This is a genomic window from Phormidium sp. FACHB-1136 (assembly GCF_014697375.1).
Taxonomy (GTDB): domain Bacteria; phylum Cyanobacteriota; class Cyanobacteriia; order Phormidesmidales; family Phormidesmidaceae; genus Nodosilinea.
In genome coordinates this window covers 1-57,508 of sequence record NZ_JACJRS010000012.1, presented here as the reverse complement: position 1 = coordinate 57,508, position 57,508 = coordinate 1, and the positions used below count along the sequence as shown (strand labels likewise).

General features: G+C 58.0%; 52 protein-coding genes (1 of these 52 cut by a window edge). 25 read left to right on the top strand and 27 right to left on the bottom strand.

Annotated elements, in window-relative coordinates; all coding sequences use genetic code 11:
• A protein-coding gene (locus tag H6G62_RS05900; RefSeq protein WP_199324768.1) for a Nif3-like dinuclear metal center hexameric protein crosses the window boundary here: on the bottom strand, nt 1-721 show its 5' portion. The gene continues 125 nt to the left of window position 1, outside the view; only the first 721 of its 846 coding nucleotides appear in the window; it begins with the start codon at nt 719-721; its stop codon lies off the left edge, out of view.
• A 47-nt stretch (nt 722-768) separates the two neighbouring features.
• Complete coding sequence (msrA, locus tag H6G62_RS05895) at nt 769-1,428, bottom strand: peptide-methionine (S)-S-oxide reductase MsrA (RefSeq protein ID WP_190493186.1); 660 nt, start codon at nt 1,426-1,428, stop codon at nt 769-771.
• 77 nt (nt 1,429-1,505) lie between these two features.
• On the opposite strand from msrA, the gene H6G62_RS05890 reads away from it, so the two are divergent.
• The 3 genes from H6G62_RS05890 to H6G62_RS05880 all read left to right on the top strand — a co-directional run bounded on the left by H6G62_RS05890 (nt 1,506) and on the right by H6G62_RS05880 (nt 4,112).
• Nucleotides 1,506-2,348 (top strand): biotin--[acetyl-CoA-carboxylase] ligase, encoded by an 843-nt coding sequence (locus H6G62_RS05890; RefSeq protein ID WP_190493185.1) that lies wholly within the window; start codon nt 1,506-1,508, stop codon nt 2,346-2,348.
• A gap of 99 nt (nt 2,349-2,447) precedes the next feature.
• Entirely contained in the window at nt 2,448-3,635 is a 1,188-nt protein-coding gene (locus H6G62_RS05885) for a M23 family metallopeptidase (RefSeq protein ID WP_199324767.1), read from the top strand.
• 51 nt (nt 3,636-3,686) lie between these two features.
• Nucleotides 3,687-4,112: a thioesterase family protein gene (locus H6G62_RS05880; protein WP_190493184.1), complete on the top strand. Its 426-nt coding sequence runs from the start codon at nt 3,687-3,689 to the stop codon at nt 4,110-4,112.
• Nucleotides 4,113-4,380: 268 nt separating this feature from the next.
• Here the strand turns inward: H6G62_RS05880 and H6G62_RS05875 are convergent, their stop codons facing one another.
• Nucleotides 4,381-5,556, bottom strand: coding sequence for a serine hydrolase (locus tag H6G62_RS05875; RefSeq protein ID WP_190493183.1), 1,176 nt, complete (start codon nt 5,554-5,556; stop codon nt 4,381-4,383).
• A gap of 255 nt (nt 5,557-5,811) precedes the next feature.
• On the opposite strand from H6G62_RS05875, the gene petH reads away from it, so the two are divergent.
• From petH to H6G62_RS05850, 5 genes are all read left to right on the top strand, one after another.
• On the top strand, nt 5,812-7,038 hold the full coding sequence (gene petH, locus H6G62_RS05870; protein WP_190493182.1) for a ferredoxin--NADP reductase: 1,227 nt from the start codon (nt 5,812-5,814) through the stop codon (nt 7,036-7,038).
• Nucleotides 7,039-7,273: 235 nt separating this feature from the next.
• Nucleotides 7,274-8,590, top strand: a complete 1,317-nt coding sequence (locus H6G62_RS05865; protein ID WP_190493181.1) for a homoserine dehydrogenase — start codon at nt 7,274-7,276, stop codon at nt 8,588-8,590.
• A 72-nt stretch (nt 8,591-8,662) separates the two neighbouring features.
• Nucleotides 8,663-9,400 carry a DUF1995 family protein gene (locus H6G62_RS05860; RefSeq protein ID WP_190493180.1) on the top strand — a complete coding sequence of 246 codons (738 nt, stop codon included), beginning with the start codon at nt 8,663-8,665 and terminating at the stop codon, nt 9,398-9,400.
• 274 nt (nt 9,401-9,674) lie between these two features.
• Nucleotides 9,675-12,365, top strand: coding sequence for a cyanophycin synthetase (cphA, locus tag H6G62_RS05855; RefSeq protein WP_190493179.1), 2,691 nt, complete (start codon nt 9,675-9,677; stop codon nt 12,363-12,365).
• A gap of 328 nt (nt 12,366-12,693) precedes the next feature.
• A complete protein-coding gene (locus H6G62_RS05850) occupies nt 12,694-13,275 on the top strand; it encodes a glyoxalase-like domain protein (protein WP_199324777.1) in 582 nt (193 codons plus the stop codon).
• A 204-nt stretch (nt 13,276-13,479) separates the two neighbouring features.
• Here the strand turns inward: H6G62_RS05850 and H6G62_RS05845 are convergent, their stop codons facing one another.
• The 8 genes from H6G62_RS05845 to H6G62_RS05810 form a co-directional block, all read right to left on the bottom strand.
• Nucleotides 13,480-14,580, bottom strand: coding sequence for a DUF4268 domain-containing protein (locus tag H6G62_RS05845; RefSeq protein WP_190493177.1), 1,101 nt, complete (start codon nt 14,578-14,580; stop codon nt 13,480-13,482).
• A gap of 88 nt (nt 14,581-14,668) precedes the next feature.
• The gene (locus H6G62_RS05840) at nt 14,669-14,911 is read right to left on the bottom strand and encodes a DUF6761 family protein (RefSeq protein ID WP_190493176.1); all 243 of its coding nucleotides are present in this window, start codon (nt 14,909-14,911) and stop codon (nt 14,669-14,671) included.
• A 150-nt stretch (nt 14,912-15,061) separates the two neighbouring features.
• Nucleotides 15,062-16,192: a response regulator gene (locus H6G62_RS05835; protein ID WP_190493175.1), complete on the bottom strand. Its 1,131-nt coding sequence runs from the start codon at nt 16,190-16,192 to the stop codon at nt 15,062-15,064.
• On the bottom strand, nt 16,185-20,468 hold the full coding sequence (locus tag H6G62_RS05830; protein ID WP_190493174.1) for a response regulator: 4,284 nt from the start codon (nt 20,466-20,468) through the stop codon (nt 16,185-16,187). Before H6G62_RS05830 ends, H6G62_RS05835 begins: the two co-directional genes overlap by 8 nt.
• A 501-nt stretch (nt 20,469-20,969) precedes the next feature.
• Complete coding sequence (locus H6G62_RS05825; RefSeq protein ID WP_199324776.1) at nt 20,970-21,500, bottom strand: thylakoid membrane photosystem I accumulation factor; 531 nt, start codon at nt 21,498-21,500, stop codon at nt 20,970-20,972.
• Nucleotides 21,501-21,827: 327 nt separating this feature from the next.
• Nucleotides 21,828-22,832 carry an adenosine deaminase gene (locus H6G62_RS05820; RefSeq protein WP_190493173.1) on the bottom strand — a complete coding sequence of 335 codons (1,005 nt, stop codon included), beginning with the start codon at nt 22,830-22,832 and terminating at the stop codon, nt 21,828-21,830.
• Nucleotides 22,833-23,000: 168 nt separating this feature from the next.
• Complete coding sequence (locus tag H6G62_RS05815; RefSeq protein ID WP_190493172.1) at nt 23,001-23,294, bottom strand: hypothetical protein; 294 nt, start codon at nt 23,292-23,294, stop codon at nt 23,001-23,003.
• 21 nt (nt 23,295-23,315) lie between these two features.
• Complete coding sequence (locus tag H6G62_RS05810) at nt 23,316-24,851, bottom strand: bifunctional aminoglycoside phosphotransferase/ATP-binding protein (protein WP_190493171.1); 1,536 nt, start codon at nt 24,849-24,851, stop codon at nt 23,316-23,318.
• 304 nt (nt 24,852-25,155) lie between these two features.
• Here H6G62_RS05810 and H6G62_RS05805 point away from each other — a divergent pair, with 304 nt between their 5' ends.
• From H6G62_RS05805 to H6G62_RS05795, 3 genes are all read left to right on the top strand, one after another.
• Complete coding sequence (locus tag H6G62_RS05805; protein WP_190493170.1) at nt 25,156-26,154, top strand: cytochrome c oxidase subunit II; 999 nt, start codon at nt 25,156-25,158, stop codon at nt 26,152-26,154.
• Between the two features lie 188 nt (nt 26,155-26,342).
• Entirely contained in the window at nt 26,343-27,986 is a 1,644-nt protein-coding gene (gene ctaD / locus H6G62_RS05800) for a cytochrome c oxidase subunit I (protein ID WP_190493169.1), read from the top strand.
• Nucleotides 27,987-28,098: 112 nt separating this feature from the next.
• Nucleotides 28,099-28,695 (top strand): heme-copper oxidase subunit III, encoded by a 597-nt coding sequence (locus H6G62_RS05795; protein WP_190493168.1) that lies wholly within the window; start codon nt 28,099-28,101, stop codon nt 28,693-28,695.
• Nucleotides 28,696-28,723: 28 nt separating this feature from the next.
• Here H6G62_RS05795 and H6G62_RS05790 read toward each other — a convergent pair whose 3' ends face one another.
• The 4 genes from H6G62_RS05790 to H6G62_RS05775 all read right to left on the bottom strand — a co-directional run bounded on the left by H6G62_RS05790 (nt 28,724) and on the right by H6G62_RS05775 (nt 33,912).
• Entirely contained in the window at nt 28,724-29,497 is a 774-nt protein-coding gene (locus tag H6G62_RS05790; RefSeq protein WP_190493167.1) for a hypothetical protein, read from the bottom strand.
• A 91-nt stretch (nt 29,498-29,588) separates the two neighbouring features.
• Nucleotides 29,589-32,285, bottom strand: coding sequence for a TIGR03960 family B12-binding radical SAM protein (locus tag H6G62_RS05785; protein WP_190493204.1), 2,697 nt, complete (start codon nt 32,283-32,285; stop codon nt 29,589-29,591).
• Nucleotides 32,286-32,539: 254 nt separating this feature from the next.
• Nucleotides 32,540-32,848, bottom strand: coding sequence for an STAS domain-containing protein (locus tag H6G62_RS05780; protein ID WP_190493166.1), 309 nt, complete (start codon nt 32,846-32,848; stop codon nt 32,540-32,542).
• 638 nt (nt 32,849-33,486) lie between these two features.
• Nucleotides 33,487-33,912 carry a hypothetical protein gene (locus H6G62_RS05775; protein ID WP_190493165.1) on the bottom strand — a complete coding sequence of 142 codons (426 nt, stop codon included), beginning with the start codon at nt 33,910-33,912 and terminating at the stop codon, nt 33,487-33,489.
• A gap of 284 nt (nt 33,913-34,196) precedes the next feature.
• Here H6G62_RS05775 and clpS point away from each other — a divergent pair, with 284 nt between their 5' ends.
• The 3 genes from clpS to H6G62_RS05760 all read left to right on the top strand — a co-directional run bounded on the left by clpS (nt 34,197) and on the right by H6G62_RS05760 (nt 36,193).
• Entirely contained in the window at nt 34,197-34,484 is a 288-nt protein-coding gene (gene clpS / locus H6G62_RS05770) for an ATP-dependent Clp protease adapter ClpS (RefSeq protein ID WP_190493164.1), read from the top strand.
• 110 nt (nt 34,485-34,594) lie between these two features.
• Nucleotides 34,595-35,371: a CPBP family intramembrane glutamic endopeptidase gene (locus tag H6G62_RS05765; RefSeq protein ID WP_190493163.1), complete on the top strand. Its 777-nt coding sequence runs from the start codon at nt 34,595-34,597 to the stop codon at nt 35,369-35,371.
• 174 nt (nt 35,372-35,545) lie between these two features.
• Nucleotides 35,546-36,193, top strand: coding sequence for a Uma2 family endonuclease (locus H6G62_RS05760; RefSeq protein WP_190493162.1), 648 nt, complete (start codon nt 35,546-35,548; stop codon nt 36,191-36,193).
• A 166-nt stretch (nt 36,194-36,359) separates the two neighbouring features.
• Here the strand turns inward: H6G62_RS05760 and H6G62_RS05755 are convergent, their stop codons facing one another.
• The 6 genes from H6G62_RS05755 to minD form a co-directional block, all read right to left on the bottom strand.
• Nucleotides 36,360-37,541, bottom strand: coding sequence for an aldo/keto reductase (locus tag H6G62_RS05755; RefSeq protein WP_190493161.1), 1,182 nt, complete (start codon nt 37,539-37,541; stop codon nt 36,360-36,362).
• Between the two features lie 78 nt (nt 37,542-37,619).
• A complete protein-coding gene (locus tag H6G62_RS05750) occupies nt 37,620-37,760 on the bottom strand; it encodes a DUF2256 domain-containing protein (protein WP_190493160.1) in 141 nt (46 codons plus the stop codon).
• Nucleotides 37,761-37,763: 3 nt separating this feature from the next.
• On the bottom strand, nt 37,764-38,474 hold the full coding sequence (locus tag H6G62_RS05745) for a GUN4 domain-containing protein (protein ID WP_199324764.1): 711 nt from the start codon (nt 38,472-38,474) through the stop codon (nt 37,764-37,766).
• Between the two features lie 67 nt (nt 38,475-38,541).
• Complete coding sequence (locus H6G62_RS05740; RefSeq protein ID WP_190493159.1) at nt 38,542-38,961, bottom strand: ferredoxin; 420 nt, start codon at nt 38,959-38,961, stop codon at nt 38,542-38,544.
• Nucleotides 38,954-39,481: a cell division topological specificity factor MinE gene (gene minE, locus H6G62_RS28535; protein ID WP_190493158.1), complete on the bottom strand. Its 528-nt coding sequence runs from the start codon at nt 39,479-39,481 to the stop codon at nt 38,954-38,956. The genes H6G62_RS05740 and minE overlap by 8 nt, the downstream gene beginning before the upstream one ends.
• Before the next feature lie 121 nt (nt 39,482-39,602).
• Nucleotides 39,603-40,400: a septum site-determining protein MinD gene (gene minD / locus H6G62_RS05730; protein ID WP_190493157.1), complete on the bottom strand. Its 798-nt coding sequence runs from the start codon at nt 40,398-40,400 to the stop codon at nt 39,603-39,605.
• Between the two features lie 297 nt (nt 40,401-40,697).
• Here minD and H6G62_RS05725 point away from each other — a divergent pair, with 297 nt between their 5' ends.
• Nucleotides 40,698-41,294: an SRPBCC family protein gene (locus H6G62_RS05725; RefSeq protein WP_190493156.1), complete on the top strand. Its 597-nt coding sequence runs from the start codon at nt 40,698-40,700 to the stop codon at nt 41,292-41,294.
• Here H6G62_RS05725 and H6G62_RS05720 read toward each other — a convergent pair.
• From H6G62_RS05720 to H6G62_RS05705, 4 genes are all read right to left on the bottom strand, one after another.
• The gene (locus H6G62_RS05720; protein WP_190493155.1) at nt 41,291-41,482 is read right to left on the bottom strand and encodes a hypothetical protein; all 192 of its coding nucleotides are present in this window, start codon (nt 41,480-41,482) and stop codon (nt 41,291-41,293) included. The two genes, H6G62_RS05725 and H6G62_RS05720, sit on opposite strands and share 4 nt — an antisense overlap.
• Nucleotides 41,483-41,637: 155 nt before the next feature.
• Nucleotides 41,638-41,949: a carbon dioxide-concentrating mechanism protein CcmK gene (locus H6G62_RS05715; protein ID WP_190493154.1), complete on the bottom strand. Its 312-nt coding sequence runs from the start codon at nt 41,947-41,949 to the stop codon at nt 41,638-41,640.
• 50 nt (nt 41,950-41,999) lie between these two features.
• Nucleotides 42,000-42,587, bottom strand: a complete 588-nt coding sequence (locus H6G62_RS05710; RefSeq protein ID WP_190493153.1) for a hypothetical protein — start codon at nt 42,585-42,587, stop codon at nt 42,000-42,002.
• Between the two features lie 107 nt (nt 42,588-42,694).
• On the bottom strand, nt 42,695-43,939 hold the full coding sequence (locus H6G62_RS05705) for a hybrid sensor histidine kinase/response regulator (protein ID WP_190493152.1): 1,245 nt from the start codon (nt 43,937-43,939) through the stop codon (nt 42,695-42,697).
• Nucleotides 43,940-44,083: 144 nt separating this feature from the next.
• On the opposite strand from H6G62_RS05705, the gene H6G62_RS05700 reads away from it, so the two are divergent.
• On the top strand, nt 44,084-44,314 hold the full coding sequence (locus H6G62_RS05700; protein WP_190493151.1) for a hypothetical protein: 231 nt from the start codon (nt 44,084-44,086) through the stop codon (nt 44,312-44,314).
• Between the two features lie 154 nt (nt 44,315-44,468).
• Here the strand turns inward: H6G62_RS05700 and H6G62_RS28245 are convergent, their stop codons facing one another.
• On the bottom strand, nt 44,469-46,181 hold the full coding sequence (locus H6G62_RS28245; RefSeq protein ID WP_190493150.1) for an energy transducer TonB: 1,713 nt from the start codon (nt 46,179-46,181) through the stop codon (nt 44,469-44,471).
• Between the two features lie 381 nt (nt 46,182-46,562).
• On the opposite strand from H6G62_RS28245, the gene H6G62_RS05690 reads away from it, so the two are divergent.
• From H6G62_RS05690 to H6G62_RS05650, 9 genes are all read left to right on the top strand, one after another.
• Complete coding sequence (locus H6G62_RS05690; RefSeq protein ID WP_190493149.1) at nt 46,563-47,210, top strand: MotA/TolQ/ExbB proton channel family protein; 648 nt, start codon at nt 46,563-46,565, stop codon at nt 47,208-47,210.
• Nucleotides 47,211-47,230: 20 nt separating this feature from the next.
• Nucleotides 47,231-47,461: a hypothetical protein gene (locus tag H6G62_RS28530; RefSeq protein ID WP_242051846.1), complete on the top strand. Its 231-nt coding sequence runs from the start codon at nt 47,231-47,233 to the stop codon at nt 47,459-47,461.
• Nucleotides 47,462-47,537: 76 nt separating this feature from the next.
• Complete coding sequence (locus tag H6G62_RS05680) at nt 47,538-48,290, top strand: IS1 family transposase (RefSeq protein WP_190493202.1); 753 nt, start codon at nt 47,538-47,540, stop codon at nt 48,288-48,290.
• A gap of 14 nt (nt 48,291-48,304) precedes the next feature.
• On the top strand, nt 48,305-48,619 hold the full coding sequence (locus H6G62_RS05675; protein WP_190493201.1) for a biopolymer transporter ExbD: 315 nt from the start codon (nt 48,305-48,307) through the stop codon (nt 48,617-48,619).
• 110 nt (nt 48,620-48,729) lie between these two features.
• Entirely contained in the window at nt 48,730-49,773 is a 1,044-nt protein-coding gene (locus H6G62_RS05670) for an iron ABC transporter permease (RefSeq protein WP_190493148.1), read from the top strand.
• A 1-nt stretch (nt 49,774) separates the two neighbouring features.
• Nucleotides 49,775-50,611 carry an ABC transporter ATP-binding protein gene (locus H6G62_RS05665; protein WP_190493147.1) on the top strand — a complete coding sequence of 279 codons (837 nt, stop codon included), beginning with the start codon at nt 49,775-49,777 and terminating at the stop codon, nt 50,609-50,611.
• Between the two features lie 294 nt (nt 50,612-50,905).
• Nucleotides 50,906-53,344, top strand: a complete 2,439-nt coding sequence (locus H6G62_RS05660; protein ID WP_190493146.1) for a TonB-dependent hemoglobin/transferrin/lactoferrin family receptor — start codon at nt 50,906-50,908, stop codon at nt 53,342-53,344.
• Between the two features lie 118 nt (nt 53,345-53,462).
• Entirely contained in the window at nt 53,463-54,311 is an 849-nt protein-coding gene (locus tag H6G62_RS05655; RefSeq protein WP_190493145.1) for an ABC transporter substrate-binding protein, read from the top strand.
• A gap of 847 nt (nt 54,312-55,158) precedes the next feature.
• Nucleotides 55,159-57,309 (top strand): bifunctional metallophosphatase/5'-nucleotidase, encoded by a 2,151-nt coding sequence (locus H6G62_RS05650; protein ID WP_190493144.1) that lies wholly within the window; start codon nt 55,159-55,161, stop codon nt 57,307-57,309.
• A gap of 15 nt (nt 57,310-57,324) precedes the next feature.
• On the opposite strand, the gene H6G62_RS05645 is transcribed toward H6G62_RS05650, so the two are convergent.
• Nucleotides 57,325-57,508: hypothetical protein (locus H6G62_RS05645; protein WP_190492888.1), on the bottom strand; the 184-nt coding region annotated here is incomplete at its 5' end.

Genomic DNA, 57,508 nt, shown 5'->3' with positions numbered 1-57,508 from the left:
CGGGGCGCTCGGTAGCATAGTGTCCGGCGTCAATCAGGATAATCCCGCGATCACGGGCCTCCTGGAACTGGTGGAATTTGCAGTCTGCCGTTAGGTAAGCCTGGGCTCCGGTTTTGGCGACAGCCCCCAAAAAGCTGGCCCCCGATCCGCCCAACACGGCAAGGCGCTGGATCGGTTGTTGGCGATCAATCGCCGGGGAATAGATTAACCGGGGCGGGGCGAGGATGTGCTGAATTTTGGCCAACAGGGCTTGCAGATCCGGGGCCGGGGTGAGGTCTCCCACACGGCCATAGCCTACCCCTGGCTGGGTGGGCACCACGGGTTCCGGGTTGTGCAGATGGAGCATTTGGGCCAGGGTATCCGCTGTCCCCCCCGCCACCTGGTCGAAGTTGGTGTGGGCGCTATAGAGGCCGATGCCGTGGGTGATGGCCTGGTAGACCATCTGCCCCACTGGGTCGCCCTGGGTAATCGATTTCAGCGGGCTAAAAATCAGCGGATGGTGGGCCAAGATCAGGTTCACCGCTATGCCCTGCTGCCGGAGGGCCAAGGCTTCCTCCATAACGGCCAGGGTGGGGGTGAGGCAAATTAGGACGCGGGCCGGATGATCGCGCACCCCTGATTCCACCTGCCAGCCGCAGTTATCCCAGCTTTCTTGCCATTGGGGGGGTGCCCAGGCTTCTAGACGCTGGATAAGGTCGGCAACGGTAATCGGGGTGCCCATGGTAAAACCGCAGAGAAAATCGCAGAAACGTTAGCAACGGGCCAGTTCTAAACGGCCAGACCCACCGGACAGGCGACATTGGTGCCGCCAAGGCCACAGTAGCCACCGGGGTTTTTGGCCAAATATTGCTGATGATAGGCTTCGGCATAGTAGAACGCTGGGGCATCCAAAATTTCGGTGGTGATGGTGCCGTAGCCCGCCGCCGAGAGCGCCTGTTGGTAGACCTGCTGGGAGGATTCCGCCAACCGCTTTTGGTCTGGCGAGTAGGTGTAGATGCCAGAGCGGTACTGGGTGCCCACATCGTTGCCCTGGCGCATTCCCTGGGTGGGGTTGTGGCTTTCCCAGAACACCTTCAGCAGTTGCTCGTAGCTCACCACCTGGGGATCGAACACCACCAAAACCACCTCGTTGTGGCCCGTCAGGCTAGAGCACACCTCTTGGTAGGTGGGGTTGGGGGTATAGCCCGCCGCATAGCCCACCGCCGTGGTGTAGACGCCCGCTTGCTGCCAAAATTTGCGCTCGGCTCCCCAAAAGCAACCGAGGCCAAACATCGCCGTTTCCATTCCATCCGGGAACGGGGGCTGAAGGGCATGGCGATTGACATAGTGTTGACTCGGTACCGACATGGGGGTGGTGCGCCCCGGCAGAGCGTCTTGGGGAGAGGGCATTTCCGTCTTTTTGCCTTTACCTAAGCCAAAGAAAACCATAGATCTTTCTGGAGTGCTACTTACCGTCTACGCTTACTATAGGCTAAGTTTCCCAGGGATGGCTTCGATAACCCAACGTGGATCTGCACCAGCTATACCAAGCCCTACGGCAACCTCCCAGTGCCCTTGGCCTGTTGCCCGAAGGGGGGAGACTGCGGCCCCAGTTTCACCTGCAATGGGTAGCGGAAACTGGGTCTACCAATCAAGATTTGATGGCCCAGATGATGGCGGGGGCGGCGGCGGGATCAGTCTTAATCGCAGGCACCCAGCAATCTGGACGGGGGCAATGGGGTCGAGTGTGGCAGTCGGAACAGGGGGGGCTGTATCTCTCCCTCGGACTGCGCCCAGAAATGACGGTGCAGCGCAGCCCCTACCTCACCCTGGCGAGTGCCTGGGGATTGGCAACCAGTCTCCGCCATCTAGGCATTCCGGTGCAGGTGAAATGGCCCAACGATCTCGTGGTAGAGGGTCGCAAACTGGGGGGCCTTTTAGTAGACACGCGGATCCAGGGGGATCGCGTTCCGGTCGCCGTGGTTGGTCTAGGGTTGAACTACAGTAACCCGGTGCCCCCCACGGGCATTTCGCTTCAGCAGATCTTGGCCTGCCCCCAGTCGGCGGTGCCTCTGACCGATCTATCTGCTCACCTCGGCAGCCTAGAGAACCTCGCCGCTGTGGCACTTTATGGACTGATGCAGGGCTATCATCGGTGGCAAAACCAGGGCGATCTAGCCTTTTTAAACCTCTACCAGCAGCACATGAGCCATTTAGGTCGAACGGTGGTCGTGGGTCAAAACCAGGGCACGGTGACGGGGATCGCACCCTCCGGGAACCTGAAGGTGCAGATCCCGTCTGATTCGGCTGGGATCTTCCTAGAGATGGAGGTTAAACCCGGCGAAGTCACTTTAGGCTACAATGCGTAGCGATTGGTAGGTGCTACCCTCCAAAGCCTGTTTCTACCCACCGCTGTCCTGAATCCAACGTTTTCCCCACGTCGTCTCTTCCCCCACGTAAACTAGCCCATGCAACCTCCGGTTCCACCCCCCAATGCAGCGGCCATCGTCATTCCTGAGCCTGCCTCTGCGCCGATTATGGCCGAGAGTTTGCTAACCCCGGCCCCAGCCCCCAGTGCAACGGTGGGCACCCCTGAAGCGAGCCCAGAACTGAGCCCCAGTCCGGCGGTCAGCCCCGGCCCTAGGATGGCCCCTGCTGCCCCCAGTCCTGCTGCCCCCAGCCCCGCTATTCCCCGTGCCGCCGATCTGGTTGTTCCTGGGCAAGTTGCCGCCGATGAATCGGTGCCCGCAGGTTACAACAGCGTGTTCATCGACCCCACGGGCTACAACGTTGGAGCCACCGAAGCTCCGGCGACGCCGAGTGTGGTGTTTTCTGATCGGGCAACGGGCTGTCAAATCACGGTGGCTGGTGGACAAACCGCCTCAAGCTGTGGCACCGCCTCTGCCACCATCCCTGGTTCTGGCATTGCCGCTACCTCCAACGGTGCCCTAACCGCGACGGGTGACCTGGTGGGAGGATCGCGGTTGCCTTCCGGGCCAGTGACCGTTAGCCCCCGTGGCATGAGCCTCAACAGCACCATGGTGGTCAGTCGTGCCGCCCTGAATGATCGAATTCGCCCCCTCAATATTCTGCGTCGGGGTAACGAAGAATTTGTCTTTCCCCTCTCGATTCCAGCACCGATTTCTTCCGTGTTTGGTTGGCGAATGCACCCCATCCACCAAACCTGGCGCTTCCACTCCGGTACTGACCTAGCTGCTCCCATGGGTACCCCAGTGCTGGCCACCCAGGCCGGACGGGTGGCGGTGGCAGGATCCCTGGGGGGCTACGGGTTGACGGTGATTTTGCGCCACGGTGACGGCAACCTAGAGTCCCGCTACGCCCACCTGGCTCAAATTGCGGTGCGCTCTGGAGAATGGATTGAGCAGGGTGAGGTAATTGGCCTCGTGGGTAGCACCGGAACCTCCACTGGCCCCCACCTGCACTTTGAGGTACGGCAACTGACGGGCGATGGCTGGGTAGCGATGGATCCTGGCGAAGTGCTGGAGTACGGCATCGCCAACCTGATGAACCTCATCAACAACCCGATGGCAGCGCTAGGGCAAGGCACATCTACCCCCACCGAAGCCAGCGCCGCCGATTCCCCAGATACCCTGGTAGACTACCCCTACCGTCCGGCCCAGCCTAACGCCAGCTAATGGATCTGAGATACGGCTTAATTGGATGACTTGGAAACCTTGAGGCGGCCCATGGCCTTCACCCGCAGCTACCCAATTCGGTTTCAGGATACCGATGCAGCGGGGGTGGTTTATTTTGCCCGTGGCCTTACCATTTGCCATGCCGCCTACGAAGACTCCCTTCAGGCCGCTGGGGTGGATGTCAGAACCTTTTTTAGCCCCACGGCTTCCTTGGCCTACCCGATTGTTCACGCCAGCATGGACTACCACCGCCCCCTCTGTTGCGGAGATATCGTCACCATCACCCTCCGCCCTATGCGGTTGGAGGAGGCCAGTTTTGAGGTCGCCTACCACCTCTATCGTGAGACCGAGACCGGGGCCGACCGCCCCCTAGCCGCCGCCCTCACCCGTCATGTGTGCATCGAAACCCAGCCCCGCCGCCGCCATCCGCTGCCCGTGGAGATGGTGCAGTGGCTTCAAACTTGGGGTGCAACCTAGTCGGATACAATCAAGCTGTTTTTTAACGGGGGTGAGGATGATCGAACTGGAGTCTAGCCGTTGGCAAGAATGGCTGTTCGTAGGCGGTTATGTCTCGTTTTTGGTCATCATTGCCTGGTTAGCGGTGGGGCCAAAGCGTTAGAGGGGCAGGGGTGAGGGCGAAGGGCCAGGGCAAATGGATAGTTATTTCCATGGAATACTCTTAGGCCGTTGTCAAGCGTCGCTAAATAGCCGTACGATGTCGCGTCTCCAGCCAGGTTAAGACCCATTACTCAGGCTTCAGCGCTTCAATTAAGGTATTTGGAATCACCGCATCATCCCAGGCGGGCGGTTCCTCCCCCAAGCGCACAATCACCAGGTCATAGGAGGGCAAAACGTACACCTTCTGATGGTGGCGACCATCCAGGTAAAACGCCTTGGGATCGAGAAAGGGGGCCGAGGAGGCCGAGTTGACGTTGGGATAGTCGGGGGTGCGGGCCTTAATCCACAGGTGCATCCCGTAGGTGGGTTCTAAGGGAGACTCTTGGCGCATTTGGTCGATCCAGTCCGCCGGAATCACTGGATTGTCGCTCACCTTGCCCTGGTGCAACAGCATATGCCCCACCCGCAGCCAATCCGGGGCGGTGGCAAAGAAGCAGCAAAACGCCTTGGCACTGCCCCCCGGTCGATCCATCCACAAAAACGTGTCCTCGGCCCCGATAGGTTGCCACAGGCGGCTAGAGAGGTATTGGCCAAAGGATTCGCCCGTGGCCGCTTCTAGCACAAAGGCCAGCAGTTGAGAATTGACGTTGTTGTACTCATAAACCTCTCCCGGAGGCTGGGCTTGGGGAATCGACAGGGCCAAGCGGCGCAGGTTCGATCCACCGTAGAGCTTCACCAGGTCGGAACTCAGGGAAGCGGTGCGGTCGTCATTCCGCAGACCCGACTTCATATAAAGCAAATCCTCCAGGGTGATGTCCCCACGGGGATCGTTGGCCCACTCTGGTAAATAGTCCCCCACCCGATCCGATAGGGCGTTGATATGCCCCTCCGCCATGGCCACACCGATCAGCAGACCCAGCAGATTTTTGGTCATGGACATGCCATTGACCGGGCTATCTGGGCCGTAGCCCTGCCAGTAGCGCTCGAAAATGAGGCGATCTCGATGCAGTACCAGCAGCGCCATGGAGTTTTGGGCCTCCGCAAAGGCCGCCACCTCTTCGAGTACCGCTGGGGAGAGTTCTCCTGGTACATCCCGTGGCTCAGCTACCGTCCAGGGCGGCGGCGTGGGGTTCCCTGGTACCGGATAGCGGGGCCGATACCAATCTGCTGAGGTAATGGGCCGATCTGGATAGCTGAGGGATCGCGTCCACAGTCGCCAATCTACGCGGTTAGCCAGGATCCCCAGGATGCCCAGGACAACGATCCCAACTCCTGCCCCGGCTTTGAGCCCAAGATGCTGCATAGAACACAGTCTTTTAACGAAGAATTTACTAGAGTATCCACAATTTGGCGATGCCAATCACCTCGGTTACTTGGCGATGGGAACCGACAACTTGTGCGCTCTGCCCTGTAGGCCGACCTACAGTGATACTCTAATAAAAAGATAAAGGCGTTGGGGTTGGCCGGGGGTTTCCTTGGTTAGGCCACGCTTGATGTGACAGGTTGTGCTCTGTGCGCCTGTTGCCACTAGTAGGGTTAAGAGAGTTGCAAGTTAACTATGTACAATCCAAGTGTGAGCGGCGGCAACGCCAGCAGCCTTGCTGGTAGCCGTTTATTTTTATACGAGGTGCAGGGCCTGCGCCAAAATGCAGAAACCGATATGATGAGCAACCCCATTCGCAAGAGTGGCAGCGTCTTCATCACGGTGTCCTACAACCGTATGAACCAAGAAATGCAGCGGATTACCCGCATGGGCGGCAAAATTGTCAGCATCCGCCCCATGGAAACGGTGGGAGCCATCGCCAACGCCACCCCGACGGTGATTGAGTCAGCGCCTGTGACCCCTGAACCCACAGCAAAGCCCATGACTCAAGCCACCCCCAAGGCCTCCAAGGCCGATGTTCCGGTCAACCTTTACAAGCCCAACTCGCCCTACGTGGGCAAAGTGCTCTCCAATGAGCCCCTAGTTGGAGATGGTGGTCTAGGCATTGTCCAACACATTACCTTTGACCTCTCTGAGGGCAATCTCCACTACGTGGAAGGGCAGAGCATCGGCATTATCCCCGCAGGCACCGATGCCAACGGCAAGCCCCACAAACTGCGCCTCTATTCCATCGCCTCCACCCGCCACGGCGACCACATGGACGACAAAACCGTCTCCCTCTGTGTGCGTCAGTTGGAATACAAGAGTCCTGAATCCGGCGAAACCGTCTACGGTGTGTGCTCCACCTACCTCTGTAACATCGAACCGGGCGCTGATGTAAAAATCACTGGCCCCGTGGGCAAGGAAATGCTGTTGCCCGACGACCCCGACGCCACCATCATCATGCTGGCCACTGGGACAGGGATCGCGCCCTTCCGCGCCTACCTGTGGCGGATGTTTAAGGAAGCCGAGCGCAAGGCCAACTCTGACTATCAGTTCAAGGGCTTAGCTTGGCTGATCTTTGGTGTGCCCTACACCCCCAACATCCTCTACAAAGAAGAGTTGGAAGCCATCCAGAACGAATACCCCGACAACTTCCGCCTCACCTACGCCATCAGCCGCGAGCAGCAAAATCCCGAAGGGGGCCGGATGTACATCCAGCACCGGGTGGCCGAACACGCCGCCGAACTGTGGGAACTGATGCAGAAGCCCAACACCCACACCTACATGTGCGGTCTCAAGGGTATGGAAGACGGCATCGATGCAGGCATGTCCGCCGAAGCCAGCAAGCACGGTGTGGACTGGACGGAGTTCCGCAGGCAAATGAAAAAAGACCACCGCTGGCACGTCGAAACCTACTAGGTTCGCAGACGGCCCTCACCCCCATCCCCTCTCCCACAGGGAGAGGGGATCTAGAGATTCCTTCAAAGTCCCTCTCCCAGATTGGGAGAGGGATTTATGGTGAGGGCGAACGGTCAACCAGAAAACGTACTGCCGATTGAATTCGCTAAGGGAAGGGGGAAACGCCTTCCTTTTTTATTGGCTCCCGTCTCCCTTTACAATTAGACCCAGAGCGCGTCGTTAGGGGTATAGAACTTTGGGTATCAACGTTGGGCTGCTGGGGTTGGGTACCGTGGGCTCAGGCACCGCCAAGATTCTCCTGGATCCAGAGGGCCGTCATCCGCTGCTCCGCCAGATTACCCTGGCCAAGGTGGGGGTACGAAATCTCGACAAACCCCGCCGCGTTGAGATTCCCGCTGATTGCCTGACGATGGATCTTGAGAGCATCGTCACCGATCCCGCTGTGGATGTGGTGGTGGAACTGCTGGGCGGGCTGGAACCTGCTCGTAGCTTGATCCTGAAGGCCATCGCCCAAGGTAAACACGTCGTTACCGCCAACAAAGCGGTGATTGCCCGCTACGGCGACGAAATTTTTACGGCAGCGAACGAAGCTGGGGTCTACGTCCTCCTCGAAGCAGCGGTGGGGGGCGGCATTCCCGTCATCCAGCCCCTCAAGCAAGCCCTGGGGGTAAACCGCATCCAGGCCGTAACGGGGATCATCAACGGCACCACCAACTACATCCTCACCCGAATGCAGCGGGAGGGCGGCGACTTTGAACCAATCCTGGCCGATGCCCAACGGCTGGGCTATGCCGAGGCCGATCCCTCCGCCGATGTGGACGGGCTAGATGCCGCCGACAAAATCGCCATTTTGGCCTCCCTCGCCTTTGGGGGGCGCATTAAGCTCTCCGAGGTCTACAGCGAAGGGATTCGTCACGTTTCCGCCGCCGATATTACCTACGCCAAGGGTCTAGGGTTTGTGATTAAGCTGCTTGCCATTGCCCGCCGCCATGCTGGGGGTGAAGATAGCGTTGAAGAACTCGAACTGCGCGTCCATCCCACCCTGGTTCCCGAAAGCCACCCGCTGGCCTCGGTCAACGATGTGTACAACGCCATTGTGGTGGAGGGCGAACCCATCGGCCAAGTGATGTTCTTTGGGCCAGGGGCCGGAGAAGGGCCAACCGCCAGCGCCGTGGTGTCGGACATTGTGAACATTGCCGCCACCCTGGTTTCGGGCCAAGGCCGCGAGGTAACGCCCAAAACCGCCAACCCTCTGCTGGCCTGTAGTCACCAGCACTACTGCAAAGTTAGCCCCATGGCCGATATCGTCAGCCGTTTCTATGTGCGGCTGCTGGCCAAGGACGAACCGGGCGTTATCGGCAAACTGGGTCTGTGCTTTGGGGATCATGCCGTCAGCTTGGAATCCATCGTGCAAACGGGCATCCACGACGATGGGGCCGAAATTGTCATCGTTAGCCATGAGGTCACCGAAGCCAACTTCCAAACCGCCCTGGACGAAATCCGCGCCTTCCCCGAAATTGCCAGCGTCGCTAGCGTCATCCGCGTCTTGTAATTCTGGGGATCCCCACCTTCCCCAATCCGTCCCACTCTGACTATCCCTTTATCCTGTTTGCGATTCACCGCCATGACTGCCATTCCCGACAGCCTCGAAACCGCCATTGCCCAAGCCCGTGAGGCCACCCGCGCCGCCCTCCAGGCCGGGGTGCCCCGCATGACCGTCGAACTGGTCTATTCCGAACTGAAGGGAATGCCCGTGGCGGAGCAGTTCTACCCGGTGCTGCAAGAGATGGGGTTGGCTTTCAAAATGTACTTCCCCGATGCCGGAGCAGCGGCCCTGGCGCGGCGGGACTGGGGCGACCCGGAGTTTTCGGTGCGGGGCATTGGCGAAATTAAGGGCCAAATGGAGCCGGACGACCAAGCCTACCTGTTTGTGGAGCCGTCCTCGGTGGAGGTGTCCCAAGTCGAAGAAATGTGCAACCAGGCCGGGGACAAGTTTGTGATTATGCTGAACCCCAAGCTAGAGGACGTGGCCACCATCGGCATTGGCTATGCGGGGCGGCAATTACGGGAACGCTTCCTCAGCACCCTGGAACCTGCCTACTACCTGCGGCCCATGGCTGGGGCGGTGCTGCTGCGGGCCTACCCTGGGCCTTGGCAAGTGTGGCAGGAAACCAGCGAGGACAACTATACCCTGGTGGCGGAACTGCCCCAAAAACCCTCCGGTGAAGCCCTAGATCGGATCCTGTTAGGGGAACCTTCCACCGACAGCAGCGCCGCCCCCAGTTCGGATGCCCCCCCACGGCCTCGACGGGGTGGTTTTTTGTCGGATCTGCAAAACTTCCTCAAGGCGCTGAGTCAGTAGCCTGTAGCCTAGGGCACGGTTTCACTGGGCCAAAACAACCAAAAATGCTAAATGTCCGGATTTGCCGACAAATGCCCTTTGGCGGTTTAAAACGGTAGAGCAAGCCTCCTAAACTGTGGATACCTAATATGGTGTCCGGTGTCCCCCCATGCGGTGTCACCTGGCACAGTGCCCCAGCGCTGCTGCTACATTATGGACATTAGGGCTTAGGAAGGTTGATGTCTTTGGGCTGTCAGCCATCACGAACCTTCATCACTGGCGAGTAACTGAATCTATGCGAATTCTGAAAACCCAGACCCTCCGAGGGCCGAACTACTGGAGCATCCGCCACCCCAACCTGATTTTGATGCGGTTGGATTTGGAGGATCTCGCAGACCGCCCCTCCGACCAAATTCCTGGGTTTTACGAAGCGCTGTCAGCCACCCTACCCAGTTTAATCGAGCATTTTTGTTCCCCAGGGCATCGCGGCGGGTTCCTCAGCCGAGTACGCCAGGGCACCTACATGGGCCACATCGTCGAGCACGTTGCCCTGGAACTGCAAACCCTAGCCGGAATGCCCACGGGCTTTGGCCGCACCCGAGGCACCGTGGAGCCTGGGGTTTATCAGGTGGTGTTTGAATACCAAAACGAGCAGGCCGGACGCTACGCCGCCAGGGCCGCTGTGCGCCTCTGCAACAGCCTGGTGGAAACGGGCCACTATGCCAAGGAAGAACTAGAGCAGGACATTGCCGACCTAACGGAGTTCCGCCTCGATGCCGCCCTTGGCCCCAGCACCGAGGCCATCGTCCGCGCCGCCGAAACCAAGGATATCCCCTGGCTGCAACTGCCCACCCGCGCCATGATCCAACTGGGCTATGGTCGCTACCAGCAGCGCATCCAGGCCACCCTCAGCAGCAAAACCAGCATCCTGGCGGTGGAACTGGCCTCGGATAAGGAAGGCACCAAGCAAATCCTGCGGGATGCCGGGATCCCCGTTCCCCGGGGCACCGTCATTTACTACCAAGACGAACTAGAGGAAGCCATCAACGACGTGGGCGGTTTCCCCATTGTGGTGAAGCCCCTAGACGGCAACCACGGACGCGGCATCACCATCGACATCAGCAGCTACGAAGCGGCAGAGGAAGCCTACGAAGCGGCCCGCGAGGTGTCTAGTGGCGTGATCATCGAGCGCTTCTACAAAGGGCGGGATCACCGAGTACTGATGGTCAACGGTCGCGTGGTGGCGGTGGCGGAACGGGTGCCTGCCCATGTGGTCGGCGATGGCCATTCCACCATCGAGCAACTGATTGAAATCACCAACCAAGATCCCCGCCGGGGCGACGGCCACGATAACCTGCTGACCCGCATCACCGTAGACCGCACTACCTGGCAACTGCTAGACCGCAAGGGCTACACCCTCGAAACCGTGCTGCCCAAGGGCGAAATGTGCTACCTGCGCTCCACCGCCAACCTCAGTACCGGGGGCATCGCCATCGACCGCACCGACGAAATCCACCCCGATAACGTGTGGATTGCCCAGCGCATCGCCAAAACCATCGGCCTGGATATTGCCGGGATCGACGTGGTGACGACGGACATTTCCAAGCCCCTGCGCGAGGTGGATGGGGTGATTGTGGAGGTGAACGCCGCTCCGGGGTTGCGGATGCACATCTGCCCCAGCGAAGGTATCGCCCGCAACGTGGCGGAACCCATCCTGGAAATGCTCTTCCCCCCCGGCACGCCCACGCGGGTACCGATTGTCTCCATCACCGGCACCAACGGCAAAACCACCACCACCCGCCTGATCGCCCACATCTTTAAGCAGACGGGTCAAGTGGTGGGCTACACCACCACCGACGGCATTTACATCGGCGAAAACCTGGTGGAAGCCGGAGACACCACGGGTCCCCAAAGCGCCCAGGTGATTTTGCAGGATCCCACCGTGGAGGTGGCGATTCTGGAAACGGCACGGGGTGGAATGCTGCGTTCGGGTCTGGCCTTCAAAGCCTGCGATGTGGGCGTGGTGCTGAACGTCGCCGCCGACCACCTGGGCATTGGCGACATCGAAACCGTGGAAGACCTGGCCCATCTGAAGAGCATCGTGGCGGAAACCACCCGGCCCAGCGGCTATGCGGTGCTGAATGCCGACGATCCCCTGGTGTCGGCCATGGCCCAGCGGGTGAAGGGGCAAGTGGCCTACTTCTCCATGGATCCCCACAACGAACTGCTGCGGAAACACACCCAGCAGGGGGGCCTTGCCGCCATCTACGAGCATGGCTATCTGTCCATCCTCAAGGGCGACTGGCTGCTGCGGATTGAGCAGGCCGAAAAAGTACCCCTTACCATGGGCGGGTTGGCCCCCTTCCAAATTGCCAACGCCCTCGCCGCCAGCCTCGCCGCCTTTGCCCAGGGGGTCAGCATCGAGCACATTCGCCAAGCCCTGCACAGCTTCCAATCCGGTGCCCAGCAAACCCCAGGCCGGATGAACCTGTTTAACCTAGGCCGCTTCCATGCCCTGGTAGATTATGCCCACAACCCCGCGAGCTACGAAGCCCTAGGCGGCTTTGTGAAGAACTGGCCCGGTCGCTGCATTGGCGTGGTGGGTGGCCCTGGGGATCGCCGCGATGAAGACTTTATCGCCCTCGGCAAACTGGCGGGGCAAATCTTTGATGAGGTGATCGTTAAGGAAGACGACGACACCCGTGGTCGTCCCCGTGGCGATGCCGCCAAGTGGATTGTCCACGGCCTAGAGGAAGTGCCCACCGCCGCCAGCTACCGCACGATTCTGAACGAAACCGAGGCCGTCAACACCGCCCTAGACGCCGCCCCCGACGATAGCTTAGTGGTGATCCTGCCCGAAAGCGTCAGCCGCGCCATTGGCCTGATCCAAGCCCGGAATCCCCTTCCCAACGCAGTCCCATCAACGACGGAAACCTCCGAACCCGTTGTTCCCACCTCTGATCAATACGCTGAAATTCACAGCTAGTTGGCGCGTTGGGGATAGAATCCCGGTTTCTTCTTGTGTTTACTCCGAGGATGTCGCTAGGGAATCGAGAAACCGGGGTTCTGTGTTGGGACGGATTCAGCAATTCTCAGTATGACTAGGCTGGCGAATAAAATACCGCTCAGGCTGAGCCTGTCGAAGCCTTTTCACCCTTCGACAGGCTCAGGGCGAATGGCCAATTTGCCAAAATAAGAATTGCTGGGACGGATTAGGCTGTCCTGAAGGGCTAGGAAGAACTTGGTACACTGGAAAGCAGTCTCCCGCTGACTCAGCCACACTAACCCCTGCCGTTGTCTTCACGCGCTTGATGATGCTAACCGTCTTGCCTCTGCCGTCCCCCGTTGTGCCCCCCACCTTAGCCCTGTTGGGGATGGACAGCATCCTCTCCACCCAGGGCATTATGGTGATGCTGCTGGTGGCCTATGCCGGGGCCATGTGGATGTTCCTGAAAAGTGCCCCCAAGGTCTACACCATCATGGTCTCTGACCTGGAGGTGGCCCGCCGCTTCTACGAAGGAATGCTGAACCTGCCAGCGGCGGAAGTGCCCCTGCACTACTACTACAACTACGAGCAAACCCTCGGCACGGGCGGGCTAGACCCCTTTTACATGGGTGGCACCTCCAGCCTAGCAGGGGCGGGGCCAGCGGGCGGGCCGGATGGGCTGTGGTATCAACTTCGCAAAAACACCCAACTGCACATTATTTCTGGGGCCAGCCTCGGGCAGCGCAATCGCCAGCGCCACGTTTGTTTCGACCGCAAATGTTTGGAATACATCCTCATGCGGGTACAACTCACGGGCATTCAGCACAAAATTCGCACCGAAACTCCGCTTAACTTTCTGGTTAAGGACTACGAAGAACAGATTATCGAACTTGCTGAGGTCGATGGTTGAGTTTATGGTTTCAACTCGATGTAGATCTCATCCTAAATCCGGCTCATTTACCTCCGGTATCATCAGCAGGCGAGGTCTCCTCGAGACCTACCGTTTGTTAGGCCAAGAATCGGAGTTTTCCAATTCGGATATGGAACACTCTTAGACCCTTTTTTAACCGGAGTCCGTCTACCACGGGGATACGGGGACTGGGAAGAGCCCTGCTTAATTCCGTTGGCTGGCGGGCAAAATGAGGGCATCGGTGAGGGGGGCAACCCGTTGGCGTGGCGTGGCATGGTAGCCGTTGGCATCGAGCTGTTTGATGCGCTCGAAGAATGCCTCATAGAAGCGCTCTAGACAATCGCAGAACCAGGCTTGGTAGTGGGGCCAATGGTCGCGATGGTCAAAATCCACGTTCTCCAGCACACAGGCAATCACGCAGGTTTGATCGCCGCTGTCGTCCCAAATCAGGGGTAGGCCAATGTCGTCGGCGATCAGTTCTCCCTCGTGGGCCAGCAGATAAAAGTGGGCGTGGGCATCGATGCCGGAGAGCAGCAGTTCGGTATAGAGGCTGCGGTGGTCTAAATCGAGAATGGCGTTGAGCCGAAAACCTGCCCTAGCAATGGCAAAGCCCATTGTCGTCTCTGGGGTAGGGTTTCCTGGCTTCACCAAGCTGCCTAGGCGATCCATCTGCTCGCACAGGCCCGTCCAGAAGTCTAAATTGGCCTGCTGGGCGTCGGTCAAGGGTTCCGGCTCTGGCTCTGGCTCTGGTTCTGCCGCAACATTCGTCTGATTTGGGGAATCCCGATCATCGGCCCCATCGTCAGACTCGCCCAGGTTGTCCTGAAGGGGGGTGAAATTCACGGCCATGGCGTTTTTGCCGATGCACCATAGCTCCACCTCCACGCCCAAAAAGTTGACCTGATCTTGGCCCAACTGATTCAGCCAGTCGAGGGTTTGCTGGTGCTCAGCGGTGAACTCGGCGGCAACCCACACCACGGTTTCCGCCTCCGCTAGGGCTGCTCCAGTAATCAAGTGCCCGATGTGATGGGTTTCGGTGGCACCCGGATAGACGGCGACGAGGACGATCTGATCGGTCTCAGCATCCTGAAACAAACCGTACTCTGGGGTGGTCTCAGTATCGGCTTCAGCGGCGTCACCCTCCGTCAAGGGAGCCAGAGCAAGGCCCAGGGCATCGCTGAGCAATTCCAGGTTTTCGGCCTCGGCCAGCCAGTGCTGAAAATCGGCGGCGTTCTGCCAATAGTCGGCGGGGTTGATTTTTTCGAGCCGTCCCAGTTTGGGTTTGGCAGATTGCTTAGGCCGCATGGAAAAGTTACTCAGCAGGTCGGTTTGTGATCCTACGCTCTATTATGGCCTAGGGCGTCTTCATCTCACCCGACCGGGATTTCAGGGGTTAGTAAATCTCGGGTTCGGCCTGGGGTACGGCGAAGTTAGAGGGGTCGTTGAGATAGCGAAGGGTGTCCTCCTCTAGGCGGTGGATCAGGTAGGGTTCTAGGGCATCGGCGTGGCGCAGGGCGGCCAGATAGCCTTCCAGAAAGAGGCGGAGGTCGCTGGTACGATACCCTCGGTGCCAGTGGTCTACAAAGGCATCGGTTATCCGCTGATAGTAACGAACCGCTTTGGCATCCTGAAGCATAGGTCTCTTGGTGATGGCTGCACTACGACTGGGAATCAAGGCGTTCCCTTAATATTAAAGTTCCCGTTTTTGAGGGAACTACACCCTGCCCCTTAATGTAGCTTCATAATTAGCCCAGAACCGATGGCGTTAACAACTTATAATCTTTGGCTACCCTTGGGCCGCTGGATCCTGGGGGGGAATTTCGACGGTGAAGATGCTACCCCTGGGCTGGTTGTCAGTAACGGAGATGGTGCCGCTGTGGGCTTCTACGGCAATTTTGCAGAAGGCTAGGCCCAATCCCATTTGGTTGACCCCGGTGATCAAGGATCCGATCTCGTACTTTTCAAAGATTTTTTGGCGTAGCTCCAGGGCAATGCCGGGGCCAAGATCGGCAATGGCAATCTTAAGTCCGCCACCCGCTTGGTAGGTGGCGGAGAGGGTGATTTTGGATCCGTCTGGGGAAAACTTGATGGCATTGGAGAGCAAGTTATCCAGCACTCGCCGAAAGAGGGTGGGATCCACCTGGACAGGGTACTGCCCCGGGGGCGGAAATTGGGAGAGCAGGCCCAAGCGTTTCTGGGCGGCGACATCGTTCATGCCGACTAGGGCGGCTTGGCAAAATTCCACCAGATCCACGGGTTGCTTCTGAAGGGTAAGCTTGCCCAGTTCCAGTTTGGACATCAGCAGTAGGTCGTCGATCAACGCCTTCAGTTCGTAGCTACAGGCCAGAATTTGCTCCAGTTTGCGCTCCTGCTTTTCTGGCGGCAGGTTGGGATAGCGCATAATTTCCGCCGCCAGGATCACGCTAGAGAGGGGGTTACGCAGGTCATGGATGATCATTTTCACCATGTCCTCCCGCAGTTGCAAGAGCGCCTGAAGGTTGTCGTACTGCTGTTTTATCCTCAGCATGGATTTGAGTCTGGCCCGCAGTTCGGCACTGTTGACGGGCTTGGCAATGAAGTCATCGGCCCCGGCATCGAGGCAGCGGGCTAAGTCCTGCTTGGAACTGAGGGAGGTGACCATGATGATGGGTAGGTTGCGCCAGTGGCTATCCTGCTTGAGGATGCGGCACAGCTCTAGGCCGCTCATGTTGGGCATCATCACGTCCAACAAGATTACATCGGGCTTGAAGGTGCCTATCAAGTCCAGCGCCTCTTGGCCCCCAGAGGCATAGTGCAACTGGTAATTTTCCTGGCACAGCAGGGTATCGATGACATCAAAGTTATCGATTTCGTCATCGATCACCAGAATCGACGGCAGGGTTTCCTCCCAGAGGATGGAGGGGGATTGATCAAGCATGGGGAACCTCCGCTAAAAGTCGTTGCATGGCCTCCACCAAGGACTTCAGCCTAACAGGCTTGGTGAGGTAGTCGTTTGCCCCTGCCTCAATACAGTTTTCCCGATCCTTGGCCATGGCTAACGCCGTGAGGGCAATGATGGGCACCGTGGCGGTGGCGGGGATGGCCCGCAGTTGGCGAATGGCGCTGAGGCCATCCAAAATCGGCATCTGCACATCCATCAAAATCAGGTCAAAGGTTTGGTGGGCACAGAGGTCGAGGGCTTCTTGGCCGTTGCTGGCCACCACCAATTGAAAGCCCCGATGGCCCAGGTAGCCCGACAGGGTCGCCACGTTGGCTGGGTTGTCTTCGGCCAGGAGAATACGGGGGCTGGAGGGGGGCGGAGCGGCAACGGGGGATAACGAGGCGTCCTTAGGGGCGGGGAAGTTCCCTAACCGAGCGAGGGACTGGTGCAGGGTGGAACGACTGACGGGCTTCACCAGATAGTCAAAGGCTCCTAGGGCCAAACTTTGGGAGCGCTCGTCTAGCACCGAGGTAATCAGCACCGGAATGGCCTGGGTTAGGGGATTGGCCTTAAGCTGGCTCAGCACCTCGGTGCCGGGGAGATCGGGCAGCATCAAGTCCAAGATAATCAGGGCGGGCGGTTGGGCCTGGGCCTGGGTGAGGGCTTCTGCCCCTAGGGCACAGGTGTGAGGTCGCAGACCAAACTCCTCCAGGTAACGGCTGATCTGGGCCGCCGCCGTGGGACGGTCTTCCACCACTAGCACCGTGGCCCCAGTGGGAATCGTGGGCATCGCCGGATCTGGGGGATCCTCGGTGTGGGCCATGGCGGCATAGGGTAAATGCACCGTGAAACAACTGCCCTGCCCTAGGGTACTGGTAACGGACACCTCACCCCCGTGAAGATCCACTAGTTGCTTCACCAGGGCCAGCCCCAGTCCTGTGCCCGTATATTGACGATTGAGGGCGCTGTCGATCTGCATGAAGGGTTTGAACAACTGGCCGATGGCGTCGGGGGCCATACCAATACCGTTATCTTGGATGGCAAAGTGGATCCAAGGTTGGCCTTGATCGTAGTCGGTGGAAACCGTCAGCGACACCTGGCCACCGTGGGGGGTAAATTTCACGGCGTTGTTTAGCAGGTTAATCAACACCTGGCGAATCCGCAGTTCATCCACCACCAAATCCGACAGGTTGGGGGGAATGTGGGTGGAGAGGCGGATTTCCTTTTGGGTGGCCTGTTGACGCACAAAGGTAAGGCTAGAGTCACACAGGTAGGAGATGGACACCGCCGCCCGTTGTAGGGTGAGCTTGCCCGATTCGATCTTAGCCAGATCGAGGATGTCGTTAATCAGGGCCAACAGGTGTCGGCCACTGCGCTCGATGGTGGCGATGGATCGGCTCTGTTCTGGGGTCATGGGGCCAAACACCTGCTCCTGGAACCCTTCGGTCATGCCCAGGATGGCGTTGAGGGGGGTGCGGAGTTCGTGGCTCATGTTGGCCAGAAATTCGTCCTTGAGGCGGGTGGCGCGGGCCAGTTCGGCGTTGGAGAGGATGAGTTGTTCGTTGGTGGCCTGTAGTTTTTGGGCCGCTTGCTTTTGTTCAGTCACGTCTTCGGCAATGCCCGCTAGACGGTAGACGTTGCCCTCAGCATCGCGTACCTCAAAGCCCCGGTCGTGGATCCAGCGCAGGGTGCCGTCGGGTAATTTGACTCGGTATTCCTCATCAAAGGCCAGGTTTTCCTTGACATTGCGGCGCATTCGAGCCAAATCTTCGGGATAGATGGATTCTAGCCAGGAAATGGGCCGTTCCCTCAGGCTATCGAGGGATTGCTGCCACAGGGTTTCGTAGGCGGGGCTGACGTAGAGCAAATTTCCGGCCAAGTCTCGCATCCAAAATACCCCAGCAATGTTTTCGGCCAGTTGCCGGAATTTCTCCTCGCTTTCCTGAAGGGCCAGTTCCACCTGCTTGCGATCCCGCATGTCGAAGGTGGTGGTGCGGCTGTAGAGGTACTGCCCTTGATCATCCCGCACGGCCATCGAACTGAGCAACACCGGAAACACCGTGCCGTCCTTGGTCACGAGTTCAAATTCCAGATCCTTCACCCAGCCCGTTTGCTGAAAGCGGTGATAGGAGTTGGCAAATAACTGTTGGGATTTGGGGGTGAGGAAGTCGCTGATAGATCGACCAATCACCTCGTGGCGGGCGTAACCCAACCAGGTCAATTCGGTGTCGTTAATGCGCACAAACCGCCCCTCGGCATCGAGGGAATGGTAGCCGCAGGGGGCGTTGTTGTAGAGGTCTTCCACCTCCTGGGCATAGCGGGTGAGTTCCGCCTCCGCTTGTTTGCGTCGGGTAATGTCTTCGATCAGGTGGATCACCTCCGAGGGGTGACCAAAGGCGTCCAAAATCAAGGCGCTGGTGAGGGTGGCCCACACCTGCCGAGGCTTATTGGATTGTAGGGTTACCTCCCGCGTCACCATAGATAGGGTAGATTCCTGCAAGTCATCGATCCAGGGTTCGCTGATCCGCTGTGGCCCTGCCTGGAGGTCGTAGATGGATTGCCCCAGAATCTCCGCCTCCTTACAGCCCAGCATCGCCCGCAGACTGGCGTTTACCCGCGTGATTTGCCCCTGGAGATTAGAGACGGCAATGCCTACGGGGTTTTGGTCAAACAGGCGGCGCAGTCGGGCCTCGCTATTGCGCAGTTCGATGGTGGCCCGTTCAATGCGAGTCTCTAGATCATGGTTGAGGTCTTGTAGTGCCTCCATGGCAGACTGGGCCTGTTCATAGAGTTCCGCCTGCTGAATCGCTAGGGCAATCTGGACGGCAATGTCATCCAGCAAGTTTAGATCCGCCGGATGCCAATGGCGGGGGCCACTGCACTGGTGGCTCACCAACAGCCCCCACAAATAGCCCTGTACCAAAATCGGCACCACCAAATTGGCCCGCACATGGTAAAGCGTCAGGGTGTCGATGTAGCAATCGGGATAGCCCGCATGGAAAATATCGTCTACCGCCCGCTTCAAACCCTGCTGATATAGATCCACCGCCCGATCCTTAAAGCAGGGATCTTCCACGGTGCGACCCTGAATCGGGGGCCATGCTGGATCCACCGATTCAGCAATGACGGCACCGTCCCAGTCGTCATCGAAGCGGTACACCACCGTGCGGTCACAGGCCAGAAAATCTCGCACCTCCTCAACGATGGCCTCCAGGGTGGCCTCCAGTTCTAGGGAGGATCGAATCCGGGTGGCAATGTCTCGGACGAGGTGTTCGCGGCTGGCCTGGGCTTCGAGTTCCTGGGTGCGTTGCTGTACCTGTTGTTCTAGATCCTGACTGCGGCCTTCCAGCATGGCTACCTTTTCGGCCTCCAGGTGGCTCACCCGCGCCTCCAGGGTTTCCACTAGGCGATAGATTTCCATAGGATTGAGGGTTTCCAGCAGCGTGGTTTGGGTGACAATGCCCACCGCCTGCCCCGTGGCGTCCACCGCCACCACCCGACTCACCTGATGCTGCCTCATGAGGGTGTTCACCGCCCAGAGGTTTTCCTCCGGGGGCACCGTCACCGGGGTTTTGCCCATCACCGTCCGGGCTTGCACTTGGTTGAAGGCCAGTCCCAGGGCATAGATCTGCACCACGTCCCGCTCCGTCACCAGCCCTACCGGAACCGGAACCGGGCCATCCCCCACAATGATCACCGAACTAATGCGCTGGCGGGCCATGCATTCAGCCAGTTCCTGCACCGTGGCTTGGGCGGGGGCACACACCACCGGGCCAGTCATCACCTCCGACACCAACCGCAGCCGCAGCAAATCCACGGGCCGCAACAACTGCTGAAGGCTTTCGTGGGTAATCAGCCCTGTCACCCTTCCGGCTTCGTCCACCAAGGGCAGGTGGCGAATGTGGTGCTGCCTCAGTAGGTTGGCCGCCATGAATACATCGGTAAACTCGCGCTCTTCGAGGGTGATCACCGGAGCAATCATCACTTCCGCCACGGTTTTGTCCGCCAAGGCCGTCCCCGCTGCACTGAGACGAACCAAGTCTCGCTCCGTGATAATGCCTACTAGACGATCCTTGGCTACCAGGAGAATACAACCCGTTTCTTGTGCCAGGGCCAAGGGGCTATCCTCGATGGCTTCTAACACACAGGACTGACGCGCCTGGGTCATGGTGGCAATGGCCTCCACCAGGGGCATTTCGGGCGGCACCATCAACGGATTTCGGACAACCGCCAGTTCAAGGTTCATTGGATCGGTAAAGAAGGTGGGGGCCATAGGACAAAAGGGCCAAAACCCGTGCCATGGGTCTAATGGTAGAGAATACAGCAGGCAGGCATAGCGCAGATGACCGTGAATAGATCAAGGAAACCTTGTCAGGATCACGAGTGAGTTGCCAAGGGGGATGTTCTGTAGGTTCCCCAACCCGTTTGGGCGGGATGGTGCCCTAGGCGAGGTGGTGCACGGATTTCACTCCGGCCTCGGTTCAGGATGGGGCGAGGGTGGCCAACCTAGACAGCCCCTACCCCCCATAACCGATCATAAGTCTTTCCCCGGTATGCCGTGATTTTTCTTGAATTACTATAAAGAGATGCAAGGTTCATGGTGACCGAAAATTTGCCCATCCTCCCGGTTGCGGATTCCGCAAAGTCCACCGATGCCGTGGGCGATTCCCTCCGCAAAACAACGTGACGCCTTCACCTAGCCCCCCGTGAGATGGAGCCCGGTGAAGGCGTCATGAGGCCGGACTCCATACCCGGTGGCGACGGCATGGGACGTTTAATTCACAGGCACCAGTTCCACGTTGACTTCATTCACAGGGCGGCGGCGCAGTTCTACGGATTCGGTGCGGGGCAGCAGATCAAACACCTCACGCAGCACGTCGTCGATGGCTTCGTAGCTAACGTTGCCGATTTCGTTGAAGCGGAGGTTGCCCTCAGCATCGAACACTAAAGTTTGGGGGACAGCGTTCTTGAAGTAATAGCCCGGTTCGTTGGGGCTGTATTCGGCCTTAACCGGGATGGCATCGGCCATGACCGGGATGAAGTTAGCCACCCGACCATAGGGCGCTTGCAGTTGGGAAATGGTGGAGGAAAACAATTTGCAGTCGCTGCTGTCGTCCACATAGATCACGGCAATGGCGGGCTTGTTGTATTTCAAGGACTGCTCTAGGGTAACCTTGGGCGGCACCAGGGAACCGTTGCCCGCATAGAGGGCGAAGATGTTGCCATCATAGTTATCATCCATGAGGCCCGCCTGGGCGCTAGGTTGCCCACCCAGCCCTAGCCACAGCAGCGCCACGAGGCCCATCGTCAGGATTCCCCGCCAAAGTTGCTGTCTCCAAGCCCTGCATCCCGCCTCGATTCTTGGCCAAACTATCGCCATTCCACCGATCTCTTGGCCACCGAGCCACTGCTTACTCACGCCCACGTTCTCCTTACTGTGCGTTCTGTTCCTTTCTATTAGGCCACAGATGGGCAACAGGTAGACCACAGAGAGCCGCAAAGGGAACCCCAGACCATCACCAATAAGCAACGACGTGCGCCCCGATATGCGCCCCGATGCACACCTAAAAACAGCACAGCGACGGGATCACCCGTGGGGGCATAGCTTCAGGGGACGATCCCACGGGCAAACCTAGGTCACTGCCGCCGCTTGGGCAATCTCTTCGAGGAAGCCTTGCCTTTGGTCATCGCTGAGGAAGGCGGCTTTGAAGGAATTTTGGGCCAGGGTCACCAGATCCTGGGAGGTCAGGGGCAGGGCATTGGTGATGGCGGCCATGTTTTCGGCCATGTAGCCCCCAAAGTAGGCGGGGTCGTCGGAGTTGACCGTCACACACAGGCCCAGATCGAGCAGGTGCTTGAGGTTGTGGTGGGCAATCTGATCAAACACACACAGCTTGACGTTGGACAGGGGGCAAACCGTCAGGGGAATTTGGTGTTCAACCAAAAAGTCCACTAGGGCCGGGTCTTCCACACAGCGAACCCCGTGGTCAATGCGGGAGACCTTCAGCAACCGCAGCGCCTCCCAAATGTATTCCGGTGGCCCTTCCTCCCCAGCATGAGCCACGGTAAGCAAGCCCTCGGCTCTGGCTCGGTCAAACACGGCCTGAAACTTAGCGGGAGGATGCCCCATTTCCGAGGAATCTAGCCCCACCGCCAGGAAATGATCGCCGTAGGGGAGAGCTGCCTCCAGGGTGGCCATGGCTGCTTCGGCACTGAGGTGGCGCAAAAAGCAGAGAATCAACCCCGAAGATACCCCCAGCCGTTCTCGCCCATCTCGCAGCGCCTGGGTGATGCCGTTGAGCACCACAGGAAAGGGAATGCCTCGGTCGGTGTGGGTTTGGGGATCGAAAAAGATCTCCGTGTGGCGCACCGATTGGGCGGCACATTTTTGCAGATAGGCCCAGGTCAGATCGTAGAAATCCTGCTCCGTTTGCAAAACCTGCGCCCCGGCATAGTACAAATCCAAAAAGGATTGCAGATTCTCAAACTGGTAGGCCGCCCGCACCGCTTCCACCGAATCGTAGGGCAGCGATAGGCCATTGCGCTGGGCCAGGGCAAACATCATCTCCGGCTCCAGGGATCCTTCAATGTGAATGTGGAGTTCGGCCTTGGGCAGAGTCAGCAAAGAGGAGGACATAGCAGGTACCACGCAAGGATAAGTGGATCGGGTGATGGCGGAGATCCTGGGAGTGCCGAAGGTTTGGCCGCAGCGGGGTTGAGATTAGCTCAAGCGATTGGATCGCTGCTCCCTGCAAGTGCCCCGTCCTCGGCATCGCAAAGGGCGGTCAACTAGGGATGGCTTGCCCTAGCGACGGCGAGGGCCGGGGTAGCGGCTTTCAGTACGGCGAAAGAAACCGCGAAAGGGCAGACGGCTGGGGGTTTCGCGCAGTTGGCGGCTAAATTGCCGAATCGGGGCGGGTAGTTCCACCTCCTTCGGTTCGCCACCGGGGGAAACCCACCAGGTGGCCACAATGCCCCCGGCCATCCCCGCAACGGCCCCAAACACCACGCTGGGGATAGGGCCATAGCCTAGGATTAAAAACAACAGCAAGAACAGCAGCCAGATTTTGAGGGTAGGTGGCCCCATTTCGTTGCCCATGGCGCAGATCCTCGCGGCGGATTATGACCCAACTATAGCGGCGATCTGGGCCGACACATCACCCGTTGTATCCAGGGTTTTCACCCAGGGCTGTTCGGCCTCGGTGAAGGGTTCCATCACCTGTTGTTGGAGGACGGCGACATTGGCGTCGGCAATATCCCCAGAGCGTTTCTGTACTCGGTCTTCCAGGATTTCCGGCGGTGCGGTGCAGTGCAGAATTTGGGCTGAAATCCCCGCCGTCTGAGCCTGGTCTAGGGCGGGCTGGCGCAGGGCTTGGCGGTCGTACTTGGCATCGAGCACCACCGTAAACCCAGCCTTGGCTAGGGTGAGCCCCAGTTCCAACAGGCGGCTGTAGGTTTTTTGGGTCATCTCCGGGCTGTAAATACTCTGATCACCCCGTTCCATCAGCGGCACTCCAGCCAGGTGTTTACGCACAGCATCGGAGCGCAGGTGGATGGCCCCGGTTTGGCGGGCGAGTTCGCGGGCGGTGGTGGATTTGCCCGCACCGGATAAGCCCGCCATCAGGTACAGTCGGCTCGTTTGGGGTTGTACCACCTCCCAGGCGAGGCGGTAATAGTGGGCGGCGGTGTCGCTGGCTTTGGCCTTGGCGGCTTCGTCAATGGCGGGGTCGTCCAGCAAGAAGGAGGTTACCTTGGCCCGCACGTAGGCTTGGCGGCTGATGTAGAGGGGCAACAGTGGCAGCCCTTCCCAGTCTCCGGTTTGCTCCACGTAGTGATTCAAAAAGGCGGTGGCCAGGGGGCGGCAATCCTTGGCCAGCAAATCCATCACCACAAAGCCCACGTCGTACATCACATCGACGTAGCGGAAGGGCTCGTTGAACTCAATGCAGTCGAACAGGTAAAGCTGGTTTTGCCAGTAGCAGAGGTTATTCAGGTGCAGATCGCCATGGCAGACCCGAATCCAGTTTTGATCGACCCGCCGCTGAAACAGATCCGCCTGAGTCGCAAAAATACCATCCGTTGCCGCTTGGGTTTCCTCTAGCTGGGCCTGGGTTTGCGGCCCGCCCACATAGCCCTGGGTTTGTTCGTAGTTTTCGTCGAAGGCTTGGCGAATTTGGGCCACGCTGCCAAAGGTGCGGATGTGGTCGTTGGTTTCCGCCGCGAGGTGAAAGGCCGCCACCTGTTCGGCCAGGGTGCGGATCAACTCCTCCGTCAGGTCGCCCCGTTCATACAGAGCACTGAGCAGGGTGTCTTGGGGGAACTGCACCATCTTGACGGCATATTCCACCGCCGGATCGACCCCTAAGCGGTAAGTCTCGCCCTCCTGACCAATGGGCACCACGTCTAGATACAGTTCCGATGCCGTGCGCTGGTTCAGCCGCAGTTCTTCCCCGCAAAAATGCTGCCGCTGCTCTAGGGTGGAATAGTCCAAAAAACCGAAATTCACAGGCTTTTTCACCTTATAGGCATAGTCCCCCGTTAGCAGCACGTAGGAGACATGGGTTTGCATCAGCCGAATCGGCTCCACCACCGGATGGGGGTAGAAACTGGGCTGGCACATCTGCTGAATTAGGGCGGGCAGGGCGGTGTCGGTCATGGGTAGGGATGAACGGGGGAATACAGGTAATTTAGACAGACAGGAGAGGCTCGGTTTCCCATCCTAACGCCCCAGCGCCCCTGAGGCACCCGCTATCCCAGGAAGACCCCAGGCAGACCGGGGCTGGTTTGTAGATTTTTGCTACGACTTTAGCGCAGACAGTCTAAAACAAATCCAAAGTTTTGCCGACACCGCAAGGCTGGGGTCTTAGGATGCCATAGAGCAACGCCCCTATTTTTTAGTAGTCGCGTTAAATTCCGCCTTTGCCACTCTTACCCTCGCGCCTCCCTTGTGGAGATCGGCTATGCAAAAAATTCCGGCCCCTTTCTGGACTCTGATCATCGGGGTTATTGTGACTCTGATCAGCCTTTGGTATGGGCAAAATAACAACCTTCTGCCTGTTCAAGCCTCGGAACAAGCGCCCCTGGTGGATGACTTTTTTAATGTCATGGTCACCATTGGCACGGCCCTGTTCATTGTGGTGCAGGGTGCCATTATCTATTCGCTCATTCGGTTTCGCCGCCGCAAAGGGGACGACACCGATGGCCTCCCCATCGAGGGCAATCTGCCCCTAGAGGCGTTTTGGACAGCCATCCCCGCCATTATTGTGGTCGGGTTGGGCCTCTATAGCGTCGTGGTGTTCCAAGACATGGGCGGCTTTGCCCCCGGTGGTCACCACCATGGTGGCGGCATGATGATGGCCCAAGCCCCCCAGAAAACCATGGTCGATGTGGGTTCTCCCATGATGGCCCAGGCCGGAGATGGTAATAAAGAACGCCAGGTCTACGGCTTTGGGGCATCGCCCATGGTGGAGGGCAATCAGCCTGACCTAACGGTGAACGTTACCGGGATGCAGTACGCCTGGATTTTCCGCTACCCCGACACGGGCATTGTGGACGGTGAACTCCATGTGCCCATCGGTCAGGATGTGCAGCTCTTGATTGAAGCCCAGGATGTGATCCATTCCTTCTGGGTGCCCCAATTCCGGCTCAAGCAAGACGCCCTGCCGGGACAACCCGCCGAACTGCGCTTTGTGGCCACTAAAGAAGGCACCTATCCCGTCGTCTGTGCCGAACTCTGCGGAGCCTACCACGGCGGCATGAGAACCCAGGTGATCGTCCATTCTCTGGAAGACTACGCGGCCTGGGAAGCCAGTCGCGTCGCCGAACTACCCGGTGCCTCTGAAACCGTTGCGCTGAATCCCACCACCCTGACCGATGCCGAGTATCTCGCTCAAATCGCCCAAGATATCCCCATTGAAGCCGCCCAAATCGCCCAACTAGCCCGAACCCCCAACCCGTAGGCTGCATAACGCCAAGGCGAGGCTACCGCCAACGCGAAGCAATGCACCGCCTAGCCGTTATCAACGACCTACCCCAACGGCAAAAAACTTGATGGCAAGAATCCCTTGTGTTGGGTGTCGTTAGCGCTTTACCCAACCTACGTCCAATAACCAGTTCCGTATCCAGCCGTTTTTAATCAAACCCCTTTATGGCTCAAGCAGATATTTCCCTCAACAGTCCCGTGGCCCCCCACGGACACCCCGATAAGTGGAAGTGGTACGACTACTTCACCTTTAATGTGGATCACAAGGTGATTGGAATTCAGTATCTCGTCACTTCGTTTTTGTTTTACTTGGTCGGCGGCTTCATGGCGGTGATGCTGCGGACGGAACTGGCTACGCCGGATTCTGATTTCCTCAGTCCTGAACTCTACAACGCCTTTTTGACCAACCACGGCACGATCATGATCTTTCTGTGGATTGTGCCCGCCGCTATTGGGGGATTTGGCAATTACCTAATTCCCCTCATGATTGGGGCTAGGGATATGGCTTTCCCAAAGCTCAATGCCATTGCCTTTTGGCTTAATCCTCCCGCTGGGGCTTTGTTATTAGGCAGCTTTTACTTTGGCGGTGCCCAAGCGGGCTGGACATCCTATCCGCCCCTGAGCGAAATTACCGCCAATGCTGCTCAGACAATGTGGATTTTGGCCATTGTGCTGGTGGGAACCTCCTCTATTTTGGGTTCCGTCAACTTCCTGATCACGATCTGGAAGATGCGGGTTCCCAGCATGAAGTGGGATCAAATTCCCCTATTCTGTTGGGCCATGGTGGCGACCTCCATCCTGGCGCTGTTTTCCACCCCCGTCCTCGCCGCTGGACTGATTCTGCTGCTGTTTGATATCAATTTTGGCACCTCGTTTTTCAAGCCCGATGCGGGCGGCAATGTAGTGGTGTATCAGCACCTGTTTTGGTTCTATTCCCACCCGGCGGTGTATTTGATGATTCTGCCCATCTTCGGCATCATGTCGGAGGTGATTCCCGTCCATGCCCGTAAGCCGATTTTTGGTTATAAGGCCATCGCCTATTCCTCACTGACTATCTGTTTTGTGGGCCTGTTTGTGTGGGTTCACCATATGTTTACCAGCGGTACGCCTCCCTGGATGCGGATTTTCTTCACCATTTCTACCCTCATTGTGGCAGTACCCACGGGGATCAAAATCTTTAGCTGGGTGGCTACCCTCTGGGGCGGCAAAATTCGTTACACCACGGCCATGCTATTTGCGGTGGGGCTGCTGTCCATGTTCGTGTTCGGTGGCCTCAGTGGCGTTACCCTGGGCACTGCACCGTTTGATATCCATGTCCACGATACCTACTACGTGGTCGGCCATTTCCACTACGTCCTCTTTGGCGGTTCGGTGTTTGGAATTTATGCAGCGGTCTACCACTGGTTCCCCAAAATTACCGGACGAATGTTGAATGAAAAACTGGGCCAAGTTCACTTTGTCCTCACCTTTATTGGCACCATCCTCACCTTCACCCCCATGCACGCCCTAGGGATGCAGGGAATGCCCCGCCGCGTCGCCATGTACGACCCCCAATTCACTGACCTCAATCAGTTGGTAACGGTAGGTGCCTACATCCTGGCGGTTTCGGTGATTCCCTTCTACATCAACGTGCTGTGGAGTTGGAGCAAAGGCCCCAAGGCAGGCGATAATCCCTGGAATGCGCTCACTTTGGAATGGACAACCGCCTCTCCCCCAATCATCGAAAATTGGGAAGTGCTGCCCGTTGTCACCCACGGCCCCTATGAGTACGGCCATGACCCAGAGGAGGAATTAGAAACGGTGTCCTAACTGTAGAATGGGCAATGTCCCTCTTTGCCCTAGAAGCAATGCGCCACGCTGAAGATAATGGTGCATTGCTTCGCGAATGCACCCTACGCCCTATCCCCTACTTCTTAACCCTATGCAAGGCACTATCGACTCGGCCACGCCCACTGTCGCCCATGAGGAACATCAGGATCTTCGGGTTCTGGGGTTGCTTACATTTTTGGCCTCGGAATTTTTGATGTTCGCCGGATTCTTTGCCGTGTTTCTGGTGTTCCGTAGTTCCATTGCCGAATGGCCCCCCAAAGAAACCGAGGTGGAGCTTTTGCTGCCTGCGGTGAACACTTTTATTCTGGTCTCCAGCAGTTTGGTGATTAACCTGGGTACCAAGGCCATTAAGAACAATGACCTGGCCAAAATGCGGCTTTGGTTTGGCATCACCGCCGCCATGGGGGCCGTCTTTTTGGTGGGGCAAATCTACGAATATTTGACCCTAGGCTACGGCCTTAAAACCAACCTGTTTAGCAACTGCTTTTACCTGATGACGGGCTTCCACGGATTGCACGTTTTCATTGGCCTGTTGCTGATCTTGGGCGTCCTGTGGCGTTCTCGTCGGGCAGGCCATTACAGCGACCTCACCCACACCGGGCCAGAAATGGCGGAAATCTACTGGCACTTTGTGGATGTGGTGTGGATTGTGCTGTTCACTCTGATCTATGTGTTGACGCTGTTTTAAGCTCTATCAATCCACTGATGGGTGCGGCCTAGGGCTGAGGCGTGGCCGCATTTTCGGCAGCGCTTAAGGTCACAGCGATATCTGTAGAGGATGTCGGATCGGCGGCAGTGGCGGTTTGAATCGCAGGTTGGGGCTGTAGGGCTTGCTGAAGTTGGTTAATGCGTGGGGAATCTACCGTGACTAGGCAGTGGGCCGTGGGAGCCGCCGAGAAGGTGGTGGCGGTGTCCGTAGTGGCTTCACAGGAAAAAATGCCGATCATCCGTGCCGAGTAGCCATTGCTCTGGAAAAACCGCAGGTGATAGCCAAACTCCTGGGCGGAGGTGCCAAACTGGGTGAGCACGCCATAGCGCTGGGGCATGGTCAGCGCTCGCCAAAACTGGCTGTTGATCATGACATCTACCACCTGCACCTCGGAGTCACGCATCCGGTAGGACAACCAGGAATTGACCAAACGGTGCCGCCCTAGTCGGGATGGGATGGCGTCCCGCGTCCACCACATACTCGGCAGGGTCATAGACTCAGCGGAAGCCGAGTCCTGGGTAATTAGGGAGCCAAACTCGATGTGCCGAACAAAGTCTTCACCTTCGGAGCGGCTATTGGTAGGCATGGTCAGGACTTTACAGACCTCTTGGGCAAAGCTGTCCGACAGGTTCGGCATCATCCCCCGTACCGCCTGTCCCTGGCAACACAGCACAGCGTCCGCCCCACAGTGTTCATTGGCTAGAGCCGTTGACGTCGCCCAGGGGCCAAGGGCCAAACCCAGCCCCATCAAAGCCGTACCAAGGCTCAGTTGCCAACCCAAGGCTTTCCTCCTCACCGAGTTAGCGGCTGTCGAGGATGACACTGAACCAACTGGACTAGCGGTAATCATCATGGCCTCTTGCCCTAGGGGGCTACAGATCAGCAAGGTACAGGCGAGAACGGTGCTTGTGGCGAAGCTGCAAGGATTGCCCAGCGGCCTGTTCCACTATCCAGACGACTTGCTCAGGACGCAGTAAGTTCCCATCGTTGCGGCAACTGCCCACCACGCGGATCAGTGCCTCACCGGGTTCCACTTTCAGGTCTGTCACCTTCAATTCTGGCATTGGGGCTAGGGATCCGTCATCGGTAGCGCAGTTCGGGTCAATGGTATTCGGGGCAATGTAGTCGAGTTCGTAGAGCTGTTCCCGGAGGTTGACCATCTGCACCTTGCCGGATTTGGTGGTTTTCTCCCAAAGGATTTCAGGGCGGCTGAGGATATCGGCAATCCAGGCTTCCCAGTCGGGTGTCGTCGGCGTGGGATTTTCTAGACTAACCCGCAGATAGTATTCCGCCCGTTCCAGCAATTTCGTAGCCGCAGGGCTGTCGATGGGCACTTCTTCGACGCTGTAGAGGGGAACTTCGGGCGGCAGTTCCTCCGCGAGGCGCTGCAAAAATTCCTGGGGATCCATGGGGGCTTTTAGCTCAAAGTCCACCACTTCGCCGCTGCTGGTGGCCCCTAGGGGCAGGGCGTTGGCGGGGGAGAGCCTTGGCCCTGGGTGAAAGCCTCCGGTAAAGGAAATCGGCAAACTGGCCCGTCGCAGCGCTCGGTCAAACAGACGCACCAGGTCTAAATGGCCAATCAGCGCCATGGTGCCCAGTTTGCCGAGGGTGACTCGTAACCGCTGCACCCGGTCAGAATCGGGTTTGCCGTGGCCCACAAAGGCGGGGATTGGCGGCGGCGGCACGACGACGTTATGACCAAAGTCTGGCCCACAGACCCCACAGTGGGAGCAGCCCTCAAAGGAGCAATCGGGCACGGTGGCGGCTTCCAGGGCGCGAATCAAATCTTGCTTCAGCCATTCCTTATCAATCCCGGTATCCAGGTGATCCCAGGGCAGGGCGGCGTCCAAATTGGCGTGGGGATTGTCCCCGTCCGTGGTCATTACGTTCCACTCGCCCTGGGCAATTTGGCGATATTTCCAGGTTAGGCCCGCTTCATCGATAGCCTGCGCCCAGGCGTTGAAGGCGTTATCGAGGCTTTCCCACCAGGAATCCATTCCGGCCCCCAGTTCCCAGGCACGGCGCACCACGGCGGAGAGGGATCGATCCCCCCGGCCCACAAAGTCTTCCATGGCGGAAATTCGCACGTCGGTGAAGTTCACCTTGGCCCAGCGCATGGTGTTGAACTCGGCCCGCAGGAGGCTCTGCTTGCGCTTAAACTCCTCGGTAGAGACCGTATGCCACTGAAAGGGCGTATGGGGCTTGGGAGTGAAGTTGGAAATGGTGATATTAAAGGACAGCGGCTTGCGACCCTTGATGTAGCAGGTTTGTCGCAGCCAGCGCACGGTTTCGGCAATGCCAATTACGTCGGCGTCGGTTTCCCCCGGCAGGCCGATCATAAAGTAGAGCTTCACCTTGTCCCAGCCCTGTTCGTGGGCGGTTTTCACCCCCTGGAGCAGTTCTTCGTTGGTCAGCCCCTTATTAATGATGTCCCGCATCCGCTGGGTGCCTGCCTCTGGGGCAAAGGTCAGCCCGGTCAACCGCGTGCCGCCGATGATGTTGGCGATGTTTTCGTCAAAGCGATCTACCCGCTGGCTGGGCAAAGACAGGGAAATGTTCTCGTCCTTGAGGCGGTTCTTTACCTCCACCCCCACCGCTGGTAGGGCCAGGTAGTCCGAGCAGCTCAAGGACAGCAGGGAAAACTCGTTGTAGCCCGTCTTGCGCATCCCGGTTTCGATGGCGTCGATCACCGCCTCCGGTTCCACATCCCGCGCCGGACGGGTGAGCATCCCCGGTTGGCAGAAGCGGCAACCCCGCGTACAGCCCCGCCGAATTTCCACGGTAAGGCGGTCGTGGACGGTCTCCACGTAGGGCACCAACCCCATCGCGTAGGCCGGGATCGGCGTCGCCACCCGCCGCAGAATCCGCTTCGGTACGTCAGGCCGATTGGGATGCACCGAGCCATCCTCGGCCATGTCGTAGAAGCGGGGCACGTAGACACCGGGCACCTGGGCCAAATCCAGCAATAATTCTTCCCGGCTGAGGCCCGCTGCCTTGCCCTCTTCAATCACAAGGCCAATTTCCGGCAGCAATTCTTCGCCATCGCCCAGGGCCACAAAATCAAAGAAATCGGCGTAGGGTTCGGGGTTGGAGGTCGCCGTTTGCCCCCCGGCAAAAATCAGCGGCCAAGATCCGTCCTCAGGGTTGAACGCTCCGGCACTGTCTCGCTCTTGCCAGGTAAGGGGAACCCCCGCCAGGGTCAGCATTTCTAGAATGTTCGTGGCCCCCAGTTCGTAGCTAAGGCTGAAGCCGAGGATGTCGAAATCCGTTAGATTCCGCTGAGATTCCACCGCAAACAGGGGCGTTTGGGTCTCCTTTAATTTGGTGGCTAGGTCGGCGGCGGGCAGATAGGCGCGATCACAAAGCTGCCGGGGCTGGGTATTGAGAATGCTGTAGAGAATGATGTGCCCCAGGTTGGACGCACCGACTTCATAAATTTCGGGATAGGTGAGCACCCAACGCACCGCCGCCTGTTCCCAGGGTTTATGCACCGCCCCCAGTTCGTTGCCCAGGTAGCGGGCGGGCTTATTAATGTCTGGGGTTAGCAGGGTATCGACGGCAACGGGCACGGCAGGCACTCCAGATCGCAGCACGGAAAGACTTTCCTACTATAACGGGGGATTCCCGTTCTTTGGTGCCCCCTGAAGGAACCGATCCCCCAGCAAAAACCTCCACGGTGGGCTCTGCCACGGTGAAGGCTCAGGGAGATAAACAACCTATTGATTCAGCGATTTATATGCCCATCCATCCCTTCAGGGATGAGCCCTTGGGGAATGGAGTGGACTGGATTGCGCTGGCCCAGCGCGACCCCAACGGCTTTGGCCTAAGCCGTGGCCAGGGTGGCATGGGAGATATCTTCAATCATCTCAAAGACGCGGTCTAGCTGGGTGAGTTCAAAGATGATACGAATGGTGGGGGGCACCGCACAGAGGCAGAAGCGCTTGCTGCTCTGGCGAGCCTGCTTGAGGGCCGAGACGAGGGAAATTAATCCAGCACTGTCTAGAGACTCAACACGGCTCATATCTACCACCAGACCAGCGGATTTGTCACACTGGATGCGCTCCACCAAGCTGAGATGAAAATCTTGAGCATTGGCGGCATTGAGAGAACCGTGGGCTTGCACAACAGCCATAGCATTAGTCATAGTCTGCATACCCGATATACTCCTGGTGTGTCCTACGTGATTTTAACGAGTGTAAAGCGTGGTTCCGACATCTACGAAGGTACGCGTCCTTCGTAGAGCGTGGCAACCCTGGACGCTAGAGTTAGCCATATCTTGATGTATTTAGGGAGAATCTCAACGGAGCTTTTCCGTGAATTCACCGAATATAGCTCAAGAAAATCAAAATGTTTGTGACTTAAGTCACTCCATCTTAGGTTTTTGATCCTACCTTCAGAACGGCCACCTCACCCTCCAGATCAGAAATACAGAGACCTCGTTGCATTTAAGTCAACCACGAAATCTCTGCAAGTCAAGGTATCTAAACATACATGCCTGACTTGGTCAGGTTGCTGTGAAGACCTTTCTGACAGAAGTGACCCGCGATCTCCTCAGGCGTGCCCCTAGGGAGGGTGGCTCTGTTTTACCACCTTGGCGGTCAGGCTAGATCCTGGGGGACAACCCAACGATCTATAGGCTTTGCACCAAGGTGATGGCCTATTGTTAATCAGATCCGTGGAATCTCTTACGCAAGATTGCGATTGTTTGCAGAAAGTTCACAAAAATCCCTTGATCGTAAAAATACGGAGGAGTGTAGCCTCTGTATCCGTTTAAATGCGGTCGGTTGAGGCCTGGTTAGGCTGGGAAGCCCCTGCAACCTTTTCCCACAGGCGACGGGTGAACTGCGACACCCTAACGCTGTGGGATGCCGATAGCCATTGATCCGGTCGGTCGGCTAGGGTTGCCAACAGGGTCACAAAGTCGGTATCGAGGGCAGGGCAAAACTGATCGAGGGGCCAGAGTAGATCTGGGGTGGTTGGTCGGTCCGGCCAGCCTTGAGGATCGGGCAGCCCTAGCACCGAAGAGGCCGCGAGGGGCAGGGTTTCTGTCGGCGTCACCAACACCAGCGGCCTCACCCAGGCCAGTTGCCGATCCACCAAAATTTCAATCACCTCAGTGTAAAGCCGACTCTGATCGCAGGTCAGATAAACAATTTGATGGGGCTGAAAGGACGGCGGTTGCAGGTCTTTGATCATGGGAACAGGGGTGGACGCGGGTGGCCCTAAGCGATACTTCAGAATGAACAGGGGGGCGATAGGCTCAGCCTGGGCGGCAAACCTAAGACATGCTGGTCTAGATGGGGCAGAAATGCCAAACCTAGCGTAACGTTTTATGATGAGGGTGAAGGCTCAGGGAAACAACCTAAGGCGCAGGCAAAGACGTTGTTCCGGATGGTCATAGAACCGTCGCCGTGCTGGGTTGAGTCCTGCGGTCAGATCCCCTTGATCCATGCTAATTCTGGGAACCATGAGGTGTTGCTGTGTCGGTTGAAACGATTGAAAAGAAGTCAACCTCAACCATTCGTAAGCCAGCTCCCCGCTACCGGGTTCTGCTTCACAATGACGACTTTAACTCCATGGAATATGTGGTGGAGTCGTTGCTGAAGGTGGTGCCCAGTCTCACCATGCCCCAAGCGGTGGACATTATGATGCAGGCCCACACGGCAGGGGTGGCGCTAGTGATTACCTGTGCCCTAGAACACGCAGAATTTTACAGCGAAGGGTTGTGCAACCTGGGGTTGAGCAGCACCATCGAGCCAGATGAGTAGGCCGAATGAGCTGGATCACAAACTGGATTACAAAAGGGAAATTGGCCCAGTGGCCCGCCCTGATCAGGGTTTTCGTTTTTTTAGGCATCGCGGTAGCCCTTTGGTTTCCCGTGGCTTGGCCCTTCTATCGGCTGTCTAGCCAAGACAAGCTTCCCGGTGGCGATCTAATTCCCACGGCCATGCTCTACCTCGTGTTTTTGGCCCTGTTGCCCCAGTGGCAGCGGCGGGTGCATGGTTTGCGGCAACCCTGGCAGGCCATTGGCTTCACCGGATTCCATCGTCTGGGGCGGGGGTTTGGGCTAGGGCTAGGGATTGGCGTTTTGAGCCTTGTTGCCCTGGGGGGCATCCAGTTGGGGATGGGGTGGGCGGTGCCCAATGCCGAAGCCATCGCCAACGAACCCTGGGGCACGATTATTTTAGGCGGCGCACTCACCGCCCTAGCTGTGGGCTGGTCGGAGGAAGTGTTGTTTCGCGGCTGGCTGTTGGGAGAACTAGAACGGGGGCTTTCCCCTGGGGTGGCGCTGATGACCAACAGTCTGATTTTTGCAGTGGCCCACTTCATCAAGCCTCTGGCCGTGATGCTGCAAATGCTGCCCCAGTTTTTGGGCCTGCTTCTGCTCGGCATAGTTCTGGTGGGGGCGCGACGGGTGGCCCTGCGGCCCGATCCTCGCGAAACTAGCCTGGGGCCAGCGGTGGGCCTGCACGGGGGGCTAGTGTGGATGTATTACGTGCTAAACGTGGGGCATCTGCTCCAGCCAACGGGGCGAGTTCCGGCTTGGGTCACAGGCCTGGATGGCAACCCCCTAGCCGGAGTATTGGGCATTGCCCTGCTGCTGGGCCTAGCCATTGGGTTTCGTCGCTGGGCCGTGCAATCCCAAACGTTCTAACCGTTTATTCCTTGCCACCCGAGAGTAACCACGGCGTCAGTCAGGTGGGTCATGCCCACAATTACCTTTAAGTTGCACTAGCAGGTGTTGCACTTCAACCTTGAATTGGCCCCAGCGTTTAACCAGTGTCCTACGTTAGCCGTCTAGTGTTCTTGTTGTGATCTGGTGTCACCCATGGTTATTTCTACAGCCCCCCCCAAGGTCATTGCTGAAACCCGGATTGCCTTCCATGCCATGACTTGGCAGGGCTACCAGCAAATTCTCCAGGCGTTGCCCCAGAGTCGGGCGGCGCGGCTGGTCTATGATCGCGGTACCCTTGAAATTGTGATGCCCTCAGAACTCCATGAATTTGCCCGAGAATTGATTGGCCTATTTATCAGAATTCTGGTGGCCGAGCTAGGGTTAGCCATCAAAACCCTGGGGTCTACGACCCTCGACCGGGAAGACCTAGATCGGGGTGCTGAGCCGGACAATGCCTACTATATTCAAAACCAGCCCTTGGTGGCAGGGCGCACCGTGGATCTGTCCACCGACCCGCCGCCCGATCTCGTCGTGGAGGTGGATATTACCCACACCGATATTGACAAATTGGCACTCTATGCCGCCCTAGGTGTGGCTGAGTTTTGGCGCTATAACGGCGAAATCTGGCGAATTTATCAGCTTCAGAATGGGGCGTATCAGGACGTAGACCGAAGCCCTACGTTCCCCCAAATCCCGAAGGAAAAGCTCTACGATTTTTTGGCCCAGGCTCAACAGGACGAGGTAGCGGCAGAGCGAACCTTGAGGGATTGGCTCCGATCACCACCTGATCCCAAATCCTAACTGGATCACCCCGATTCCCAGCCCAGCCAACCATAGGGTTGAGGAAACCCCGCCCGCTGATACCGGGAGCAAACAAGCCAGATTGAGGATAAATTCTCACCCTAGGGGTATCCGAGGTTGTCCTAAGAGGGGGCAACAGCGGATTGTTCAATGTCCTTAAGACCGCTTAGGCGTTGGACAATCGGGCCACGGCTTCGCCCCCTAGGCGCTGGTGGGTGTCGGCCAACATCGCCGGAATTTTGCTGGCGTAGGGACTGTGGCGCAGGCAATCGGAAAAATCTAGATCATCCATGGCTTCTGCCTTTTGGCCAGGGAACCAGTGGCCCCCGTTGCCCAGCAGGTTGTAGCGGGCCTTGGCGAATTCTTCCATATCGTAGGCCAGCAGGAGATTTCGCAGCCACAGAATCACCGGGATGTTCACCTGTCCGGGGGTGTCTTCGGGGGTGGGAAGCCCTTCTCGCCAGTGGTTTAGCCAATCTTCCCCCAGGACGGCTTGGGCCTGTTGCTCTAGCCGTTCTAGCACGGGCGCTAGGTGAACGTCGGCCTCCGCTAGCAGGGGCAGGGTTTTCAGGTGCTCGTCAAAATCGCTGGGGCGGGCCGCGCCAATGCTGAGGGTGTGTACCTGGGAACGGCGGAGGCAAAACAGATTATTGAACACCATCGGGCTGAGGGGAGCACAGAGATCCGCCAAGGTTTGGGACGGATGATAAAGGTGGCCCCCCTTGTCGGCAGGGCTGATGATGAACACCCCCATATCGTGGCGCTGGGCGGCTTCGATGGCGGGCCAGTTCTCCTGATGAATGTAGTACCAGTGCAGGTTGACATAGTCGAACTGGTCAGACTCAATCGCCCGCAGAATCACCGCCGTGGGGGCATGGGTGGAGAAGCCAATGAACCGCACCCGACCCTGCCGTTGGAACTCCTGGGCTACCTCCAAACAACCGCCCGGTCGTAGCGTCCAGTCCAGCAGTTCGGCGGTGTTGATGCCGTGGATGCCCAGCAAATCGACCGTTTCTAGCTTCAAGTTGTCGAGGGATTGGCTGAGGGTGCGGCGAAAGTCCTCTGGGTTTTCCGTGGGGGAAACCTTGGTTTGCACAATTAGGCCATCACGGGGCAGGGTCGGCAAAATTTCGCCCAGTTGAATTTCCGAGGTGCCGTAGCCACGGGCGGTTTCGATGTGGTTAATGCCCGCCTCTAGAGCGCGGCGGATGGTGGCCTCCAGGTTAGCCTGGTTTTTGGCCGGAATCTCTGCCAGGGGCACATCCTTCCAGGAATGCTGATACCGCATACCGCCGCAGGAAAATACGGGTATTTGCAGATTGGTGCGACCAAATCGACGGTACTGCATAGGGATCTTCACAAAACGTTATCAAAGCTACTCCCCACGGTACTCAATGCCCCGTCCGTTGTAAAGCGCAAGGTACCCCTAACGACGACGGCGGCAGCGTTCGGAGCAGTATTTCACCTCGTCCCAACAATCGGCCCACTTTTTGCGCCAGGTAAAGGATCGCTGACACACAGGGCACATCTTAGTCGGCAGATCCGCCTTGGAGCGCTGTTTGGCCATGGATTAGTCGTTTTCGTTCCAGGCGGGGTGAGACAGCAGGGAGGCCATCATTCGCACGCCGCGCAACTGATTGGAGAGGGGCAGGTGGCCATCGGGGGCGCTGAGATCCCACATGAAGCCGCCCGGATAGCGTGTCCAGATGTTGTCGTCTTTCCAGGCGAGGCGGGGCCAGAGTTTGTCCCAGTTTTGGCCCACGCCCAGCCAAATACGCCGCTGCACGGAAAAACCAAACTTGCCTTCAGAGTAGATTTGCCAAAGCCGATCAAGGGTTTGCAAATCCAGGCTGGGGAACATCTCGACTTCTGTGAAGTAGACCCATTTGCGCTTTACCGCCGTGGGGCCAGCCAGTTCGCACAGTTTGACCAAGGTGAGGCGGTCGGCTTCCTGAAAATCTTGTGCCACCAGGCAGTCTTGAATGGGGGAATAGTCAATCTCGGCGGCGGAGGGCATGGGTACCCGACCTTCGGGCCAGGTTTCTAGCAAAAAGTCTTGAATCTCGTCCTGCTGGGTAGCGTAGAGCACCTGCACCATGCGGCCATCCAAAATGGTAGGCGGTGCATCCTTGCGTTCTAGTAGCACGGCTTTGAGGGTGTCTAGCCCCTCGGTTCCCAGGGCCACCAGTTCGTGAACCGCCGAGAGCTGCCGCTTGAGGGAATCGCCCTGAAGCTGTTGTCGCAAGTCCTCCAATGTGCCGCTTTCCGAAACCATAACCATCTTGCTGCGCGCTGCGAAACTGCCCTTCCCCATGATATGGCAATTTCGGCGGTTTCTGGGGCAGGGTCTAGGGTTCGAGGTTGGGCAGGGGATGGGTGAGAAAGGCGTATTCCTCGACCACTTGGCCACCGATGAGGTGTTCTTGGATGATGCGCTCGATCACCGCTGGGGTAGCGCTGTGATACCAAACGCCATCGGGATAAACCAGCAAAATTGGCCCCTGGTGGCACACCCGCAGGCAGTGAACCTTGGTGCGAAAAATGCTGGTGGGCCGCTCGGCGGTGGGGATGTCTAGCTTCAACTCCTTGAGACGATCCTTGAGATAGTCCCAGGCTTCGATGCTGGCGGCCTTGTCGCAGCATTTGGGAATGGACTGGTCGGCGCAGATAAACACATGGCGCTGAATGCTGGTCAGGGCCAGAGCGTTAACACTCTGTTGGAGGGCCGTTTCGGGCGTTTGGGATGCTGAGGTTGGAGAATTAGTCATGGCGAGGGGAATCTTCGGGCGAAGTCGGCGTTGGGGTGGGGTCGATGGTGGTGGTGGACTCAACGGCATCGACGGTATTGGAAGACTCGGTATCGGGTGAAGTTTCCTCGACAGGGGCGACTTCAACGGTGAAACCAGAGGTGGCCTCAGGAGCCTCCGTGGACTCGGCGGCGGGGCTGGGGTCCTCGGTGGTGGACGTTTGGGGAGCGTCGGCCTTGGGAGCGGTATCGAGATTTTCGGGCACCACAGGAGAGGTGGGCCGCACTCGGCGGATGGGCAGGTTGGCAATCAGGGCGGTCATGCGCTGATCGCTTTCCAAATTAAATTCTAGGTGTTCTTGGTCAAGCTCCACGTAGCGCGACACCACCTCTAAAATCTCCTGGCGCATTTTTTCCACCAGGTCGGGGCTGAGGTCGGTGCGGTCGTGGGCGAGAACAAACTGAAGACGTTGCTTCGCCGACTCCCGGCTGGTGGGGGTGCGGTTGCGGTTAAAGAGTTTATCGAGCAGTTCGCTGAGCATGGGGACGGGGGGATGTGGATGACATCGGACACCGGGGGCGGGGCGGGGGAATTTCAGAGGAAAGTCCTAGGGTTGGGAACTCCAAGGTAGGACCTCCAAGCCAGGGACGATTCCCAGCCATTTACCCCCGCAGAAAACGACGAATGCGGCTAAAGATATCGTCGTGGGTGGCGGTGAGGTCGAGCAGGGGCACCTCTTCTCCCAGCAGCCGCCGAGCAATGTTTTGGAAGGCCATCCCCGCCATGGAGAGCTTTTCATCTAGCACCAGGGGTTCGCCCCGGTTGGAGGACACAATCACCCGCTCGTCGTCGGGGATCACGCCCAGCAGCGGCACCGCTAGGATATCTAAAACATCGCGAACGGACATCATTTGGTCTTCCTGCACCATGGCGGGCTTGAGGCGGTTGACCAACAGTTTGGTGTATTTCACGTCGCTGGCCTCCAGCAGACCCACCACTCGGTCGGCGTCGCGCACGGCGGAAACCTCCGGCGTGGTCACCACAATGGCCTCATTGGCTGGGGCAATGGCGTTTTGAAAGCCCAGTTCAATCCCCGCCGGACAGTCGATAATCACAAAGTCGTACTGCCCCTTTAGCCCCGCCACCAGTTCCTTCATTTGGTCGGGGGTGATGGCCTCTTTATTGCGGTTTTGGGCCGCCGCCAGCAGGGCCAGGTTGGGCTGGCGCTTGTCTTTCACTAGGGCTTTTTCAATGGTGCAATCCCCCGCCAACACATCCAGGGCGGTGTAGACAATGCGATTTTCTAGGCCCAGCAGCAGGTCGAGGTTACGCAGACCAAAGTCGGCATCAATGACCACGACCTTTTGATCCCGCTGCGCTAGGGCCATGCCCAGGTTGGTGGTGCAGGTGGTTTTGCCTACCCCGCCCTTGCCAGAGGTCATTACAATGATGCGCGTCATAGGCTAACCCAGCGTTCTACCGTCTAAACTTTACAACTCCACGAATTTTACGAGGAATTTACACAACCGAGCCATCCGGTTTCAGAATCTCCCCTCCATGAAGCTTGACCCGCCCCCTGGGGGAATGTGCGTAAAGGCACCGCAAGAATTGTGTCTAAAGGGTTAGATGGCACAGGGATTCGGGTACACCAAAGATATACCCGCTATCCTTGAACGACGAAGGCCATCACGGTTAGGGACATCCTAGGGGCCAACGCCGGAGGGTAGCCCATCAACAGCAAGGGTCAGGAGTGACGTATGGTTGTCAGCATTGACGGAGAGGTAGCCCCTTCCAGTCCCCAGGGGGTGGTGGATCCCGCCCGGTTTTTAGCCCGTGATCAGATCGCGTTAATCCGGGGGGATGTGTTGATTGTGCCCCAATCCCAGCCCCATGAACCCGCAGCGGTGATGGCCCACATGTATGTGCCCCTGGATCGTTCCCACATTTGGCCCCAGGTCACCAGCTATCGCCGCTGGACGCAGTTTTTCCCCAACATCACCCACAGCGAAGTGCTGGAATCGGTGAAAACGGCAACCTATCGCTATCGCCGCCTGTACCAGGTGGGGCGCAAGGGGTTCATGATGATGACGGCCCAGGTGGAAATCTACCTCCAGGTGTTTGAAACCGCCTGCGAACACATTCAATTTCGCTTAGAACGGGGCACCTTCTCCTATTTCGATGCCGATCTGCATTTGCAAGATATGGGCGAAGGCACCCTCCTCACCTACCGCGTCCAGGCCGCTCCCACCATCCCCGTGCCCACGTTTCTGATCGAGCAGGGCATGAAGATCGATTTGCCCGGTAACATGAGACAAATGCGGCAGGTATTGTGTCAGGGCTATGGTGTGGGTTAGTGGTAGCGTTCCACAAAGGCACGTCCGGCAGACATGGCGGCGCTGCTGGTGGTGTAGAAGGTGCCATCACTGAGGACATCCAACATGGGGTTTACCAGCCAGCATTGGTAGCCCTGATCCTTCGAGTGGCTGACGCCAATAATCCAGCCCGCCATGGCCGATAGCTGCACCACTGCCTCGTTGTCCATCGTTGTCTCCTACGCCTGACCTCGGTCATAGCGTTTTGCGAAGCCATGACCCCAGGTTTTAGGGCGATTGTGATCTACCCGTATTAAGCCAGCTTTTTTCTCAAACCACCAGGATCCTCTACTTTTATTCGGAATCCTGAGCAGTCACCGCAACCCTACACTCGGAACGGCTCGGATTGGGGGGTAAATTCGATGGGTAGCACCGCTTCTACGTTTTCCTGGGGGTTGGGGATGATGACGTGGGTGGTGACTTCGGCATAGCCCGGACAGGCATTGGCCGCTTCTAATCCGGCGGCCACAGCTCGATTCACTTCACCGATGGGGCCACGCACCGCCACAAACTGCCGCCCACTTTCCGAGCGGTCGTACTTGGTCAACGTCACCCGTCCGGCCTTGACCATGGCATCGGCGGCGGCCAACACAGCCGGAAAAGTTTGGGTTTCAATCACGCCAACCGCAATGGTCATCAGGGGTATCCTTGGGGTTCAAAAATGCTACACCCACTATACCCTGAGGGCTAGACCTTAATACCACTGGGTTCTCCGGGGGCGGCGATGATACGGTCACAGCCGGATTCGGGCTTGGCCCAGTCGTAGTGGCAGTCCTTGGGGTCGCCCCAGCAGAGGGTGAGGTAAATTTCGGTACGAGCCGCCGACAGTTCCGCCCATTCACAGGCTTCAATCAAGGTGTTGACATGGTCGAGGGTGGTGGGTTGGGCGGGTCGTCCCGCTAGCCAGAGCGTTAAATTGGGAATCGCCGCTCGCCAAAACTGAATGATGGCGGGTTTGGCGGCGGTGAGGGCCAGTTTATCGTCGGGAATGGCAATCAGTTGGGGATGCAACTCCGGCACCCGCAGACTTTGGCCATGGAAACGGCAGGTGTGCCACACCAAACCCGATACCCCATGCTGCCGCTGATAGTCGTGGATCTGCGCCCGAAAATCCTGAATGGCGAAGACTTTACTGAGCTGATTGGCCCCCAATGCCTTGGCAATCACCGGGTTATCCAACCGTTCATCGGAGGACAGCACCACCCGTTCGCCCTTCCAGGTGGCCCGCAATTCCTGATCCAAAAACGCCAGCAGTTGTTCGGTGGTGTAGGTCATGGTTGGCCTTTGCCATGGTTGGGCTAGGGAAGCTTTCGGCGTCGCTGGATAGGTCCATCCTATCAAGGGGACTAGGGGGATGTTGTGACCCACTATAGTTTTGCGGGCTAGCGCGGCCTCAGTAGAGAGGTACTGGCGTCGTCGGTAGGTACTACGCCCACGATTGACGGAGTCGCCTGGGCCGGAAGCCACAGGATAAAGCAACTGCCTTGGCCGGGAGTTGATTGCACCGTGATCACCCCCCCGTGGAGGGTGGCTAATCGCTGGGCCAGATGTAGCCCCAAGCCGTGACCAGCTCGACGATGATCTCCCTGGCGGAACCACTGGAAGACGGCCTGCTGTTCCGCTGGGGTCATGCCAATGCCCGTATCCTGAACCTGCACAGAGGCCCAGGGGCCAGAATGTTTAGCACTAGGCCGTAGCGGCTCTGGAGGGACTGATCTTTGCCCTAGGGTAATCTCAACCCCGCCTTGGTCAGTGAATTTGATGGCGTTGCCCACTAGGTTGGTCAGAATCCGCCGCAGCTCTAGGGTGTCGCCAATCACCACAGGGAAGCTGCCAGCCTTGATGGCTGAACTTTGTTGGCCATGGGCCACGGGGGGCGGGGCTGACTCAGCCATGACCTGACAGGTCAACCCCTTCGCTTCCGCCAGAGGAGAGAGCGCTTGGGTTACGGTCGTCACCAGTTCCGGCAAACGGACGGGCACTTGGGCCAGGGTTTTCTGGCCAGCTTCGTGGCGATACACCTCCAACAGGGTGTTCACCATATTCAGCAGGTGGTCGTTGCTGTCGATGATGCTGGCCATGGCTTCGTGGGCTTCGTCGGGCAGGGGGCCAAAGGCATCGTTGCGGCAGAGCTTCAGCATCCGGTTGGCGGCCACCAGGGGCGTCCGCAAGTCGTGGGTGAGGCGGGCCACGAAGTCATCCCGCTGGCGCATCATGTGGGTTTGGGTGTCCATGCTTCGCTTCAGCCGCAGCAGAGACCGCACCCGTGCCCGCAGTTCGTTCACGTCCACGGGTTTGCGAATAAAATCATCCGCCCCCGCATCCAAGCCCTGCACCAGGCTAGATTGGTCGTGGGCGGTAATCAACAAAATGGGGATGTAAGGCAGCGCTGGGTTTTGCCGAATACGCCGCGTCACGGCATAGCCGTCCAGGTCGGGCATCATCACATCCAGCAAAATTAAATCTGGGGACTGCTGCCGCACCTGTTCCAAGGCCGCCTGTCCTCCATTCGCCAACCGAATGCAGTAGGCGGGATCATCCAGAATGGTTTCGATCAAAAACAGGTTATCCGGCGAATCGTCCACCGCCAGAATGTAAAAAGGCTCCGACACCGATGCTACGGCCATTGACCAACCATGTTGATAGACCAACAAGGGAAAAAGACCTAGGCTGGCCGTCTCTCCCCTGCCGACGTGTGCTTTTTTATTTAGCCCACAGTCTACCGAATCAGTCCTCTATCTAGTGGCTGGATTCTAAGGCTTTTCAACGTTGTGTCGGGCAGTCAGCTCATTGGCTTGGTTGGCCTCTGGACGGATGGCCGCTGGCGCGGCAACCTGGTGCTGGCGAACGTCAAAGGCGTCAAGAAACCCTGGGCCGTCATCACCGATGAACCGCCGTCTCTCAATACCCTGTGGCAATATGCCCTGTGGTACAGTCTCCGCACTCAGGTTGCCCCCCATTGGACGAGGGGTATCCGCCCTCTCAAAATCGGCCTCCGCTGACTCAAGGGGGCGGTCAATACAGAGCTTCTGCTGCTCCAACCCATCCCCCTATTGACCGTTGACCCTGAACCCTGTTTTGCCTCTAAAAAAGCGGAAGCCCAGGATTATGACCACATCTGGTTCTCTAGGATCCAGTCCGTGCGGTGTCTGAGCATCAGCCCTCGTCTTCAACCACCGGAGCCACGGGGGCCACAGGCGGCGAGACAGGAGCAGGAGGGGCTGGAGCCGGAGCGGCGGGGACGGGGGCAGGAGTCACAGGAGCAGGAGGGGCAGGAGGGGCAGGAGGGGCAGGAGGGGCAGGAGGGGCAGGGGCAGGGGCAGGGGGCGACTCTGCACTCTCAGGGCTTGGTGGCGTTGGAACGGGGGGGACAGGGGCAGGGGGCGAAGCCATTGCCCCAGAGGGTTCAACCGCTGGAGCGGGTGTTGCGGGAGCCGCTTCCGTCCTGGGTTCCTCAGTCCTAGGCGCTTCAACAGCCCTAGGTTTCTCAACTCTGGGTTCTTCAACGGCACTGGATTCCTCATCCCTAGCTTCCTCAGCAGCCCTAGGTTCCTCAACAGTCCTGGGTTCTTCAGTCCTGGGTTCTTCGGCAGGTGGAGTGAGGGTATCCGTGCGTGATGCGGCGGGGGCAGGGGCCGACTCGTTGGCGGTGGGAGCGAGTGGGGTGGGGACTTCCACCGACCGTCTTTCTCCTCGGCGGCGGGCGTCTCGATGGCGGCGCGATCCCTCAATGGTGAGGTCATATTCGATGGGAACGCTGGCCCCGCCTGTAACGGGTTGAAAGCGAGATCGCTGGGCGGCTTCGATGGCGGCTTGGTCGATGGCGGCATTTCCGCTGGAGCGAGTGAGCGTCACGCGGCGGACTGTTCCGTCGGGGTTGATGTCAACGTTGACCATGGGTTGCCCTTCGACCCCGTCATCTAGGGCGCTGCTGGGATAGCTAGGCCGGACACAGCTTTCGCAGGTCACGGTTCTCGACCCCGACCCTTGTCCGCCGCCGCCAGTGGGGGAAGGAGCCCTAGGGGTAGGTGCTACGGCGACTCCGGTTTCGTCGCCAGGGGTGGCCGATGGGGCGTTGCCCGTGCCTGCGGTAGTCGATGGGGTGGTGGCCGATGGGGTGGTGACCGACCCAGACCTTTCGGCGGCGATGGCTGGGTTTGTATGATTTTGAGCCTCGTGGGCCTCACGCAGGCGTTGCAACAGATCGCGCAGGTTTTCAGCCTGGGGGGCAGCGGCGGATTCGGCAGGCTCGGTGGCTATGGTTTCTGCTGGGGTTTCTGCTGGGGTTGCTTCGATTTCCTCTGGAACTTCCTCTGCAATGGGTTCCTCTGGGGGGGCTTCGGCCTCAGGGGGTTCCTCCGCTACGTCGGGGGATTCGTCCTCTAAGTCCTCAGCCAAGTCCTCCTCCGAGTCCACCGCCTCAGGTGCGTCTAGGGCCGATTCTGTCTGGGTGTCGGGTTCGGTGTGGGGATTGGATTGGGTTTCCGGTCGAGGTTCAGGCTCGGTCACCGCTGGCTTGGGTGGGGCCAGGGCCAGGGACGCCACCGGGGGCGCTAGTACAGGGGGGGCTGCCCACGCAGGGCGGGGGGGCGCACTAGCCGCAGCGGGGGCGGGGTCGTTGGCTTGGCTACTCAGGGCGGCGGGTGGGGTCGGGTCGGGCGGCAGATCGACCTCATCGGGTGGGGCTTCGGTGATGAGCAGTTCAATGGGTGCGATGTCTTCGGCGGTGGCTTGCCAAAACCTGAACTGACTGAGGCTAAGGCCCACCGTATGGAGGCCCACCGACCCCAGCAAACCCCATAGCAAAATCCGGCGGAGGGCCTGCTGATCGCGCTGGTACTGTTGGCTACAGAGGTCAGAGAGACTCATGGGGCGACCCAAAACAACGGCAAGGATTTACCCAGACATCTTACACAATTGGCAACTGGTTTCATTAAGTCTACGGAAAAAGTCTCCCCTATCGCCAGCAAGACCTCCTCCAAATCAGGGGGAGTAGGGGGAGGAATTAAAGGTAAACCCCGCTGTAGGAGGGGGTAGCGTTGGCATGGTCAGGCTAGAAGTGTTAGCACAACCCATGCTCATCAAGGCTTTTAGGTGTCCTGACTAAGCCTGACGCACCCTATACAAGATTCTGCCGACCGGTTCAAAGACTGATTTGTGGCTATCGGCGATCTTAAAAAAATCAAAACCTTGACAATGAGTCCTAATTAAGAGTCAATGTCTTTTGACAGCATTTCTCAATAAGCACCTATGGGTACCATTTTTGCGGCAGGCGGCATTGTGATGTGGCCGCTGCTGGGGTTTTCGATTTTGGCCATTGCGCTGATTGTGGAGCGCTCGCTTTTCTGGTTTCGCATCAACCGCCGTCAGCGTCCGGTGATGCAGGATATTCTGCGCACCTATCGGCAAGCACCCGTGGACGTTTACCCCAAGCTGCGTCAGAACGTGAATCTTCCAACCGCCCGCATTTTCCTAGAAGCCCTGGACATTGAAGGGGCCAGTCCCAAGCAGTTTCACCTGGCCTTGGCCAGCGCCATGCAGGCCGAACTGCCCCACCTGCGCCGCTTTAGCACGGTGTTTGCCACCATCATCAGCGTGGCTCCCCTACTCGGCCTGCTGGGCACCATCCTGGGGCTGATTCAATCCTTTGCGGCCCTGCAACTGGGCGACCTCAGTACCAACACCGGGGCCGTCACCGGAGGCATCAGCGAAGCCCTGGTATCTACCGCCGCCGGGTTAGTGGTGGCCATCGGCACCCTGATCTTTGCCAACCTCTTTCGCGGCCTCTACAAACGTCAGGTGGCGTTGATTCAAGAGTACGGCGGTCAGCTAGAGATTTTGTACGAAACCCACTACGAGCGCCAGCACTCACTCCAGGAAGCCTCACTCATGCGATAGGCACCCAGTCAGGCACGGACATGGGCACGGGCGAGGAGACCTCGCCCCTACGGTCTTTCGATCATTGCCGCATCCCTGCATCTCCCTATCCCCGCCTCTCCCTATCCCCGCCTCTCCCCATCCCCGTATCCATCCATCCCCCCATGCCCTATCTACCTGAAGAACCCGAAGCGGATTTTGAACTAAATATTGTGCCGATGATCGATGTCATCTTTGCGATTTTGACCTTTTTCATTATGGTAGTGGATTAACGTAAAGGATAGAGAGAAATAAGGTCACGCTGTCGCATTTGTAGATTTTGGGGGAGTAGTTTTCATGTGCATCGAGATGACCTGTCCAACCTGTGGGTCTCACGACATCTCCAAGAACGGTACCACCCGGCGCGGTAAGCAAAACTACAAGTGTCGAGACTGCAACCGCCAATTCGTCGAGGATCCCCAATGGAAGCCGAAGGGCAAAGACACTCGGGCTTTCGTCGATCTACTGCTGCTGGAGAAAATTCCGTTAGCCGGTATCGCCAGGGCTACGGGTGTCTCGGATAGCTGGCTCCAGACCTACGTCAACGCCTGTTATGAAGCCGTGCCCAAAGTGGCCGAGGTCACCCCCAAGGCCCAAGGCAAGCTCAAGGTGCAGATGGATGAACTCTGGTCTTTTGTCGACCATAAAGGCAACAAGCAGTGGGTCTGGGTGGCCATCGATGCCGATACCCGAGAGATCATCGGCTGTCACATCGGTGATCGCTCCAGGGAATCGGCAATTGCCCTATGGCAGTCCATTCCAGCAGTCTATCGACAGTGTGCCAAGGTCTATACCGATTACTGGGAGGCCTACGTCACCGTGATTCCGAGCAAACGACATGCGGCAGTAGGCAAAGAGAGCGGTTTGACAAACTACATCGAACGCCTGAACAACACCCTGAGGCAGCGGATTGCTCGGTTGGTGAGGAAGACACTGTCCTTTTCCAAGAAGCTAGAGAATCACATCGGTGCGATCTGGCTGTTCATCCATGACTACAATCGCCACGTCAGGGAGAACCTGGCAGAACGGGGAGAGGTCGACTTTTTCTCCGTCCTTTACTAAAAAGCACTACCTTCATTATTTCCAGCCTGTTTCTCACCCGGTCGGAAGCGCTGCCTGTGAACCTGCCTCAGGCCGCCAGTGCCGAGCTACAGCAGCGCACTCGCATTACCGTCACCGTTGAGGATTCTGGTGAGATTGCCCTGAATCGGGAGGCCATTTCCCTGGAAAACCTGCAAGCCGGGGTGCGCGACTTGATGGACGGCACCCCGGAAACCGTGGTGGTGATCAACGCCGATGAAGCGGTCAGCCATGGGCAGGTCGTGGCGGTTATGGATGAGCTGCGGGCCATTGAGGGGGCCACCCTCGGCATTGCCACCCGGCGAGACTAGCCATCCCTAACCCATGGCCCCATAGATGAGCCCCATCATCACCCCCTGAACCTCGCCAGATCAGCCCCTGAACACCCCCTGAACCCCATGATGCAGAGAGACGATACCCAATGGCGACCCTGATACGACCCCAACTTGATTGTCCACCTAGACCCCTGAAACGCCAGAGTTCTCGTACCCTCATGGCCCTGGCGCTGTTGCTGCTGGGCTTGGCCCTGGTGGTGGGGCTATCCCTCACCCAGGGTTCCGTGGCCATGACAGGGCCAGAACTGTGGGCCGCTCTGCTGCGCCAGGGCGAGGCCACCCACCAGGTGATTCTGTGGGATCTGCGGCTGCCTCGGCTAGTGGCGGCATTGCTGGTGGGGGCGGCGTTGGGGGTGTCGGGGGCGTTGCTCCAGGGCATGTTGCGCAACGGCTTGGCCAGTCCCTTTTTGCTGGGGATTTCCTCCGGGGCGGGGCTGGTGGTGGTGCTGGTGGTCACCCTGGGCCTTTGGCAGATGTGGGTGCCGCTGGGGGCGTGGCTAGGGGCGATTTTGACGACGGCCCTAGTCTACCTGTTGGCCTACCAGCGGGGGCGGCTCTCCGTAGAGCGGCTGATTTTGGGCGGGGTGGCCTTCAGTTCCTTCTTTGGCGCGATCCAGTCCCTGATGCTGCTGATGGCGCGGGATGGCCGGATTCAGGCAGCTCTGAACTGGCTGATCGGCAGCTTTAACGGGCGCGGCTGGGCGGAGGTGCGCCTAGTGGGGCCAGCGATGATCCTGGCCTTGGTGATGGCCTGCCTACTGGCGCGGCAGGTGAATCTACTGAACCTGGGCGATGACCTGGCGGTGGGGTTGGGCACCTCCCTGGTGCGATCTCGCCTGTTGATTGGGGCCGCCGCCACCTTCCTCGCCGCCGGAGCCGCCAGCATTGCCGGACTGGTGGGCTTTGTGGGGTTGATTGTGCCCCACGGGGTGCGCCTGCTGGTGGGCACAGACTATCGCCTAGTGCTGCCCTTTTCGGCCCTGGGGGGTGCCCTGGTGCTGTCGGCGGCGGATTTGGCGGCTCGATCTGGCCCTGTGGAATTGCCCGTCGGCGTAGTCACCGCCTTCTTGGGTGCGCCCGTGTTTATTTGGCTGCTGTATCGCCGCCGTGGAAGCCAAGGAGGACATTGAGATGCCCCTAGAATCGCGAAATTTGTCCGGCGGCTACGATCAGTCGCCCATCGTCCACCACGTTAATTTGGCGGTGGAACCCGGAGAGTGGCTCTGCCTAGTGGGGGCCAACGGCTCTGGCAAATCCACCCTGCTGCGGTTGCTCAGCCGCATTTTGAAACCCCAGGGCGGCAGCGTTCTGCTCTGTGGACGCGATATTCACGAGCTTTCCCCCACCGCCATTGCCCAGCGGTTGGCCCTGTTGCCCCAGCAGCAAACCCTACCCGACGGCCTCACCGTCCACCAACTCGTCAGCCTAGGCCGATCTCCCCATCAACCCTGGTGGCAGTGGGATTTAGACCGCGAGAGCCAGCACCAAGTAGACCAAGCCCTCACCTGGACGGAAATTGCCCACTACCGAGATCGACCCGTGGCGGATCTCTCCGGTGGCGAACGTCAGCGGGCATTTTTGGCCCTGGCCCTAGCCCAAAATCCCCAGGTGCTGCTGCTGGATGAACCCACCACCTTTTTAGACATCCACTACCAACTCCAGCTTTTAGAACTGCTGAAACGGCTGAACCGCGACCAGTCCCTCTCGATCATCACCGTGCTGCACGACATCAACCTAGCCGCCCGCTACGGGGATCGCATGGCCATGCTGCGCCAGGGTCGCCTTTGGGCCGTTGGCCCCCCTACGGAGGTGCTCACCCCCGACAACCTGCGAGCCGTCTTTCAGGTGGAAGTCGAAATTTTCACCACCCCCTTCGGCCAACAGGTCTTCCCCCTCGCCGCCAGCATCGCCAGTCCAGAAACCGAGCGCCTAACCAAGGCGGAGCTAGAAGCAGCGGGCGAACGCTAATCAACCCGTGATTCTGGACAAGACCCGTAGGGTGCATAACGCCAAGGCGAGGCTAGCGCCCACGCAAAGCAATGCACCTCCGATCTAAACCCCCAACTTTCCCTTTCAACCCATAACCCTTGATTTCTCGTGAGGAGTATAGAGATGTTTCAGCGTTTTTTATTGAGAATTTTTCTTGTTTGTGCCTCTCCATTCTTGCTAATCCTGATCTGGGATATAGCGCATGAAAGCTCTTCCGAGGCGGGGTCTTCTGAAGAGGTCAATACAGTATCTTCAAGCCTTAATAATTCTGAATTGCAATTACTAGTTCCCCCAACCCCAACCCCAGCCCCTACCGAGGCCGAAGTGCCCCCGACCTCAGCAGAGTCCACCCAATCAGACGAATCTCAGCCGTCCCCCTTGTTGACAGAACTAGAACCCGCCGAAACCACCAGCCAAGCCCTGATGCCTTCTGTCCCTGGGGGTGTCCCTGATGCCCCTGCCCTCTCCCAATCTGGGGACTCATCGGGAGAGGGAGCAGAAAACGGGACTGATGCTGACTCTGGGGAAGCAACTGGCGATGAGTCCATCGATGTGGAATTTACCCCCGGCGACACCCTACGCATCACCGTCACGGGCACCCGCACCCCCCGTAAGGTGGACGACCTGCCCGCCACCGTCACCGTGTTTGATTTGGAGGATCTGGAGTTCTACCAAATTGAAGGCCTTGGCGACCTGCTGCGCTACGAGCCGGGGGTATCGGCGGGTGGCGCACTCCAGCGCTACGGCACCCAGAGCGTCAACATTCGCGGCATTGAGGGCAACCGCATCCTGTTTCAGGTCGATGGCATTCGCCTGCCCGACCAGTTTTCCTTTGGGGGGGCACCGCCGCGTGGGTTTCGGGTGGGCCGGGGCGACTATGTAGATTTCTCCACCCTGCAAGCGGTGGAAGTGTTGCGTGGCCCAGCCTCCACCCTCTACGGCAGCGATGCCCTGGGTGGGGTGATTTCCTTCCGTTCCTTGCAGCCCAGCGATTTGTTAGGGCCAGAGGATACCTTTGCCGGAGATGTGGGCAGCCTCTACACCAGCGCTGTGGGTGGGTTTGATTCGGCGGCAAGGTTAGCCTTCCGCAATGACGACCTAGAAAGCGTGTTTGTGGTCAGCCGTCGCGATGCCCGCGAACGCAGCAACTTTGCCCCACCAGAATTCACCGACAGCATCGACATCGGCGACACCAACCTCTATGGCAACATCGTCTACGTTCCCGATCAGGTCAGCAGCCTCAGCCTCATTTTGGAAGACATCAACCGCCGCACCAACTACGTCCTCGCTCCGGGCAACGTCGATCCCCTCGCCCTCAGCACCAATGGCGAAAACCGCATCGACCGCACCCGCCTTAGCCTCACCTACGAGTTTGACGACCCCGACAGCGACTCCTTCCTGCAATTTGCCAGGGGCCAACTGTATTACCAAACCGCCAACACCACCGAAATTGTCCAAGAAATTCGCCCCACAGGCGTCGGCCCAGGATTTGCGGGTTCTAGGGTGCGGCGCGACAGCAACAACCAGTTCATCAGCAATATCTATGGTGGCGATATTCAACTGCGTAGCGATTTCACGACGGGCAATATTGATCACCGCCTCACCTACGGAGTAGATGTGTCCCAAACCTTTAACTCCCGTCCGCGAGATCGCACCCAAACCAACCTACGCACCGGAGCCACCACCAACGTCTTTGGTACCGGGGCTGATTCTGTCTTTCCCATCAAAGACTTTGCCGATGCCAACACCCTGCGCCTGGGTTTCTATGTGCAGGATGAAATGGAAATGGGGCCGCTGAGTGTGATTGCTGGCCTACGTTTTGATCACTACGATCTACAAACCATTGACGACGGCATCTTTCGCGGCGAAACCGTCGATTTAACCACCTCAGCCCTATCTCCCCGGCTGGCGGTGCTCTATGAAGCCACCCCAGAAATCTCCTTCTATGGCCAATATGCCCGTGGTTTTCGGGCACCCCTCTACAGCGAAATTACCAGCGGATTTACTAACCTAGCGGGAGCATTTTTCAAATACGAAACCCTGTCTAATCCAGACCTCCAGCCCGAATCGAGCAACAGCTTTGAAATTGGCGTTCGGGGCAACTTTCCTCAGTTTGATCTGCGCCTCACCGGGTTCTACAACACCTACAACAATTTCATCGCCGCCGAACAATTAGTGGGCACCCGCTGTTTAATTCCTGCCCCCGTTTGTCCGCCCACCCAGCGGGTCAGCCAGTTTCAATCCATCAATATTGGTAGCGCCCGTATCTATGGGGTGGAATTGGGTGGTGAATATCGCTTTAGCCCCGGCACCGATGGCTTTAGCCTGCTAGCCAGTCTGGCCTTCGCCCAGGGGGATGACACCACCACCAACCGACCCCTCAATACCGTGGATCCCTTTAGTGCCGTGGCGGGTCTGCGCTATCAAGCCCCCGAAAACCAGTGGCGGGCCGAACTGATTGGCACCTTTGCAGGCCGCGCCCGTGTAGCCGCAGACAACACCAACTTTGTGCCCGATGCCTACGCCCTGGTGGATGCCATCGGAGCCTATAACATCACCCCTAACCTGGGCATTAGCCTAGGGATTTACAACCTGTTGGATACAGAATATTTCCTATATTCCGAGGTGCGAGATCGTCCCAACAATGAGGCAATTTCCCAATTTAGTCAAGCCGGAAGAAATGTACGTTTGGGGGTGAGCTATCGGTTTTAAGAATTGTGTTTATTGGGCTTTTTCTGCTTCTGAATGTGGTGCATTGCTTCGCGCTGGCCCTAGCCTCGCCTTGGCGTTATGCACCCTACGACTCGTCTACCCTACAACCCATCCACCCATGAAACGCTCCCTCTTCCTTCCCCTTCTCCTGCTCCCTCTAGCCGCCTGTAGCGGCCAAGATACCCCCCTGGCCGAACCGCCTGCCGATGAATCTAAAACCCGGATCGTGGCCCTCACTTCCCTCACTGCCGACCTGGTGCAAACCCTGGAGAGTGAGGCATTGGTGGGCATTCCCGGCAATGAACTACTGCGGGGGGATGATCGGTTTGCCAATTTGCCTACGGTTAGCGAGGGGCGCACTGAGCCGGATTTAGAACAAATTGTGGCCCTAGAGCCGACCCTGGTGATTGGCGCAGCGGGGTTTCACGACCGTACCCTCCAGCGCTTGGAAGAACTGGGCACCCCCACCCTCACCACCGAGGTCAACAGTTGGGCCGACTTGCGCGATCTCACCACCGCCCTGGCCACCACCCTGGAGGCCGACCCGCAGCCCTTGCTAGATCGCTACGATGCCTGCTTGGCCCAGGCCCCAACGGACAGCCCTTCTACGCTGGTGTTGGTCAGTCGTCAGCCGTTGCTTAGCCCTAACAAAACAAGCTGGGCTGGAGATTTTCTGGCTCAGTTTAAGGTGAATAATGTGGCCGCCGACCTACAAGGAGAAAGCCCCTTCGATGGTTACATCACCCTGCCGGAGGAGAAGGTGCTGGCGGCGAATCCTGATGTGCTGCTGGTGGTGGATGCCGGGGAAAATTTGCTAGAGCAACTCAAGAGCGAACCCTTTTGGGGACAGATCCAAGCCACCCAGCAGGGGCAAGTCCACAGCTTTGACTATTTCGGCCTCGTTAACCCCGGCAGCATCGCCAGCATTGAGCGCACCTGTGAGCAGTTGGGCAGGTTGTTTGATTAACCAGGGTTCATCTCACCCCAACCGCTGCTCCAACAAGGGGGAGGCTTGGTTGTTGCTGGTCTGGCAGTCGGAAGATAAGAGGCCGTATTCAATTAGGTGGTTTGTTAGGTGCCCAGCAGGCGCAGGGCCATGCCGTGGCCGTTCACCTGGCGGGAGGCGGCTTGGAGTTCTTCGGGCATTCCCCGCACGCCGAGCATTTTAGGGCAAGTTCGTTAGCTTAGGGCAAGTTCGTTTTAGATGGGGTCGTCGGGTAACAGATTGTCGGCTTGGCCATTTCTCAGGGCCTTATTGGCCTCAAATTAACCTTGACAATGGTGGCATGTAAGTATAGTCAGTCACTGGGCTGAGCCATGGATTTTGGGTAAAGGCTAGCCTGGGACTTAAGCTTTAGCGGTTGTACTTCATAGAAATTTCATAGGTTTTCAGCTTTTCTTTTCAAAATATAGCGGTTCCTGAACGAATGAAGTACAGCAGGATCCTTTCCAGGCAAGGGTTGTAGGTCTCTGTACGTACCTTATGCCAACGAGAACCGCTATGGCGAGGTTCCTGTAAAGAAAACGTGAAGTGCCGCTACAGGTCATAAAGCCAGGATAAATTCTCCGTATTTTCCCGAAGTAAATCATCCGTATTTTCCCGAAGACTTAAGGTTGACTTTACCGTTGCTTTAATTTGCTCTGGGAAAGTTGGTAGTGAACAAATTCGCGGCAGTATGACCCCTGCTCTAGGGCAGGGGTGGCTACGGCTGTTAGCTAAATGGAGTTCTTTGAATAGTGTTTGGTGCGGCCTCAGTGAATGTGCTGAGCCCACATTGTTGTGCTGTCAAAATTAATCTCAACGAGAAGACGATATGGCTGACACGTTTACGCTCGAACTACTGCATGCGGCAGATCAAGAACCCTTGAACGCGGGAGCCACGCTCAGTGACATCACCCGCTTTTCCGCCGTTTGGAACGCCCTGCAAAACCAAGATCTGGGCAACGACGGCCTGGCTGACAACACCCTCTTGCTGTCCTCCGGCGATGCGGTGATTCCAGGGCTGTTCTACGATGCTTCGGCAGGGGCCTTTGGGTCAAAAGGGATTGCCGATATCCAGATTCAGAATGAGTTGGGGTTTCAGGCGATTGCCTTTGGGAACCATGAGTTCGACTTTGGTACCGCCGAACTCGCTCGCTTGATTAGCGGTTCCGCGCCTGGCGATATCTTCGGAGTGGATTTTGCGGGTACGGCCTTCCCTTACCTTTCCACCAACCTGGACTTCTCCACCGATAGCAATTTGGCTCCCCTGGAAGTGGCCGGTGGTCAGGCCCCTCAAGCCAATACGGTGACCTCCTCCACGGTGATCGATGTCAACGGTGAGGCCATTGGCGTGGTCGGTGCCACAACCCCGACCCTGGCTAGCATCTCCAGTCCTGGAGGTGTCGGCATCGCTCCTGCCCCCTTTGACCCTAACCCTACCGATGCCCAACTGGATGCCCTGGCTGCCGAAATTCAGGCTGAAGTGGATGCCCTGCTGGCCGCTAACCCCGGCATGGACAAAGTGGTTCTGCTGGCACATATGCAGCGAATCACCATCGAAGAGGGACTGGCGGCCCGTTTGCGGAATGTGGACATCATTGTGGCCGGTGGCTCCAATACCCGGCTATTTGATGAAAACGACCGCCCCCGCGAGGGTGACTCGGTTCAGGGTGAATATCCTAAATTTATTGAAAATGCTGGCGGTACGCAGACTGCAATCGTCAACACGGACGGCAGCTACAAGTACGTCGGTCGTTTAGTGCTTGACTTTGATGCTGACGGTAATATCATCCCCGAAAGCTATGATCCGGTAGTCTCCGGTGCCTATGCCACCGATGCTCAAGGCGTGGCTACCCTGAATGCTGAAGGTCTGGTTGACCCGGAAATTCAAGCCATTGTCGATGCCATTGAAGCTCAAATTATCGCCAATGAAAGCAATGTCTTTGGCCTGTCTGATGTTTTCCTCAACGGCAACCGCTCTGGTGTTGACACCCCTGAAGATACCGATGGTGTGCGGACGCAGGAAACCAACCTGGGCAACCTGACGGCGGATGCTAATTTGGCCATTGCTCAGGAAATTGACCCCACCGTCGTGATTTCCCTCAAGAACGGCGGCGGCATCCGGGCCTCCATTGGCCAGACGCTCGTGCCTCCTGGTGAAACCCAAGCTGTTCGGACCCCCAATGCGGAACTTTTGGACAGCGCAGGTAACGTTGTTAAGCCCGAGGGCGGCATCAGCCAGAACGACATCCAGACGGCGCTAGCGTTCAACAACGACTTGTTTCTGCTGACCTTAACCAAGGAAGAAATCGTTGGCCTGCTAGAGCATGGTGTGAGCGCAATTCCCGGCGTTTCCGGTGGCTTTGCCCAAATCTCTGGCGTGAAGTTCTCCTACGACCCTGACTTTGCAGCAGGTGATCGCATTACCAGTGCAGGCATCTTTGACGAGAACGACAACCTCATCGCTGAACTAGTGCGTGACGGTGAAATGGTTGGCGATGCTAGCGAAGAATTCCGCATGGTGACGCTGGGCTTTTTGGCGGCTCCCCGTTTTGACGATAACGGCAACTTCATCGGTGGTGGTGATGGCTACCCCTTCCCCAACCTGAATGATCCAGATGTTGCCGCTCGCGTCAATGCGATTTCTCTGGAGCAAGAAGGCGTGCGCACTGGCGATGCCACCTTTGCGGATGATGGTACCGAGCAGGATGCCCTGGCTGAGTACCTACTCGACAACTTCTCCACCATTCCGTTTGATCAAGTGGATACGGGGCGTAACCTCGATGAACGGATCCAAAACCTCAACTTCCGCACCGACACAGTCTTGGGGGATAGTGATGAACCCACGCCTGACAGGGCCATTACCCTTACCCAGATTGCGACCTTTGGCCCTGGTGTATTTGATGAAGGGGCTCAAGAAATTAATGCCTTTGACCCCACCACAGATCGTCTGTTTATCATCAACTCCCAGGCGACGACCTGACTGCCTGACACATCTTTATGCCGCCTCCCAGGGGGGCAATTGACATCGTATGGACTGGATCCTAGAGAACCAGATGCGGTCATAGTACTGGTCTTCGGCGTTTTTAGAGGCAAAGCAGGGTTCAGGGTCAACGGTGAGCAGGGGGATGGGTTGGAGCAACGGACGCCCTTTGTTGACGGCACCCTTGAGCCAGCGGAGG

Coding starts and splice junctions, on each gene's coding strand:
- H6G62_RS05760 (WP_190493162.1), top strand. CDS start 35,546: ATGGTTATTTCTACAGCCCCCCCCAAGGTCATTGCTGAAACCCGGATT.
- H6G62_RS28245 (WP_190493150.1), bottom strand. CDS start 46,181: ATGAGTCTCTCTGACCTCTGTAGCCAACAGTACCAGCGCGATCAGCAG.
- H6G62_RS05860 (WP_190493180.1), top strand. CDS start 8,663: ATGACTGCCATTCCCGACAGCCTCGAAACCGCCATTGCCCAAGCCCGT.
- cphA (WP_190493179.1), top strand. CDS start 9,675: ATGCGAATTCTGAAAACCCAGACCCTCCGAGGGCCGAACTACTGGAGC.
- H6G62_RS05720 (WP_190493155.1), bottom strand. CDS start 41,482: ATGGACAACGAGGCAGTGGTGCAGCTATCGGCCATGGCGGGCTGGATT.
- H6G62_RS05810 (WP_190493171.1), bottom strand. CDS start 24,851: ATGACCGACACCGCCCTGCCCGCCCTAATTCAGCAGATGTGCCAGCCC.
- H6G62_RS28530 (WP_242051846.1), top strand. CDS start 47,231: ATGGGCACGGGCGAGGAGACCTCGCCCCTACGGTCTTTCGATCATTGC.
- H6G62_RS05830 (WP_190493174.1), bottom strand. CDS start 20,468: ATGGCCCCCACCTTCTTTACCGATCCAATGAACCTTGAACTGGCGGTT.
- msrA (WP_190493186.1), bottom strand. CDS start 1,428: ATGGTTTTCTTTGGCTTAGGTAAAGGCAAAAAGACGGAAATGCCCTCT.
- H6G62_RS05745 (WP_199324764.1), bottom strand. CDS start 38,474: ATGGTTATGGTTTCGGAAAGCGGCACATTGGAGGACTTGCGACAACAG.
- H6G62_RS05840 (WP_190493176.1), bottom strand. CDS start 14,911: ATGCTTCAGGATGCCAAAGCGGTTCGTTACTATCAGCGGATAACCGAT.
- minD (WP_190493157.1), bottom strand. CDS start 40,400: ATGACGCGCATCATTGTAATGACCTCTGGCAAGGGCGGGGTAGGCAAA.
- H6G62_RS05680 (WP_190493202.1), top strand. CDS start 47,538: ATGACCTGTCCAACCTGTGGGTCTCACGACATCTCCAAGAACGGTACC.
- H6G62_RS05825 (WP_199324776.1), bottom strand. CDS start 21,500: ATGGGCCTCGTGGCGCTGCTGTGGCTAGGGCTGGGTGGGCAACCTAGC.
- H6G62_RS05705 (WP_190493152.1), bottom strand. CDS start 43,939: ATGGCCGTAGCATCGGTGTCGGAGCCTTTTTACATTCTGGCGGTGGAC.
- minE (WP_190493158.1), bottom strand. CDS start 39,481: ATGCTCAGCGAACTGCTCGATAAACTCTTTAACCGCAACCGCACCCCC.
- H6G62_RS05835 (WP_190493175.1), bottom strand. CDS start 16,192: ATGCTTGATCAATCCCCCTCCATCCTCTGGGAGGAAACCCTGCCGTCG.
- petH (WP_190493182.1), top strand. CDS start 5,812: ATGTACAATCCAAGTGTGAGCGGCGGCAACGCCAGCAGCCTTGCTGGT.
- ctaD (WP_190493169.1), top strand. CDS start 26,343: ATGGCTCAAGCAGATATTTCCCTCAACAGTCCCGTGGCCCCCCACGGA.
- H6G62_RS05780 (WP_190493166.1), bottom strand. CDS start 32,848: ATGGCTGTTGTGCAAGCCCACGGTTCTCTCAATGCCGCCAATGCTCAA.
- H6G62_RS05665 (WP_190493147.1), top strand. CDS start 49,775: ATGCCCCTAGAATCGCGAAATTTGTCCGGCGGCTACGATCAGTCGCCC.
- H6G62_RS05795 (WP_190493168.1), top strand. CDS start 28,099: ATGCAAGGCACTATCGACTCGGCCACGCCCACTGTCGCCCATGAGGAA.
- H6G62_RS05725 (WP_190493156.1), top strand. CDS start 40,698: ATGGTTGTCAGCATTGACGGAGAGGTAGCCCCTTCCAGTCCCCAGGGG.
- H6G62_RS05755 (WP_190493161.1), bottom strand. CDS start 37,541: ATGCAGTACCGTCGATTTGGTCGCACCAATCTGCAAATACCCGTATTT.
- H6G62_RS05805 (WP_190493170.1), top strand. CDS start 25,156: ATGCAAAAAATTCCGGCCCCTTTCTGGACTCTGATCATCGGGGTTATT.
- H6G62_RS05650 (WP_190493144.1), top strand. CDS start 55,159: ATGGCTGACACGTTTACGCTCGAACTACTGCATGCGGCAGATCAAGAA.
- H6G62_RS05845 (WP_190493177.1), bottom strand. CDS start 14,580: ATGCGGCCTAAGCAATCTGCCAAACCCAAACTGGGACGGCTCGAAAAA.
- H6G62_RS05880 (WP_190493184.1), top strand. CDS start 3,687: ATGGCCTTCACCCGCAGCTACCCAATTCGGTTTCAGGATACCGATGCA.
- H6G62_RS05740 (WP_190493159.1), bottom strand. CDS start 38,961: ATGACTAATTCTCCAACCTCAGCATCCCAAACGCCCGAAACGGCCCTC.
- H6G62_RS05670 (WP_190493148.1), top strand. CDS start 48,730: ATGGCGACCCTGATACGACCCCAACTTGATTGTCCACCTAGACCCCTG.
- H6G62_RS05710 (WP_190493153.1), bottom strand. CDS start 42,587: ATGACCTACACCACCGAACAACTGCTGGCGTTTTTGGATCAGGAATTG.
- H6G62_RS05775 (WP_190493165.1), bottom strand. CDS start 33,912: ATGATCAAAGACCTGCAACCGCCGTCCTTTCAGCCCCATCAAATTGTT.
- H6G62_RS05815 (WP_190493172.1), bottom strand. CDS start 23,294: ATGGGCAACGAAATGGGGCCACCTACCCTCAAAATCTGGCTGCTGTTC.
- H6G62_RS05715 (WP_190493154.1), bottom strand. CDS start 41,949: ATGACCATTGCGGTTGGCGTGATTGAAACCCAAACTTTTCCGGCTGTG.
- H6G62_RS05885 (WP_199324767.1), top strand. CDS start 2,448: ATGCAACCTCCGGTTCCACCCCCCAATGCAGCGGCCATCGTCATTCCT.
- H6G62_RS05655 (WP_190493145.1), top strand. CDS start 53,463: ATGAAACGCTCCCTCTTCCTTCCCCTTCTCCTGCTCCCTCTAGCCGCC.
- H6G62_RS05875 (WP_190493183.1), bottom strand. CDS start 5,556: ATGCAGCATCTTGGGCTCAAAGCCGGGGCAGGAGTTGGGATCGTTGTC.
- H6G62_RS05690 (WP_190493149.1), top strand. CDS start 46,563: ATGGGTACCATTTTTGCGGCAGGCGGCATTGTGATGTGGCCGCTGCTG.
- H6G62_RS05850 (WP_199324777.1), top strand. CDS start 12,694: ATGCTAACCGTCTTGCCTCTGCCGTCCCCCGTTGTGCCCCCCACCTTA.
- H6G62_RS05820 (WP_190493173.1), bottom strand. CDS start 22,832: ATGTCCTCCTCTTTGCTGACTCTGCCCAAGGCCGAACTCCACATTCAC.
- H6G62_RS05750 (WP_190493160.1), bottom strand. CDS start 37,760: ATGGCCAAACAGCGCTCCAAGGCGGATCTGCCGACTAAGATGTGCCCT.